This is a genomic window from Paenibacillus sp. TSA_86.1 (assembly GCF_052691815.1).
This window is the reverse complement of sequence record NZ_JBQZGE010000009.1, coordinates 1-57,671: the sequence shown is the minus strand read 5'-3', so window position 1 is coordinate 57,671 and position 57,671 is coordinate 1. Positions and strand designations below refer to the sequence as shown.

Sequence of the window (57,671 nt, the reverse complement as noted above, 5' to 3'; positions counted from 1 at the left end):
GCATTGTGGTATGGGTAGATAATCCGGCTGTAGCCAACCCGAAAGTACTCTCCATCGCCTATTCTGGTCATGGTCAGTTTACTAAAGTATCTCCAAACAACAGCAACATGCAGGGCGATCATCCGAAAATCTCCTATAATAGCACCTGGCCGCTCAACCACGAGCTCGGTGTTACCAACGTTGTTGGCGGAACGCAGCCTCTCATCGGTTGGGACGACCTGACTCCAGCAGCACGTAATGCCCTGAATACAACGGACTTTGGCAGTGCCAATGTACCTTTTAACGACAACAACTTTGCGAACAATCTGAATAAAGCCTGGTTTAGATAATTAGTAGATCATTCATTTACACAAAAAAACCACGTCGTTGGACGTGGTTTTACGTTGTACAAAAATAGAAAATTCCATTGATACCTTACATCTTTCAATCTCCAGCTAACTTAATCTTCAACCTTATTACACCGTTCCAGCAAAACGTGAATCTGGCGCTCCAACCACTGACCCAGCAATGGATGGGGCAATAAGGTCTCACCGCTATATGCATATTCCAGATCCTTAAGCCGCCTCGGAATAACATGCTGCGTAAAATAACCTGCACTCAAAAACAGCGGTGCCACAATAACGCGACTTCCACGCTCTTCGCTCCAGTATTTCACCTTGTCATACACACTTTCCGGATTCAGCAACGCATAGTCCGTATGAGCAACTGCGCTAACTTCATGTACATGCTGCGCAAGGGAGGAAATGCCTGCTTCCCAGCGCTGGAGGAATCCATCATGGATGCTGCCATGTCCGACAAGTAAAATCGTCTCCTGCTCAGGTTGCTGTGACAGTGACCGAACTTTATCCCACACCATCACCGCAATATCAGGATCATGATCCATCGGATAACCAAAATGAACCCGGGCTTTTACTTCAAATGGTTCGAGATCCGTTTCACGTTCAGGTGCATCTTTCGCCCCAATCGCATATTCTATCTCATCCACATGGGTACTGCCAGACGATACAAACAGAGGCACAACCAGTATATCGGTCACACCTTGAGCCTCCAGCCGGTTAATACCGTCCTGGATCAAACGCCCATCCACCAATTCCAGAAATCCGGCTTCAACAGGTAACGGATCAGGCAGATTCAACCGGGAAATCGCGTCATCGACGGATTCTACCCAGATCTTCTCCTGTGAACCGTGACTAATGATGAGTACACCCGGCTTCTTCATAACTTAGCGTCCCAGGCGTTCCAGTGTCATTTTATAACCATCGTTACCGTAATTCAGACAACGTTTAACACGCGAAATCGTAGCCGTGCTTGCGCCCGTCTCCGCTTCAATCTGGTTGTAGGTGTTACCTTTGCCAAGCATACGTGCCACTTCCAGCCGCTGAGACATGGATTGAATCTCGTTTACGGTGCAGAGGTCATCAAAAAAGACATAGCACTCTTCAATATCCTTTAGTGTCAAAATGGCCTCAAATAGTTGTTCAATGCTTTTATCATTTAGCTTTTTCAGCTGCATTTTATCATCATCCCCTAGCGGTTACTGTGTACATACATTGTACCTACCCTGAGTTGGTATTTCAAGCGTTAACGATTTCACGCACTACAGAACGAAAACACATGTTACCGCTTACAAACAGTACTATTGTCCTCTCAGGGTGGACATCAAGCATAAATATCCCGTTTTTTGCCCACTTGAGGTTAACATTTCCGATTATTTATCTAGGATTTCAACCTTTCAAATTGTTACAAATTTGTGTCCAAACTTCATTTTTATTCCTAAATACATCTTCTAAACACACTGGCACAATCTGCGCCCAAATCCGCAAATATCCCGTTTTCCGTGACATCTGCCTACGCCGCCTCTCCGCGAATGACATACAGTATATCAAAAGGGAGTTCCACCCTGCTTGTTATTGTCTTATCCCACACGATTGATTTCTCGATGCAACGGAATTCCGAAATCTATGGTGGAACACAATTCCGAAAAATCTAATATAGAAGGAACGTGATCGTTCATGCCACAGCATTATTACCATCGCCAGCCCGGAACAAGGCAGCGTCCGGCTCCTCATGTTCAGCGGCAAGCTCGCACTTCGGCATATGTACCTTATGAAACTGTGCCACGCTCTTTGAATGAAGCTCAGCTTCAGCCGATGTACCCTGGAGTTCATCCGACTTACCCGGGCTTCGCTGAAGTCGAAGCATCCGGTCTTGTACCTTACGGGCAAGGCGGATCTGCCGGAAACCTCTACGCAGGTGCAACTCCGGTTGTTCCAGTCGTTCCTGACCCAGCTCCTGCCTCTTCAGGTAGTTCCGGATTTTCCCTCGCCAATCTGGGTGAATTAAAAGGAATGATTGACCGCTTTGGCGGCATCGACGGTATCATGAACGGCGTTGCCAAAATGCAAAAAGTGGTTGGCGGCATTCAGCAGATGGCACCGATGATGAAGCTCGTGATGGGCATTCTGCCGTTTGGAAAAAATAAAAATAGCAGCAGCGAGGCGGATGCCGACTTCGAAGAATACTCGAAGCCACGCCCGCGCAAGCGCCGCAAAAAAACGACGGGTACGCAGCGGAAACGCAGCTCGTCTCCGGCTCGCCGTAAAACGGCAGCGGCTAAACCGCGTCCCAAAAGACGCAAAAGCTAGTTCCATCCAGGCACTCCCTCTCAGAAGGCGGGTGCCTTAACCTTTTTTTGCGCAACACATAACACATGGCTTCGTCCATGCTCCGCTCCCCTTGGCCCTGCTCTCTGTTTAGAAATGTTACATTCAATAAAATATTTAAGAACTTATGTTCTCACTACTGGAAAATGAGGTATACTAAAGAAATCTAAAGGAGGCAGACCATGGAACTGTTCAAAGACAAGTATTCACCGGCTCTCATTGATCGTACCGGCAATCAGCTGCATCAATTTTATCCTCAGCTACAGACACAGCAATTTCGGGAACTGGTTTTCGCTGAAGGCTGGGAAGCGCTGGAGTTCAAGGCAAGGATTCGCCGAATCACGGAATCTTTGACCCAGGTACTGCCGGCCGATTACGAAGAAGCATTACATATTTTAGAGCAGGCAGCTCCGCAGATGCGGGGTGTTGAATATCTTTTTGTGCCTGACTTTATTGAAGTGAATGGGACTGCACCGGACAAGTACGAGCTGTCCATGAAGTATCTTACGGTATTTACACCGTATTCAAGCTCCGAGTTTGCAGTAAGGCCGTTCATTCAACGTTATCCACTCAAGACGATGAAACATATGATGGAATGGACGGAGAGCAGCGATGAGCATATTCGCAGGCTGGCCAGCGAAGGCAGCCGTCCTCGTTTGCCATGGGGAGCCAAGCTCGGGGAATTCATTGTTGATCCTACACCCGTGCTTCCAATCCTGCATGCGCTACGACAGGACGAATCCCTATATGTACGAAAAAGTGTAGCGAACCATCTGAACGATATTTCCAAAGATCATCCGAATCTTGTTCTTGATCTGGCTAAAACTTGGTACGGTCAACACCCGCATACCGACTGGATTATCCGTCACGCGAGTCGTTCATTGCTCAAAAAAGGTCACCCTGCTGCACTGAGCCTCTTCGGCTACCATAAGCAGGAGGCCGTTCATATTGAAAACCTGAAGCTGGATCGGGATCAGATTGCCACGGGTGAGGATCTTCATTTTTCATTTGATGTGGTCAATACAAGTGGTGAACCACAAATGCTGAGGCTCGAATATGAGATCGGATATATGAAGGCTAATGGCAAACAGGCACCCAAACGTTTTAAGTGCTCTGACAAAATGTATGCAGAAGGCCGCAGCAAGGTCGCTACAAAACAATCGTTCAAACTGATTACCACACGTAAGTATCACCCAGGTCTGCACACGCTCACGATCATTGTAAATGGGCAGGAAACGGAGACCGCTTCTTTTGTGCTTGAGGCAGACTAAAACCTCGGAACGTGGAACTCCATTTAGTTATGCACAAGTTTGTATTAACGAATCACTTATGCACATGTGGATAGAAAATAATGACCGCCAGGCTACCACTCTTGGAGTAACGATCTCTCGTTTGCTCGCGCGGCTCGCCTGACGGCTCTTTTTTTGCTCTTTTCACATTTATGTTTTTTATGTTTTATCTTTATCCGTGTAACCATCCAGCCTACTTAAACCAGCCACGCTTCACAAACCAGGCCACCATACAGCCCCCTAAAACAAACATCAGTAAAAGCACAGCACCGTAGCCATACCTCCATTGAAGTTCCGGCATATGGGCGAAGTTCATTCCATAAATGCCTGCAATTAAGGTTAGCGGCATAAATACCGTCGTGATGACCGTCAGTGTTTTCATAATCTGATTCATCCGGTTCGAATTCAACGAGATATAACTGTCGCGCAGGTCTGCCGTCATCTCCCGATCCGCTTCGATCATATCCGTCAGTTTGAGCAGATGGTCATAAATATCAGTAAAATACGCGGTGTGTTCTCCCGTTCGCTGTACATGCTGCGAATTAATGACCCGGTAGAGAAGATCCCGCATCGGGACAACGGTACGTCTAAGCTTCAAGAGTCGACTACGCAGGTCAAACACCTGATTCATCAATTCTTCCACCGACTCCTGACCACCTCGGTTTTCCAGTTCAGCCAGCTCATCCTCTATGGCAAACAACGACGGAAAGTAATGATCAACCAGTTTGTCCATTACTGTATATGCTGCTGCCACCGGTCCTCTTGCCCAGATTGTACGTTCATGTGCATGTTTCAGCAGCCGATCCCAGGCCTCATCCACTTCTTCCAGTTTCCCATGATGGAAGGACACCAGAAAGTTCTGTCCCAGAAACAGGTCCACCTCTTCTGCCTCGAGCGTGGCTGGATTCAGCGCATGTAATACAAGAAACTGCAAATTCTCATAGTAATCCAGTTTTGGACGCTGTAATACATGCAAACAGTCTTCAATAGCGAGCGGGTGAAAATGAAAATATGTATCCAGCAGCCGGCTTTCTTCCTCCGTAGGCTGGTTGAAATCTGCCCATATCCAGGCATAATCGTTCAAATCCAGCTGCTCCAGCGGCATGTTCACCGTGATTTGATGATCCTGTGTAATGGCAAGTGTGCGAATCATGGTTTAGACCACGTCCTTGTCTCTGATCAAAGTTCTTCATTTCATTGTACAACCTGGACAACAAAAAAAGCCAACCCGGTTGGCTTCTCTCATTTCCCCTATCCACAGGAAGGTTTCTTTTGGTTTATCATTCCACGGATGGCTATCCACATATCCAGCCTGTCCACACCTGCGTGCACAGGCATTTCTTCAACTCGTTGTATAATTATCCACATATCCCGATATTCACATGGTTATAAACAGGTTAGCGCCCTGCTTGCTGTATACGATCCACGAATACTTGGCTCTTCTGTTGACAACAATTTAGAAAATGATCCAGTACAACAGACCTGCAAGGGCTCCGGTAATTGGAATCGTAATGAACCACGTAATAATAATACGTCCAGCCAGTCCCCATTTTACAGCGGAGAAACGTTTCGCCGAACCTACGCCCAGAATCGCGGACGTGATCGCGTGTGTCGTACTTACCGGGAGATGCAGCAATGTTGCTGAGAAAATAACGGATGCAGCAGATAGATCGGCAGCAAAGCCGTTAATCGGTTCGATTTTAAAAATCTTGGTCCCCATCGTTTTGATGATTTTCCATCCACCAATTGATGTTCCCAGGGCCATAGCTGTTGCTGCGGAAATTTTAACCCACAGCGGTACATCGAGATTATCTTGTACTTTGGCTGCGACGAGTGCAAATGTGATAATCCCCATCGCTTTCTGTGCATCGTTCGTACCATGCGTAAATGCCTGCAGGGCAGCTGTGAAAATCTGTACCGTACGGAAGCCTTTATTCACATTGTGCGGACTGCGTTTCGCAAACACATATTTGAGAATCGTCATGACGATATAACCAATGGCAAAGGCAATCAGAGGTGATATCAGCAAACCTACGACGATATCTGAGAATCCGCTCCATTTGACTTTGTCCGAACCGGCTCCGACGAGTACAGCACCTGCGAGCGCTCCGATCAATGCATGTGAAGAGGAGGAAGGAATTCCAAACCACCAGGTCACCAAATTCCAGATGATTGCGGCAATCAAGGTAACAATGACGACCTCAATCCCGTTCTCAAGCTTGGTGGGGTCGGTCACGCTACCCCCAATCGTCTTCGCCACGCCTGTAAACATCATCGCACCGACAAAGTTCATTACCGCTGCCAAAATAATGGCACGGCGCGGCGTCAGTGCACGTGTTGATACCGAGGTCGCAATGGCATTGGCTGTGTCATGAAATCCGTTAATGAAGTCAAACGCCAGTGCAAGGAAGACGACTATACCTAATACCCAAATCGTTGTTTCCATTATTCTCTGGCTCCTTAAGAATTACGCATGATGATGGATTCAAGAACGTTCGCAACATGTTCGCAAGCATCCGTTGTTGTCTCAAGACGTTCGTAAATCTCTTTGCGCTTGATCAATTCAATCGGATCGGATACAGTAGCGAATAGATTCTTGATGCAGTTACGCAATACTTCGTCGCCTTGGTTTTCCAAATCATTCAGACGAATCGTATATTCCCGAATCGCCAGCAATTTTTTCTGGGATAACAAATGAATCGCCTTCTGGATTTCGTAAGCCGATTCGCGCAAAATCTCTGCAAATTGAATGATATATTCGTCTGGTTCCACCAAATTGTACATATAGAAACGGGAAGCTGTTGCTTCAATGCCGTCCAATACGTCATCAAGAGTTGTTGTCAGTTCCATAATATCATCGCGTTCGATCGGCGTGATAAATGTTTTGTTGAGTTCTGTAATGATCGTGTGCACGTAGTCATCACATTTAGACTCGTACTTTTTCATTTCATTAGCAAAAAGAGTTACATCCTGAAGGTTGGAAATATGCTGGGAGAAGTAATCTGCCGCTTGAACAACCGTATCTGCCATGTTCTCCAGTGTTTCAAAAAATATGTCCTTCTTCTTCTTAATCTTCATAGCTCTATCCCCTCTTCGAGAAATTGCGCCGATAACCGATGAAACATGAAATGACAACCTTTGATATCTTATCATATTTGTTTCATGGTTTGTACAAAAGCTGTGATCCTTTTTTATATTCTTCTCATATTAACCTGAAATGAATCGTAATTATTTGGAATTATGGCAAAATCAGACTCGGATTTTACACTGCGTTTACAAAATTGCACAAAAGTCGACACATAACCCAAAGCAATTTTTTATAAAAAGCGCCACTTTACGACAACACATCGTCAACATTCCATCATTATTTTCAGCGATTTCTTTCATTTCATCCTGCACAGATGATTCATCCGACTGTTCTGATATTTGTCTATTGTCTGTTATTGCTCTGCCAGCTTCACATGATCCGTAAATTGTGGATGGTTGGGTACGATGTTAATAAAGGTTTTTCCCGGTACAAGATTCATTTCACGTCCATCCTTCACAAAACGAATAATATCCCCTTTTTTTCTAACCCATTGCCCGCGAATCATCTTGCCCTTCTGAAACAACATTGCCTCACCGCCATAATCCAGATTGACAGATATTCTGCCTACTTCGTCGAGCACCTTATGGTCTGCCCCTGCAACAATAATATTCGCTGCACCAAGCTGATTACCGTTATCTTTATCCTTGTCTGGCTTCCCATTCACCAATCTCATATATCGTCCGCTAACTTCATCATAATCATACGTTACTTTATAACTATTTAATAAATAATGGATTTCAAACCGCTTGGCGTTCTCCCCCGTAGACGTGGCTCCTGCCTCGTCATACTTGTACACAGGAGATTGGAATTCATGACTGTACCCCTTCTTGCCTGCTCCTTCTCTGAGCTTGTCCACAGAGGTATATAGATTGTGAGGAGCTTTACGGTCTTTGGAACGCCAGAAGTAAGGCCCGCCATTCGAAATTTCATCCATATGCTGTTTACGCTGTTTTTGTAAAATCGAATAGGCTTCCGGACTACCTCCGGCATGAATAAGCAGCCCATCATAACTTTCACCCAGTTCGATAAGGTACGGGCGAATGCTGCGTATAGGGCCAACCGTCTCTGCTCCCCCTTCACTCTGGAAAATGGCAATGAAACGAGTAATGCCGCCTTCGGCAAGCACCTCAATAATAATGTCCGCTGCACTCAACCCCGATTGGGGACGTGCTGCTGGAGCATTATTGATCATCACTGCCAGCGGCCGCTGCGTAGACGCTTTCTCCACGGCTAGTCCCGTGAAAGGGGCCGTAAAGCCAGAATTAACAGGTTCCTCCACAGGCTTCTCTTCTTGAACGGGCGCAGGTGTGGGCTCCGGCTGGGGAATTTGGGCGACCTCTTTGTTCTGGCAAGCAGCAAGACTCATGGCAAGAAAGCAGATTGATGCTGCCGATACGGCTTTGCTCCAAAAAAAAGACTTCAATATAGGACCTCCTGAATGATTTGGCTGACTCTCATCTGTTTGTCATGTGATATTTCTCTCATACAGACAACCATCTCTCGTATTTCTTTCCATTTAATCACAACACTTCCGTTTTGTCTGCGCCTAGTAAGCCTTGTCTCTGCTCAAAAATCACTTTTGAATCATGAAATGAGCAAATAAATATGTCCTAAATGTGAACTTCTTAAACCTTACTTAAAATTTGAACTAGATTGTGATTTTAATCACAAACAAAAGCATCATCGGACTATACAATAAAGACATCAAAGGTGATCACTTAGAAAAACAAAAACAACACACACTAGATTCCATAAAAGGAGTGGTTTATATGTTTAGCTTCAATCAATGGCTTAGAGAAAACAAAGTGGCAATGTGGATTTTGACAGTACTTCGGGTGTATATCGGTTATGACTGGATGACTCACGGATGGAGCAAATTGACTGGCGGATTCCAAGCAGGAGGTTTCCTTGCAGGAGCACTTGAAAAAGCAACAGGCGATCATCCAGCCGTTCAAGCTTGGTGGGCAACGTTTCTTGAGAAATTCGCCATTCCGAATGCCGGATTATTCGACTTCGTGATCCCGCTCGGTGAATTCCTGGTAGGTTTGGGACTCCTCCTTGGATGCTTCACAACAGTTGCAGCACTGATGGCGATGGTCATGAACTTCGCGTTCCTCTTCTCGGGTACAGTAAGCACGAATGCTCAACTGGTTCTGCTCCAAATCTTCATCGTTGTCGCTGGTGCAAATGCTGGTAAAATCGGTCTGGATCATTGGGTGCTGCCTTACCTTCGCGGATTGTTCAATAAGGACAGAAGCATTCAGCCAACAGACACGCCAACCATCACACCCACTAAAAAAACAGCTTAATCATTAAAAGTATATAAGATATTCGGCCCCGCTTCCTCCCCTTGAAGCAGGGCTTTTTATTGCATTATTTTCATTCGTTTGTTCAGAACCTGACAACCACAACCTACAATCATCTGCTCTTATTCCCAGCCACTGCCGTCTTCAACCCATTGTGCATCCAAGGCTCTACACTTGCTCACTAGTAGAATCCCATATTATGATGGTTATAAAGTCAACAGAACAGAAGGAGTATCCCTATGCCTACGCAGCGCCGTCTCGAAACTGATGCCGATTTCCAGGAAGCCATGACCTTAAAACATAAAATCAGGGTATTCAAAGATAATCACCAGATCGACTCTGGCGGCATTATCATTCGTTTTGACGAGAAAACCGTTGTTGTTCAGTCCAGTGTCAGTGAACTGGCCTACCATTCACGTACCGAATGTGAGTTATTCGAACTTCGCAAATAGTCCTGTCATGAACACTAAAAAAAGGTTCCACGCAGTCAGCCAGCTGACCGCAGGAACCTTTTTGCTTATTTAAAATCATATTACTGTATTCTTCATTTCATTTGACCATGAATGACTTGCGCCATCTGAATCAGACGTATCTGTTCTTATCTGCTCCAAGTTATATGTCGCCACCAAACTGCCAGCAATTCAAACTTAATGTGCCGCAAGCATACGATTGAAACAAGCGCTTCGCTGTGCGAGACATATCCGCTGTGCCCATCGCGTAGAACAATGGTGCCAGATGTTCCATACCATAGGACGGAACTGCCGTCCGAGCATGAGGAGCTTTTTTTTCATACAGAAACAATTCTCTGGTATGCCACTGTTGCAGACGCTCAGCGAGCCAGTCATCGAACTCTACGGCCCAATCCTGGGGCTCGTCATCCTGTGCCAGCATTCTCAGATTATGCACCGTTCCCCCACTACCGATCATGAGCACATTATCATGTCTGAGCTGCTCCAGCATACGTCCAATATCATATTGTTCTTGCGGAGAACGCAGTGAATCCACCGATACGGCAATAACCGGGATGTTCGCTTCAGGGTACATATGCAGCAGCGGCACCCATACGCCATGATCCAGCCCCCGCCCATGGACAGGTCGATGTGGCAAGTTGCTACGCGAGAATAACGCACAGATCTCATCTGCAATATCGGCCTGACCTGCTGCGGGGTATTGTATGTTATACAACGCTGAAGGGTATCCGTAAAAATCATGCAGGGTCTGATGGGATTCATCCATCGTCACCGAAGGCTCGGGACAATCCCAGTGTGCGGTGAATACAACGATGGCCTTTGGAGCCGGCAGCCTGTCTCCAAGCTCGTTCAAAAATTGAGTGTAGTCACTGCTCTCCAACGCCAGACTGGGAGAACCATGCGCAATGAATAGTGCGGGTAATGTCATTGCTGCCAACCTCCAGACACGGATAGGATGCTTACATCTCTATTTTACCCCGAAGAAGGCGCTTTTCCAAGTTAATACCCGTTACTTTTGACTGATGACTTTTGACTTATCGCTTAGATCATCCAATGTTGCCAGTTCTCTTCGATCTTCTGACGCTCCCCGAGCCATTCTCTCGTACGTGTGATCAGTTGTTCACGCTCTTTACCGGATGAGAAGGTGTGATTGCCCTGGAAAATAATCTCCTTGTCGCAACGTCCTTCCTGACGCATCCAGAAGACCTTCTGATACAGAAACGCATAATCTACAGGGATGACCTCGTCCGAAGTACCGTGCACAACCAGCACATCGCCGCTGAACTTCACCGCTTCCTGGAATGGCTGATGCTCTGCCAGAGAGTTGAAGAATTTGGGAGTGAATCTGTAACCGAGATAATCGGCAGCTCCTGCTTTTACACCGTCATCATACACGTCACGGCCCGTAATCTTCACAATATCGTTAAACGGATAACCCACAGCCGACCACATCACGAGGTTTTTAACCCGTTTGTCCCGTACAGCAGTCAGCAGTGCAACTGCTCCGCCCAAGCTATGTCCTATCAAAGTCACATGGGTAGGGTCTACATCGCTGCAGTTCACAGCATAATCCAGCACAGAACGAGTCTGCAGTACCATAGACTCCAGCCCTTCTGCTCCGTATTCACCGCTACTCTCTCCGCAGCCGATGTAATCGAAACGCAGCACCAGATATCCGTCTTCCGCGAGTTCACGGGCTGTCTTCACAAACAAGCGATCCACTCCAATTCGGCTTCCTACGAAGCCGTGGCAGATTACAGCCAAAGGAACACGTTGCTGACGTGTCTCCTCTTTGATATCTTTTACAACCGGATAGTGAATCGTCGCGGTTAACTCCTCTTCTCCGTGACGGATGCTGATCTGACGTTCCATACCGATTTCCCCTTTCCATGGTGACCTTGATATATAAGTTGAACTAAAGTTTTTACACGGCCCACTCCGATGACAGAATAACCTTACAATCGCTGTTATCCCCAGATTTTTTGTTTCCTTTGTCCAAAGGGGAAAATCCGGTGATAAAGGCGAACGCTTCGCTTTTTCAGGTTTTTTCTGTCCTCTCCGTTAGAGTGTAAAAGAAGAGTTCAAATTATATTGCAGTTCCTCGTTATATATTCAACTTTCACGTTAATTTTGTTTAATCCGATAAGTTTAGTGAGTATTAAGAAGATATTAGTATATTATCATCCCCACACCCGCAAGTCAACGCGAGAAACGATACAATTATTTCGTCCAGAGCTGTTCTGTTTTGACCCCATTTTCCTGTAAAAAAAGAGCCTGACTGTATTCAGCCAAGCCCCACAAGTTCTGTCACATTTCAGTTCAGTTCCTATATTCATTCCATGTGCATGTCTGCTATGTTGCTCCTTACGATCCTACTCATAGCTCCTGCGGAACATCGCATGCGTCTCGATTCGTCCGTTCCACTCATGCTGCTGACCTGCTTCCTCGTTGTCCCAAAAACTTTTGCCCTGCCAATTGTCATCGTTCAGTTCTTCGCCAAATTCCGTATCCTCCCCAGCCTCTTCCAACGGAACCACCTCATCCACGACACCACGGGAATTACTATTGAGCAGCATCTTACGTGTCAGATCTGATTGTTTATCCATGCTAACCACTCTCCTATCCATCATTCATTTCGGTTTGGAAATGCTACTATTGTGATGGATTAGGCAGCCCTTTATTCATGGTTCACAGAATTGTTGCTTCTTCGGATCAAGCCAGGTATATTCAGCCATGCGCAGGGGAAAATAAACCCAAAATCACAGGCATGCCTGTCCCGTAAGCCTGTTACCGAAAGGAATGTACTCATGGCACATCTACTTGGATGGATTCAGCATCATGGAAAGCTGGTGCTCCTATGCACCTGTGTTGTGCTGGCCTGCATCGGACTATGGGTGAACCACAAGCAGTTATTTTATAAGGAATGACTTTGCGAAACGAGAGCCCTTCCCGTATACTAAAATACCGTCAGGGTCTTCGGAGAATGGAAGATCAGAACGTGTGAAGACAGGGGGGAGCAAGCATTGGGGATTTCCTATAAAAAGCTGAAAGAAATACAAAATCGGCAAATCACAGAGATGAGTCGTATGACACCAGATAACGTGCAATTCTATAACCAGATTAGCACCATCGCACGGCAGGCTCCGGCAGACGAAAGAGCACAGGAAGAATGGATTCTTGCTGCAGGAAAAGCCATTGTACAAGCACAAAAGGATAACAAATCAGTTCGCGAACTGTACAGCTCTGATCTTGAACAGGATATTTACGTTCAACTTGGAATAAGTGATACAGATAAAGATAAGCAATCAGAAGCAGACATAGCAATGAAAACCGATACTATTGCGGCAAACACCAGCAAAAGAAACCGTCCCGAAGAAAAGCAAAACACTCCGAAATCACATACCAATTCTTCGGGGAATTTTAACAAAAGTATTAAAGCTAACACAGCTCAAGCTGCTGATCCTTCAGAACCCACCGAACCCGTGAAACGAACACCCAAATGGTACGTTATGATTGCCTGGGCAGCGATATCCGTTGTGTTATTTATTCAGGGGTGTGCAGGTTTGTTCTTCGGCTTAACCGACGGGGATACGGAAGCTTTCGAACATATCAGCCTGTTCTCTCTCATCATTGCCGCTGTAGGTGGAATTGCACTCGTGGAGATGCTGCGCCGATTAGCAGAGCGTCCAGACGATCAGGGAGAGGACAAAAACCTCCTGCCTAAAGTTAATGTTCGGGGCGTTGCCATTTACATCGTTATTGTTGTGCTTGTTCTCTTCGTCGGTTACCCACTCCGGGATAAACTTCCTGTGTTTTACCTAGCACCATGGGTGAGTGCCGTCATTGGTATTGCAGGACTTGCTCTAATCCGGCCTCTCTTTGGGCAGAAAAGGCAGGTATAATCAAAGGATACACACTAAGAGACCGTTGGTCTCTTTTTTTATTGTATGAAGATGGGTTCTCTAATCGTTATACAAGTGCAGACTCTGCTCCAGTTGGAGCTGATTGCCCAGTTTACTGCTTTTGCCTGGCGTTTCCGGATACATTAAAAAACTCCCTTTCCGGGGTGGAAAGGGAGTTGAGGTTAAAGCTATTACTATTTAGAACAATAAACTTGGCACACCTGTATTCTCCTTACACTTACGGAGTTTGTGTACCAGAAGATGATGACTCACTACCGCCAGAAGTCTGACTTTTACTTCCACCAGAAGCACTTGCTCCGGAATCCGTACCAGATGCCGAAGTTCCTGATCCACCTGTTCCTTGGTCAGAATTTGAAACGGCTGCTGGAATAGAGAAGATAAAATCCTCTGATTTATTCGTTGTGTTTTTTGTTGATTCGACAGGAACAGATACCACCCAAATTTTATACGGCCCAGCTGCAAAAGCTACATTGTTAGAATCTGTACCACCACTTCCAAATTCTACTTTTATTGGCTGTGTGCTGCCTACATTCACCGTTTGTATAGCTTTCAAGGGTGGATTGGTAGAATCATTCTTAACAATGTAAATTTCATATTTAGCGATCCCTGTTTCGGTTAAATTGGAAAAGTTCACGGTAACTGAATCAGTTGTAGGCGTTGCACTTGTTATCGTCGCCTTATCAACAGGTGTTGGTGCTTGGTTTTTTGCATTAATCGTAAAATTAGTAGATGTCGCTATATTTGATTCTCTTTTGCTATCAGACTCGGACAAGATGACTATTTTATATGACACTCCATCTTTAATTTCAATGCCATTGCTGTCTTTCAAAGTGGAAGGCAGTACTGCAGGGCTTGAAGTTACCTCAACTGCATTATTTTCTCTAATCGTCGCTTTAGCCGTATTAAGATCAAATGGAGTTGCAGCCGGTACAACCATTAACATGTAACGCTTGATACCTTGCGCCGAATCAGGTTTACTAAAATTCACAGTTACATCAGTCGCATTACCTGCAGCTTGATCTGCTTTTTTAACAACAATATCGCCAAACTTAACTGCTGACACGGTAGAAGTTACTGATAAGCTGATATCTGCATATGCTGATGATAGTACATTCGGAGTGCTGCTACTGTTACTGATAGCAAGAACAAATATACGATAACTCTGATCATTCGTAATATCTGCGCCATCTGTAGTTTTAACATTTTCTAGGTTGAAGTTATAATCTCCACTACCACCAGCTTTATTCACACTCTTGTAATAAGGATTGCGATTTGCTTCTTCCAGGTTGAACCTTCCTGTATTGGCGGACTTAACCACGAATACACGATAATAATTTATATTAGCCTCATTCGAGGGTCTATTAAAGGTCACTTGTAGATCTTTGCCATTCCCGTTATCCGCCACATCAGTTGCACTTACTTTCGTAGGTGCAGTAACCGTTGTATTCGGTGTCAGCGTAATTTGGGCCGAATATGAAGACAATGCGTTTTGGCTCCAGTTCCCGTTGCTATTCACGGACAGGACAAATACACGATAAGCGTTGTAGTTCGCAATTCTATACCCATTTGTATCGACTGCATTGCTCGAGAGTGTTACAGACAAATTACCACCCGTTTTATTTACCTGCGTGTAATTGTTCGATGCATTCGCAGCATTCAGATTGAAGCTTCCTACGTTATTGGCAGGTACAACGAACACGCGATAGTGGGAAACAGTGGATTCGTTAGTTGCTCTGTTAAACGACACGCGAAGATCTGACCCATTCCCGTTGTCCGCAACATCTGTAACAGACAAATTCGATGCCACACCTGCAATATTATTCGAAGTCAGTCTCAGCACACTGGAAGAAGCCGACAACGCATGGGTGTAGTTATTCTGCTGATTGCCTGCTGCCATGACATAGATTCGATAATCCTGCAGGTTCGTAATGTTGTAACCACTGGTATCCCGCATGTTTGAAGGCAGTGTCACCGTAAGGTTATTGCCTGTTTTATTGACGGTGTAGTACAAGCTTGAAGACAGATTGCTGGCAGTGTTCAAGTTAAAGCTGCTGGCTACCGAGTTACGCACAACAAACACACGATAGTTCGCTACCTTCGACTCATCCGATGAGCGATTAAAACTTACCTGAATGTCACGTCCATCTCCATAATCCGAGATATCTCTCACTTGAGTAATAACCGGAGCTGCTGCTGTGTTCACAGCCAAGGTCAGTGAAGATGAAGCCGCGGACAGCTTGCTATCTGTTGTTGTATTCGCACTAACGGACATAATGTACACAACATATGCCGTTCCACTCTTGATCAACTCACCCGACGTATCCCGTGATGAAGAGGTCAGCTGGCTTTTGATTGTAGCAGAGTTTCCTTTGTAAATGATCGTGGAATTTGTGGTAGATACCTTATTTGCAACATTTTGATTAAATGTGGATGCGTCCTTCGCTTTTACAACCAATGCACGGTAATACGTAATATTTGAATTCGTGCTCGGCTGTGTGAAATTAATCTCCAGATCTCTTCCATCGCCATAATCGCTCACATCGGCAATACGCAGACCCGTTACAGCCTGAACGGAAGGTTTCACCTGGTTCAGCTTCAGAGCCTGTGAAGACCAGCCTAATGTGTTTTGGTAGTTATTATTGCTGTTACCCACGGTCAGTACATAAAGACGGTATGTTTCATTACTATTCAGCAAATCACCGTTGACGTCACGTGTCTGAGCGTTTAGGGTCAACTTTGGATTCGTGCCGTTTGGTGTAATGGAAGTGTAGTTTGCCGGAGACACTGCCGAAGCAACCGATTCTTTAAAACTGTTTGTATCCCGACTTTTCACCAGCATTACTCGGTAAGCGGATACTGTTCTTTCTGACGTTGCACGTGTGAAGCTTACCGTCAGGTCACGTCCATCTCCGTTGCTGCCAGATACTGATCCGTAGATATTCCACGCGGAAAACTGCGTATCGTCAATCGGCGTTTCCGGTGTATATGTGGTTTGAACATCGACACGCTGACTACGTGAGTTCCAGTATATTTTTTCCCCGAAGGCTTCGCTCACAAAACGAATCGGCACCATGGTGTTACCCTTGATCGTCGTCGCAGGAACATCCAATACATTCAGTTGACCATTGATATATGCAGCCTTGGAACCAAGTGTTAGTGAAACCTCTTGATCCCCACGGGTTGCTGTAATGGTTTTCGTTCTATTGTTGTACTTCACTTCTGCATCAAGTCCTTCAAAAATCGACCGAAGCGGAACTAGCACACGTCCAGCCTTCATCACAGGGGCTTGAACAGACGGTATCTCTGTACCATTAATATAAATGCTGATTCTTGCAGCCGCATCCATCACAGACGTTGGCAGTGCAGACATAAGCATGGCCGATACGGCCAATGCTGACATCACCTTTTTAACTTGTTTGCCTCCCGCTTTCCTCATAACTCTATCCCCATTCTTCCATAATTAGTTCCACTCTTATAGATTAGCTATGCGATTCAGTAATTCCTGTATTTTCCTATGCACAACTAAGACGTTCCGGTTTGTGAAAAAGTTTCCGGTTTCCCAAAATTATTTTCGCAGAAAAATTAGCCATTCATCTACCCTGTAAAGGTTAAAAATAACAGAAGAATTTGTCACCATTCCGCAACCACTTCCTGCGGCAATTGCTATAATCTTTAAGTAATCGTTAACCGAACATGATATACATGCTATTTATCCATTCTATTTTTAATAGGCAACCTTTATTTCGTCTACTTCGTCTTCATCTAATAACATAGAACTACAGGAGGTTTATATCTATGACATCATCTATGTATTCTTTCAAAAATAAAGGCATTCGCACGCTGCTTACCGCCACGGCGATTGCTATGCTGATGCAAACAGCAGTTGCCCCAGTCGCTGGCATTGCTTCTGCTGCCCCTGCTGCGGACAGCAAAGTAACTTCGGCCAGTTCGGCCGCGATCTACAAATCATTCCAGAACATGTTATACAAAAAAGATGGCCTTCCTGCGGCAGACCGCTATCTGGAGTCCAAGATTAGCCAAGTTACCCCTTATCATGCAACATTGATGGTTCTTCAGCTGGAAAATGCCCGCTTCAAGGCGCTAACCGCCATAACGGATCGCATGCTTGTGCCAAATGTTCAGGATCAGATGCAAAAATTATACAAGTGGAATGACAGCTTCACCCAGCTGATGTCCCGCACCAAGGACACAAGTCTTCGCTCACTGCTGCAGCAGGCCAGAGACAGTGGTTATCGTCTGGTTACGATCGAGGGTTCACTCTATCCGATCATGAATTATGCCGCCTTTGAAAAATATACTTCTTATGTAAATAAGGATATTAAACAGTACATCCGAATCATGGCTGTCGAAACGAGTAACATTTCAACTGAGGATGGAGGCCTGATGATCGGATATCAGGACATGCTGAATCGTGCTCTGAATCAGGAACAATTCCTGAATGATTATCCTAAATCCAATCGTAAACAGCGGGTACAGATGCTGATGAACGAATATACTCTATACACCTTTTACGGTTTGGATAATACACCTCTGTTCGATTACGATACCAACATTATGGCTGCAAATGCGCAAAAAGGTTACAAAGCTGTCTTACAGCGGAACTCTTCCGGGGACAGTGCCTTTTTGAAAAAACTGAATGAATTCATGGATGTTGTCACTGAATCCAAGTTTGAAAAAACAGAAGCGGTGGAAAATTGGCTGGATCAGAACGTATCCAGAAATGAATATTCAAATCAGTAGAGGCAATTATGTGTGAACACTCCATTTCGGGACATGAGATCGGAAGATAGGAACAAGAGATCGGAAGACGGCATCTGTACAGGAATGAATTTATAGAAATCGATGCGATGAGTCGGCTAAATGACAATAAGTAGGCCTCCACAGCAAGCTAATCGCCCAGTTGAGTTTAAAATTGTTCAGGGTGTGTAGATGTGTAGGTGTGTAATGGAGATTACGCGATGCGTGTACGAGTGCACGATATATTTCTAACGATCACCAGAAACCTTATTTGGCCAATTTAGATCACCAGAGACGCTATTTCATCTAAAATGAGCAAAAATCAATGATTTTTCGCTCGAAATGGTGAAATAACGCTTCTCCTGATTGTTAGAATTAGAAAAGGGCTGAAATCGACCAAATAGCGTCATCTGTGATCGTTAGCCGATTCACGGCTAAGGTTACTTGGGGTTCGGGCGACACTTTCTCGTGTATGACGTGGTTACTTGGGGTTTGGGCGGCACTTTCTGGTATATGACGTGGTTACTCGGGGCTCAGGCAACACTTTCTGGTATATGACTTGGTTACTCGGGGCTCTGGCGACACTTTCTGGTGTATGACGTGGTTACTCGGGGTTCCGGGCGGCACTTTCTGGTGTATGACGTGGTTACTCGGGGTTCCGGGCGGCACTTTCTGGTGTATGATCATGGTTACTTGAGGCTCGGGCAACACCTCTGGTGTATGATCGTGGTTACTTGGGGTTCGTTGTGACCTTGATGGGGCGACTCGTTGCTCCTTATGGTTTCTTACCAGGCGAGGTTACCAAAAAAAAAATAGGGCAACCTGCACGAAATACACTGCTTCTTGGCAGGGTAATCAGCTAGTGTCTATCACAGTTACGCACGCGTAAGTGAAGGCTACACGCTAGCTTCCATTGCGTAAGTCATTCAATCTGCTATCAGCCTTTGACCGTATTTCTACTAATCGTGGTTCGTTCGATTATAATCGCTTTATCTGTCACTACATGACACCAAAAAGACGAAGTCAACTTCCCTCCTGGGCGTTGCTTCGTCTTTTTCATACTGCTAAGACAGTATCCGTGTAACTAACCACGTCCCATCCCCCTCGAATCATCACTAAGATTCAATTCGTTTAACCATATGATAATACTCATGTCCACCGATGAGGATCACTTCATCCTGAACGTAGCCTTGCCGTTCATAGAGCTGCATGGCACGGTTATTATCCTGCTCCACGATCAGGGCAACCTGCGTGTGCCCGAGTTCTCTTCCCTGCTGCTCAAATGCAGCCATCAGTGCACGGCCGATCCCCTGCCCCTGATAAACTTCACTTACCGAAAGAGTATCGAGATAATACTCTCCCGGACGGGTTTCTTTTACCAGAGCATATTTCTCATCCTCATCACGTCCGGAACGATTGAGAAGCGGCTGATCCAGTCGCTCTACATCATCACCAGCATACGCCACCAGCATTCCGGCAATCTGCCCATCCAGCTCCATCACGGTGATATTCTGATAACTGATCCGGTTATTCTCCTGTGTAATGAACTCTCGTAAAATGTGCATCGCCTGCTCATGATCACTCTCACCTGCAAGCGCATAGGCAATATCCCCAATCGCCTGCACCAACAGCGGGATGATCTGATCCACATCTTCCTTCCGAGCTGGTCGGAGCTGAGGCACTGATTTCTGTTGATCCGATCCTATAACTGATTTCACTTGTAAAAAGACGCCCCTCTCAACATCCCTATCTTTATCTAAAATGCCTGTCTCAATGACTGTCTCTAGCTCTGTTCGTGTCTCTGTTTCTAACTCTGCTTCTGCCTGTCTCTAGCCCTGTTCCCAGGTTCCCCTTATATCTGTACCTGTGGATCTTTATCACTTATCCAATTCGAATTGAATCATTCATACAATTAACTTTTAATCAGATTAACATGTTGAACAGATTCAGGTTTTTGTTCAGCTCCGTGTAGGCAATGCCTTTGCGGTTCATGCGTTCGATGAGCGGCTGGTAGTCTTCTTTGTACATGAGCTCGATGCCAACCAGGGCAGGGCCATTTTCCTTGTCATGTTTTTTCGTATACTCAAATCTGGCGATATCGTCATTCGGACCGAGCACTTCCTCCAGGAACTCACGTAGAGCCCCTGCACGCTGCGGGAAATTCACCATGAAATAATATTTCAGACCTTCGTAGATCAGGGAACGCTCTTTGATCTCCTGCATCCGGTCAATATCATTGTTACCACCGCTGATGACACAGACCACCGTCTTGCCTGCGATCTGTTCCCGGTATTGCTCCAGTGCAGCTACTGCCAGCGAGCCCGCAGGCTCAACAACGATGGCATTTTCGTTATATAACTCCAAAATCGTTGTGCAGGCTTTGCCTTCCGGCACCTTCACAATGTCATTCAGGATGTTGCTACAGATGTCATAAGTCAAATCGCCGACCCGTTTCACCGCTGCCCCATCCACAAATTTATCGATATCATCCAGCGTAACCACTTGTTTGCGGAACATTGCTTCACTCATGGAAGCTGCCCCAAGCGGCTCAACGCCGATGATTTGTGTTTCAGGACTCACCGTTTTCATGTAGGTTCCTACTCCAGCCGCCAAACCACCGCCGCCAATTGTGACAAATACATAGTCCGCATTCTCATCAAGGCTTTCCATGATCTCCATCGCAACCGTGCCGTTACCCGCAATAATCTTGGGTTGATCAAACGGATGGATAAAGGTCATCCCCTGTTCGTCACATGCACGCATCGCCTCAGCATACGCATCATCATACGTATCACCGATCAGAACAACCTCTACGTTGTCGCCGCCAAAGCGCCGCACTTGCTTCACTTTCTGATTCGGCGTTGTGCTTGGCATAAAGATTTTCCCGTGAATGCCCAGTGCGTTACAGCTAAAAGCTACACCCTGTGCGTGATTGCCTGCGCTGGCGCAGACGATGCCTTTCTCCATTTCTGCAGGAGTCAGACTGCGTATCATGTTGTAGGCCCCGCGAATTTTGAACGAACGCACCACTTGAAGGTCTTCCCGTTTCAGATACACGTTACAGTTATATTTGGCCGACAATACAGCATCACGCTGTAACGGCGTTCTCACAATCACTTCACGCAGCACATGATGTGCGCGTACGATATCTTCCATGCCCACACTGGCATGTCTGGAACCTTCGTTTCCGGCTCCCGTTCCTGTTGTTTCTTGATTCTCTGGTTTCATCTGTCTCCACACTCCGCTTATATGTTCTAGCAATGTCATACATTGCTTTTTCTTTTTATTGTATCACTTTTACTCTGTCCCTGCGCCTGATGCGAAGAGAAACCGTCTGCTGCTGCCCACGAAGACTTAAATCTTACAACTTGTCCCTTATCCCTCATCGCTTAATTCTTAATTCTTAATCTCTTATCCCTTTTTCCTAAATCCTAGCCTTACTCCATATTACTTAGCATTCGCAAAATCTCACCTGTAATGACCTTAGGATCTGTAAACATCACCATATGCCCCGAATGTGCTGCCTCCACCCACCTTGCATTGGACAATTGGCTCACCGTCTGACGATGAGCTTCAACCACTACAGGCCTGATTTTACGTTCTCCCTTGCCTGCTAAGGTGCCCGAAATAATGCTCACTTCCAGATCCCCCAGCTTCGGGGGCTGCTCTTGTAACAGCTTCAAATCTCGTAAAAAGTTCTTTCCCTCCGCAGCCATTGTCTGAGCGGTTTGTACCGTAAAATCCTCCCGGCGGTGATCCGCTACAACGTCAGCAGGCTGACTAAGAAAATCCTTTATGCCAAGGAAACGATATAGCCCCACGCGAGCCAGAGCCGGAATAAGTGCACCATTAACCGCAAAACCAACCTTCGCCATGCGAGAAAAATATAACCCACAATGCTCATCCGACGGATCAATAAGAATGATCCCCCGCAGACGTGACAGATTAGTAGCAGCCACTGTCCGTACAATTGGCCCTCCCCAGCTATGCCCCACCAGAATAAACGGCCCCTTCCCGAGCGCCACCAGCAGCTCATTCAGGTCTTCCGCAATTCGGGTCAGGGTACGCGGAGAAGAATCGACATCACTTCGCCCTGCTCCTGCCCTGTCGTACACAACAGTGCGCGCATGTTCCGCAATTGCCGGTACAACCAGTCCCCATGTAGATCTGGAGACACCCATGCCCGACTCAAAAACCACAGTCACTTCCCCCGTGCCCTTCGACATGTAATGCAGCTTGCGGCCATCCCGGGTCTGAATATATGCACTTGAACCTAACGTATGTAATCCACCGTCATGACTCATGCTTCACCTTTCCTCTCCACTGGTCGCCACGTTCCGTCTGTCATCATTGACCCTAAATGAAAATGATTATCAATTACTAATTATACCTTTTTACTTGTAAAAAAAGAACACCCGATCCATTATCGGATCGGGTCTCCTTCTCAGCCATGCAACGGCTGAACGTACAATATAAAACTACGACCTCGCGTCCTTTTCCTAGCGCATATCCAATTCCATTCCCATTAATGATCTATCAGCATATACCTGCATTTTCTTATCCGCGAATGCCGTGATTCTTATTGTTCATCTGATCGAGTAACTGATTCATCGTATCCTCGGTCATGGCGCCACCACTAAAGGCCACAAGGGCACGCAGCGGCATATATTTCATCATCGCATTCATCATATCCGCATGGTCATTATCACCAGAATCGTCACCGCCGCCGAAACCGCTCACTTCTTGGAATTGCTTCAAAGCCTGCTCAATCAGCTTTTTATTCTCCGGATCGCGCTGAATATCGCCAAGTGTACTGTTACGTGTGTACGTAGGAATAAATGTAGCCGTGGATTCGACACTCACCCGAGTCTGCACACGAATATCACGCGAAGAGCTGCCCACCTGAATCTCGAACTCGCCAGTCTCAACATGCCAGTCTTTCATATCCACGTTGTAATACGCGAACGAACGTTTATTCAGGGTGAAATGAACCATTTGGGACTCCCCGGCTGCCAGTGCTACCTTCGCAAAACCTTTCAGTTCCCGATCCGGACGAATCACCGTACTCTCCACATCACTAACGTACAGCTGTACGATCTCTTTCCCCGCACGCTCCCCGGTATTGGTGACGCGTACTTGTACCTGCACCTCGTCCAGGTCGGTTAGCGTTGTCCGGTCCACCTGCAAATCGCTGTACTCAAACGTGGTATAACTGAGGCCGTATCCAAACGGGAACAGCGGCTCCAGTTCTTTTTTATCATAATAGCGGTAACCAACAAAGATACCCTCGCGGTAATCCACTCGATCCGCCTCGCCAGGGAAGTTCAGATAGGACGGATTATGACTGAGCTTGGCCGGGAATGTCTCCGCCAGTTTACCAGACGGGTTCACCTCACCGAAGAGCAGATCGGCGATTGCGCCCCCTACAGCCTGTCCGCCAAGATAAGCTTCAAGCACTGCTTGAACCTGCGGCAACCAAGCCATCTCCACTGGAGAACCGTTGCTTAACACAACCACCACACGGGACTGCACCTTCGCCACCTCTTCGATCAGTCGGATGTGATTGTCCGGCAGACGCAGATGGGCACGGTCATACCCTTCGGATTCATAACGATCCGGCAACCCCACAAATACCACAGCGGCATCTGCTGCTTGCGCGGCCTGAATGGCCTCCTGCATCAGCGTATCATCCACATCGTCCGCTTCAATCCGGTACCCTGGCGCATACGAGATGGTCACTCCATCGCCTGCCACCTGAGTCATCTCGTCCACAATATCATCGACCTTGGTCGGATTAATGTGGGAACTCCCCCCTCCCTGGAAGCGAGGTTTACGTGCAAAGGCACCTACGATGGCAACGCTGCCTTCACGCTTTAGTGGAAGAAGCCCGGCTTCATTTTTCAACAAAACCATACTCTCGGATGCCACTTTACGTGCAAGCTGGTGGTGCTCGGTTTTATCGTATGAAGCTCCTTCTTTCTTATGATCGACCGCTTTGAAAATCAGCGTAAGCAAACGCTCCACCGCAAGATCCAGCTTGTCCATTGACAGCTTACCACTCTCTACAGCATCCATCACCTTACGTTCCCCAATACCACCGCTTGCCGGCATCTCCAGCTCCAGTCCAGCGGCAAGTGCATCGGCCCGCTCATTCACAGCGCCCCAGTCCGAGACAACCAGTCCTTCATGGCCCCATTCATCCTTCAAAATGTCAGTCAGCAACCACTCATTTTCACCCGCATACGTGCCGTTCACTTTATTATAGGAACACATCACCGTCCATGGCTGTGCGTCCTTCACCGCGCCTTCGAAGCTGGCCAGATAAATCTCGCGCAATGTCCGTTCGTCCACCACTGCATCAATCGACATCCGCCGCTCTTCCTGGTTATTCACTGCAAAGTGTTTGAGCGACGTTCCCACGCCCTGGCTCTGCACACCCTGAATATGGGCGGTAGCCATCTGAGTCGATAACAGCGGATCTTCGGAAAAGTATTCAAAATTCCTTCCGCCCAAAGGAGAACGTTTAATATTAACACCCGGTCCAAGCAATACCGCCACATCTTCGGCCTGACATTCTTCACCCAATGCCACACCAACCTGGCGCGCCAGCTCGGTATCCCACGAACTCGCCAGCCCTGCGGCTGACGGGAAACAGGTTGCAGGTACACTTGCGGTCAGCCCCAAATGATCTGCGCTGCTATCCTGTTTACGCAATCCGTGAGGGCCATCCGTCACCATGATGGATGGAATGCCGAGACGCTCCACCCCTTTTAGATGCCAAAAGTCGAGCCCTGAGCACATTCCTGCTTTTTCTTCCAGTGTCATCTGCTGTACCAAATCTTTGATGTTACGTTCCACATTAACCCCTCCAGTTCATGATATCCGTATAGTGTCGAAGCAATATAACAAGCATACCGCGTGAACTCTCACCATTTCAAATCCTTACCCTGTTCGTGACGTTTACATAACAGATCCCTTCATTTTTTCCTGCGAGTATCCTATATAGATTATAAAAATGAAAAAACAGCCCGATCTCACCGATCAGGCTGCCTGCGAACTTCTTATAGATGTCGATTCGATATGTGCTCGATCTCGTAATGCAATACATCCAAGTACCGTACCTGTATTACGCCTGTGATGTATACCATGCTGCTGCAGCTTCCGCTTCGGTACGTGTCAGTTGATGGCCCTGACGTTCCCAATGCATATGCACATCGGCACCTGCTCCGCTCAGCAGCGTAGCCAGTTCCTCCGTTTCACGTCTTGGCACAATTGGATCATTCTCCCCTGCACCGATAAAGACCGGCAGTCCTTTCATATCAGGTAGTGTCAGTCCGCGCAGCGGCACCATCGGATGGTGCAGGATTGCTCCCTTGAATACACCTGCCTGATGGAACATCAAACTCGCCGCAATATTGGCACCATTGGAGTATCCCAGTGCATAAACGTTTGAACGATCAAATCCATATTCCACCGCAGCCGCATCGATAAAAGCACCCAGCTCCGCCGTCCGTGCAATCAGATCCTCTTCGTCAAATACACCTTCCGCAAGGCGGCGGAAGAAACGTGGCATGCCATTCTCGGATACGTTCCCCCGTACTCCTAGAATCGCTGCACCCGGAGCAATCATCTCTGCAAGTCCAATCAGATCATTCTCTGTGCCTCCAGTTCCATGGAGCAATAGTAATGTTGGCGCATCTGGCTGCGCACCTGCTTTATAGATATGTTTCATGGTGGCTGTACTCATGATTTAGACTCCCCTTTCCATTCACGTACTTGAATCGGTGGCAGCAATTGTTCAATCTGCTCACGCTGTGGTTCGTACCACTCTGGCAACATCAATTTCTCACCCATCGTCTCTTGCGGCTCATCCCGCGCAAAACCTGGAGGGTCTGTCGCAATCTCAAACAGGATGCCGCCCGGTTCACGGAAATATACCGCGTTGAAGTATTGACGGTCAATCACAGGCGTTGGATGATATCCGGTTTGATCCAGTTCCTGCTGAATCTGTTCATGCTCGGTGTAATCTTTGGCGCGCCATGCAATATGATGGACTGTTCCTGCACCGCCAATACCACGCTGAATGCCAGTGGATTGAATATCAATGATCTGTCCCAGGTCACCGTTTGCACGCAGACGGATCAGACCATTCTCTTCGCCGACCTGTTCCAGACCAAGCTTGCTGACAAGCACGTCCATCGTTTTCTCAGGCACATGACTGTAGAGCACCGCACCGCCAAATCCTTTGATTGCATGCTCCGGTGTTACCCCGTTAAATGTCCACTGGCTTGGCTCGCCGCCTTCCCGCTCAACCAGTTCAAGGAGCAATCCCCCTTTATCGAAGAAACGAATATAGCGTTCACCGAATCTCGTTTTATTTTCATATGGAATATCGAAGGAAGCAAGACGTTCTTTCCAGAACGACAGGCTGCCCACGGGTACCGCATAGACGGTAACTCCGGTCTGACCTGAGCCGATCACACCTCTTCTTGAATTTTGCTGCGGGAAAAACGTAATGATCGTACCCGGCGCACCTTGCTCATTGCCGTAGTACAAGTGATACACATCCGGTGCGTCAAAGTTGATCGTTTTTTTCACCAGTCTAAGTCCGAGCACACCTGCGTAAAAATCTACATTTTTCTGAGCATCGTCAACAAAAGCCGTAATGTGGTGAATGCCTGAAGTTCTGAACATAATCTCCACTCCCTTGGTTTTGGTTTATGGTTCGTATCTTATCTTTTTTTGTTTTATCTTTAATTTAAGATTCTTTAAATTCATATTAATCCATCTATAAGCATTATGCAAGTATTTATTTTAAAATTAAGATATTACTGCGGTAAACTCTAACTAATTCGATGTTCAAGTCTAGAAGTAACACGCTGAACTGCTTTTCACATAAAAAACAGGTATCCGCACTGAAGTACGGATACCTGTTTTCATATAAATACAAATGAACGATTTCGAGCTAGGCCCGCTTCTGGTTCTGATTTTTACACCAATTTTAATTTCTTCGGTGGATTTACCAGATCCTTATGCTCGTATTCATCCTTGATATCCCCAACAATCTCTTCGAGAATATCCTCCATCGTCACCATTCCGATCGTTGCGCCAGCTTCGTCTTTGACGGAAGCGATATGCACACGGCTATGCTGCATCTGCACGAGAACATCTTTGATCGGTGAACGCTCCGAGAAGCTCGGCATTGGATACACAGAGGTGTTCATACTAAACGTTTTGCCCGCAGCCACACTCGTTAACGTTTGCTTGGTATTAATAAACCCGACAAAATCGTTCGCATCCCCATTGGCAATCACAGGATACCTCGTGTACTCATGCTGGTTCAACACGTCAATAATCTGATCCAATGGCATTTCTTTATTCAGCGTAACGATTTTATTTCGGGGAATCATAATCTCCTGAAGCAAACGCTCGTCAAAGGCAAAAATGTTTTTGAGATAATCCAGCTCCGTCTGGTTAATCTCGCCACTCTCATAACTTTGCGCCATAATCAGCTTTAATTCCTCTTCGGAGTGAACCGTATCATGCCCGGCCGGTTTGATACCGAAAATGCTAAGCAATAAACGTGCTGCACCGTTCAGCGCATAAATGAACGGATTCATAATTTTACCGAACCAGTAGAGCGGTGGTGCAAGCAACAACGTCATTCGCTCAGCAAACTGAATGGCAAGTGTTTTGGGTGCAAGCTCGCCGATTACGACATGAAGGAAGGTGATAAATGCCAATGCAATCGCGTAAGAGAGCACGGTGGACAGTGCAGCAGGCACTTCCAGACTCTGAAATAACGGATGCAACATCTTCTCTACCGTCGGTTCACCCAAAGCACCTAGTACGAGTGCTGTAATTGTAATACCCAGTTGACAGGCAGACAGATAATAATCCAGATTATGTGCCACTTTTTTGGCGATCACTGCTTTTTTGTTGCCTTCCGAGATCAATTGATCAATACGGGACATCCGCACTTTCAGAATAGCAAACTCGGCTCCTACGAAAAACGCGGTCAAACCGATAAATACAGCTACTAAAAATAAATTCAAGGCTATTATTCCGTCCAATGATTTCCCTCAGATGAGGGATTCACCTCCATTAAGTTTTGAAATATACATCAGAGCAACGTTCTTCTTCCAACAATTAAGCCAGATCGCTTGCAGCTTCTTGAACCTCAATACCGTTTACACGCTCAAGCAGCACCTGCTTGATGTGATAGTTCTCGGCATCCACAACCGTCCAGACATAGTCGCCGTGTTCAACCGTATCCCCTTTTTCCACGCCGACACCCTTCTGGTACTGAATCCATCCGGCAACGGTATCCATCTCTTCATTACCCTCGAATACAATCCCGAATTGGCGCTCCAGTTCATCCAGAAGCACACGTCCGTTGATCAGATATTGGTTTTCCCCGGTTTCCTGAATGTCCGCCACTTCATCAGCATCGAACTCATCCCGGATTTCGCCAACCAGCTCTTCGAGGATATCCTCCATCGTAATGATTCCCGAGGTACCGCCGTACTCATCCACGACGACAGCCATATGAACACGTTCCTGCTGCATTTTGATCATCGCATCTTGAATGGAAGTGACTTCCGACACAAATGGAATCTCACGCACAAATTCACTCAATTGATGTGCCCGGGTCGCAACCATGTCCGGCAATATCTTCTTCACATTCACAACACCAATAATGCGGTCTTTGTCTCCATCCTCGATGACGGGATATCTGGAGTAGTTATGCTCATCCAATATAGGAATAATATCGTCATAGGTCATATCCTGATTCAGTGTAACCAGTTCTGTACGCGGAACCATGATGTCTTTGGCATCACGTTCATCGAACACAAAAACATTTTCCAGATACGAAAGCTTGGTCTTGTTGCTCTCATCGCCTTCATAGCTCTGGTTCATAATAATTTTAATCTCGTCCTCGGAATAGGCTTGATCATGTCCGGCAGGCTTCACACCGAATCCACGCAGGATTACACGCGATGCACCATTGAGCGCCCAGATAAACGGGTACATGACTTTACCAAACCAGTACAGCGGTGGCGAGAGTAACAACGTCAGTTTTTCCGAAAACTGAATCGCCAACGTTTTGGGTGCCATCTCACCAACAACGACATGCAAAAACGTAACGAGAATAAAAGCTATCGCATAGGAAGCAATCGCCGAGGCAGAGGCAGGTACATCAAAATAGCTGAACACCGGATATAACAATCTCTCCACCGTTGGTTTACCCAATGCCCCGAGTCCCAGAGCCGTGACCGTAATACCCAACTGACAGGCGGACAGATAATAATCCAGATCCGAGACGACCTTTTTGGCGAGCACTGCCTTTTTATTGCCTTCGGCAACCAGTTGATCCACCCTTGATGTACGAATCTTTACAACAGCAAACTCCGACGCAACGAAAAATGCGGTTAGTACAATCAAGATGATAAGTAATGCGATATTTAATATGGTAATTATGTCCAAAGACTTCCCCGATAGTCAGGGATTCACCTCCAAAGATAGTTACAGCGTGATACGTTAACGTTCATACTGTTAACCTTTCATGCGCTGATTAATGTAAGTTGCCAAAAGCAATTAAAATATAAAAACGTATATAAAAATCAGTTCCTGATCCATTCTGTATAATCACACAATGACCTTGTAAATCTAAAACAGGAATCCAAGATGAAGTCAATGACGTCCATGACGTGTAGAAACGACTTCAATCAAAACGGGTTACCCCTCATGCTGTCCATTGTTCCTTGATTAACTCCACCTAGATTCGCCATTTGGACAATTTACAATATCGCCTACCCAATAGATATCCACCTCCCAACGTATCGATTCCTGTTTCCGAAGATTATATCATGTTTTGATCCGAACCATCCAGCAGCACGTTATGGTTTGGACCAAGCTTACATTCTATTGTTCACAGAATAGTCTATATGTATGTTATCGTCTGGCATTTTAACCAGCGTGATCCTGTACCTAAGAAATGGAGTTCTTATGGTCTTGTTATAGAATAGTGCAGTTTACTAAAATACTACCCGTTCCACATAGGCAGTAAACAGCTATATACCTGCCGGCATAGTGGCTAAACGCTTTGTTCGCGCAGGTGTGTGAAGGGTATTAGCTATCTCATTTTTACACATGATATCGGTAATACGCAGCAAAAAGCCCGCAGGATGCAATTACCTTTCGGCACTCTATCCTACGGACTGGTTTAATTAGCGCAAAACTTGCTCTGTTCCTGATCCATTCAACAAAGTTGATTGGAATTCAACTTCACTATACTTTGCTTAAGCTAACCAACTTATTGCTTGAATGCCTCACCTTGCTTGTTTACACCAAAGCTTTGGCTGCAATGTCGGTACGTTGATGTTTGCCTTCAAATCGAATGAACTCTGCTTGTGCATAGGCTTTGGTTCTTGCTTCTGCAATGTCTGCGCCCAGGCCTACAACACCGAGAATACGTCCGCCGTTTGTCACCCAGTCTCCAGCTTCATTACGCGCTGTTCCCGCATGGAACACAACAGCCTCTCGGGCTTGATCCAGTCCCTCAATTACAACACCTTTGGCATAAGGGCCGGGATATCCGCCTGAAGCAAGCACGACACATACCGCAGCTTCCTCGCTCCATTCAATCTCCAGGTCAGCCAGCTTTCCGTGAACGGTTGCCCAGAAAATATCGAGCAGGTCCGTTTTTAGACGTGGCAGCACGACTTGGGTCTCTGGATCTCCAAAGCGTGCGTTGAACTCAATCGTTTTGGGTTTGCCATCCGGGGAGATCATCAAACCTGCAAACAATACTCCACGGAATGGACGGCCTTCGGCTACCATCGCCTTAGCTGTTGGTTTGATGATGGTTTCGACCGCTTCTTCAATAATGGAGGCCGGAATATGTGGAAGAGGAGAATATGTACCCATGCCGCCCGTATTAGGTCCCTGATCATTGTCGAACACAGGTTTGTGATCCTGCGCGGCAGCCATCGGACGAACCGTCTCACCGTCAACAAAGGCCAGAATCGACATTTCCTGTCCGGCGAGGAATTCTTCGATAATCACTTTGGCCCCAGCTTCACCAAACACCTTATCGACCATGATGCTTTGAAGTGCCTGATTGGCCTCTTCACGGGAGTATGCCACGGTGACCCCTTTACCTGCAGCGAGTCCGTCCGCTTTAATGACAACCGGGATCGCTTGCTCGTCCAGATATGCCTGAGCCTGCTCGTAGTTATCAAACTTCTCATACGCAGCCGTAGGAATATTGTATTTGTGCAGCAGGTCTTTCATGAACGTTTTACTGCCTTCGATTTCCGCTGCATTACGACGTGGGCCGAAGACCGGGATACCTGTCGAGTCAAATGCGTCCACAATGCCGTCTGCGAGCGGATCATCCGGTCCAATAACGACGAGGTCTACTTTTAGTTCAACTGCCAGTGCTTTGAGTTTGTCAAATTCATGTACCGCAATCGGGTGACACGCTGCCAGCTGCGCAATGCCCGCATTCCCTGGTGCGCAATGAATTTTACCTGCCTTTGGACTCTTCGCCAGCGCCCAGATGATTGCATGTTCGCGGCCGCCGCCGCCGACTACCAAAATATCCATTCGTCTGTTTCCCTCCACGCTTTACTGGATTGTGATGTTCATACTTTTAAAATATTTATTGATCTATTTCCTGAAAAAAGGAGTGCCCCATACGTCATCAGCATGACAGGTGACACCCCTTTATAACACTTGCCACTTTTTGACGAGAGAGTACTTTTAAATGCTTCCGTTCGTTCTATAACTCTCCAACATACTTATCACTTATCCTAATGTTTAAAATGACGTACGCCTGTGAATACCATGGCGATGCCGTATTCATTGGCTACTTTGATAGACTCTTCGTCTTTGATCGAGCCGCCTGGCTGAATGACTGCCGTGATGCCAGCTTTTGCTGCCAACTCAAGTGTATCCCCCATCGGGAAGAATGCATCCGAAGCGAGAATAGCACCTTTGGCCTGCTCGCCAGCTTGCTCAATTGCAATTTTGGCGGCGCCGACACGGTTCATTTGTCCTGCACCTACACCTACCGTCATGTCGTTCGCAGCAAGTACAATCGCGTTGGACTTCACATGCTTAACGACTTTCCAGCCAAACAATAACTGTTTCATTTCTTCTTCGGAAGGTGCACGATCGGTAACCACGTTAAGCTCACTCGCTTCAATGGAGTGTACATCTGATTGTTGCACGATCATACCGCCGTCAATCGATGTTACCACGAATTGGCTTTCACGGTTGCGAGCTGCATTCAGCTCACCCGTTTTGAGCAAACGAATGTTTTTCTTTTTCGTCAGGATATCCAGTGCTTCTTGGGTAAAATCAGGAGCGAGTACGATTTCCAGGAAAATCTCACTCAGCTTGTTCGCCGTATCGCTGTCGATAATACGGTTCGCTGCCACAATGCCACCGAAAATCGATGTTGGGTCAGCAGCATAAGCTTTACTGTAAGCTTCATAGATGCTCTCGCCAATACCCACACCGCAAGGGTTCATATGTTTCACGGCAACGACAGCTGGCTCTTCGAACTCTTTGACGATCTGCAATGCTGCGTTAGCATCGTTGATATTATTGTAGGACAGCTCTTTACCGTGCAATTGCTCGGCTGTAGTCAATGTATCCTGTGCAGCCAGCGGTTTGCGGTAGAATGCCGCCTGTTGGTGTGGATTTTCGCCGTAGCGTAGATCCTGGAGCTTTTCGTAAGTAACGGTCAGACGCTCTGGTAATGGATCGCCATTAACGTTAGACAGGTAGTCGGAGATAAGTGCATCGTAAGCCGCCGTATGACGGAACACTTTTGCCGCAAGCCGTTTGCGTGTTTCCAGCGTTGTATCTCCGCTGCTACGAACTTCCTCCAGCACTTGGCTGTAGTCGGCCGCATCAACAACAACGCTAACAAACGCATGATTTTTAGCCGCAGAACGTAGCATCGTTGGTCCACCGATATCGATGTTCTCAATCGCATCTTCATAGGCTACATCCGGTTTAGCGATGGTTTCCTGGAAAGGATACAGGTTTACAACGACCAGATCGATATAACCCAGACCAAGCTCCTGCATTTGGCGTGTATGCTCTTCGTTATCACGAACAGCGAGCAAACCGCTGTGAACTGCCGGATGCAATGTTTTGACACGTCCGTCCATAATTTCCGGGAATCCGGTTACGTCCGAAATTCCGATGACAGGTACGCCTTCCTTCGACAGCAGGCTGCTTGTACCTCCTGTCGAAATAATCTCCACACCCATTTGCGACAGCTCGCGGCAAAAATCCACGATGCCTGTTTTATCCGATACGCTGACCAGCGCTCTTTTGATACTCACAATATGCTCCTCCTTTATTATCCCATAAGCTTCGCGTTTCCTGACGAAACACAGCCGATTTATTTCCCGAGAAATATCACAAAATGCGTACCAATTTTCGACTTCTGTTATATAAGTTGATAAACGATTCCCACACTGAGCCACTACGAGAACAGAATAATCTTTTGATCGCTGTTATTCCTGGATTTTTCAAACAATTTTGTAATGGTAAAAATCAAGTAATAAGCTTATGCTTCCGATGCAGCTTTCTTTCAGAAAGCTTTCAGGCGAACGCTCCGCTTCTCCAGCTTATTTCTGTTCTCTCCGTTCATGTGCGGAAAAAATTTCAACTTATATCAAACCGGTTTGTTAACGGTGACGTGGCGTCCGTTTAATTGAACCAAGCCTTGCGCGAACCAAGACACCACTTCAGGGTATAACTGTTTTTCGGCTGCATGAATGGCTTTACTAATCGTTTCCGCTGTATCTGCTGGCTGAACTGGCACAGGATGCTGGGCAATAATGGGCCCGGTATCCATTCCACCGTCAACAAAATGAACGGTTACCCCTGTCACTTTCACACCATAATCGAGTGCTTGTCCAATCGCATCCTTGCCAGCAAATGCCGGGAGTAGCGATGGATGAATGTTGATCAGTCGACCCGCGTAACGCTCCACCATCACGGAGGTCAGCAGTCTCATATAACCCGCCAGCACAACCAGATCAATCTGTTTGGCTTCCAGCACTTCGATAATCTCTGCCTCGTATGCTTCACGCGAATCATACGCTTTGGGCGTAAACAGATGGCAGTCTACCCCTGCATCCTGCGCTCGCTGCACAACACGTGCAGCAGGTTTATCACAGACGAGCAGTTCCACCGAGGCACCCAACGCGCCATTCCGTGCTGCATCTACCAAAGACTGAAAGTTACTTCCTGTCCCTGAGGCAAATACAGCAATACGGTAGTTCGTCATTAAACATCCGCTCCCGTGAAGGTTACTCGCGCATCTCCTTCAGTTACACGGCCAATGATGTAAGCTTCTTCACCGGAAGCTTTCAACTGTTCCAGCGCTTTGGCTGCATCTGCTTCGTTCACAACCAACACAAGCCCGATACCCATGTTAAACGTCGTGAACATATCGCGGTTCGATACATCACCTTTTTGCTGTAACAGATTGAAGATCGGAAGAATTGGCCATGAGCCATAATCGATATCTACATTCACGCTGCTTGGCAGCATACGTGGGATATTTTCAATAAATCCACCGCCTGTGATATGTGCCATTCCTTTTACGTTGACACTTTCTAGCAAGGACAACAGCGGTTTTACATAAATTTTCGTCGGCTCAAGCAAAGCATCGCCCAGTTTGCCACCTAGCTCCGTCACTTCGGAGTGCAGATCCAGGCCAGCTTCTTCAAGCAGCAATCTGCGAACCAGAGAGAATCCATTGCTGTGCACACCGCTGGAAGCGAGGCCGATTACCGTATCTCCAGGTGCGATGGTGGTGCCGTTGATGATCTTTGCTTTGTCCACAATACCTACGGTGAAACCTGCGATATCATACTCACCTTCACTGTACATACCCGGCATCTCAGCCGTTTCACCGCCGATAAGTGCACAGCCGGACTGGTGACAGCCTTCCGCGATACCCGCAACGATGGCTTCAATCTTCTCAGGGATGACCTTATCGCAAGCGAGGTAGTCCAAGAAGAAAAGCGGCTCTGCTCCTTGAACAACGATATCGTTGACACACATCGCCACTGCGTCGATACCAATCGTGTCATGACGATCCATGGCAAATGCGATTTTCAGCTTGGTTCCCACGCCATCTGTACCGGAAACCAGAACTGGCTCGTCATATTTGTCCTTGTTCAATCCGAACAGGGCACCGAATCCACCCAGTTCGGTCATCACTTCCGGACGGAAGGTACGCTTTACGTGTTTCTTCATCCGTTCAACCGCTTCATTCCCTGCCGCGATATCGACGCCGGCCTTTTTGTATGCTTCGGACACAACCCTCACACCCTTCGTATCTTGTATAAATCGAGTTTAAAATATTTACACCGTACACTCCGATGACAGAATAACCTGGAGAGTAGCGGTTATCCCCAGATTTTTTTGATTCCCTTTTTTTAAAGGGAAAATCCGGTGATAAAGGCGCAGCCTATGCTTCCGATGTAGCTTTCTTTCAGAAAGCTTTTAGCTTCGCTTCTACAGGTTTTTTCTGTCCTCTCCGTTTATGTGTAAATGAAAAGTCCAACTCATATATGGCTACTCATCTCTAGAAGATGAATCTGTACCAATTCAAATCCAGCTACACCCATTGTAACGTACTGACTGTACTCTTCTGGTGGAACCATTCGAATGTATTCATCACCGTTGTATACCGCACCGGCACACTGGAATACTTGCAATTCTTTTTTCGCCGGAGTCAGCGGGATGTTACCAACGATGCTCCATGTGCCATCTTTCAGCAACTTGGGTGACGTGAAGATCACGCTGCTCTTACGTTTACCATAAGAATAGACAAGGAATTCGCCGTCTTCCAAACTTACGGTTTCGTCACGCTGAATGCTCATCACGCCGAACGAAAATGCCTTTTTGAAGCGGTCTCTCAGTGCACATATCACCTGACATACGGCAAACCGTCCATCATGCATTGGAATCAGAAAAACATCGCCCTCATTATAGCTTTTTCTTGCCATAAGCCTTGCCTCCTAACAACTGCAGCCAAATTTCTCCTCGCCGTCAAAGTCGAGGCGGGTCGGATAGTCATTATCGAAGCACGCCAGACATAGTCCGCCCTTATAGTCACCCTGATTATCTCCCTGAATGGACGCAATCAGTCCATCCGGGCTGAGGAATGCCAGAGAGTCTGCATTAATCTCGCGGCAAATCTCTTCAACGGACAGAGCAGATGCGATAAGCTCACGGCTATCCGGTGTATCAATGCCGTAGAAACACGGGTTCTTGAATGGCGGCGAAGTAATTCGCACATGCACTTCCGTTGCCCCTGCATCACGCAGCATGTTCACAATCCGGCGAGATGTCGTGCCGCGCACGATGGAGTCATCGATCATGACTACACGTTTGCCTTCGACGACGCGGCGTACTGCGCTGAGCTTCATTTTCACGCCCTGCTCACGCAATTCCTGGCTTGGCTGGATAAAAGTACGTCCGGTATATTTGTTTTTGATCATGCCCATCTCATATGGAATACCGGTCTGTTCAGCGTATCCAATCGCCGCCGAGATGCTGGAATCTGGTACCCCCGTAACCAAGTCCGCATCCACAAACGCCTCAATGGCCATCCGGCTACCCATACGTTTCCGCGCAGCATGTTGATTTGCACCGTTCATATCACTATCAGGACGAGCAAAATAAATATATTCCATCGCACAGAGCGCCTTGCGGTGTTTATGATCATCGAATCGATCCTCATGCAATCCGTCTGCATCCAGCACAAGCAATTCACCCGGTTCAATATCACGGATCAGCTCAGCGCCGATGGTCTCAAGTGCACAAGTTTCAGAAGCAAACAGGTACGCGTCCCCAAGCTTACCCATCGTCAATGGACGAAGGCCATGCGGGTCAGAAGCAACCAACAGCTTATCGTTCGTCATGATCAGAAACGCATATCCGCCGACGATACGCTGGAATGCGTCTTTTGCCGCCTCTACAAGACCTTTCGAAGAACGTGCGATTAAGTGAGCAATAACTTCAGTGTCGCTCGTCGTCTGAAAAATAGAACCGCTCTGCTCCAGCTCACGCCGGATCGTTGGTGCATTTACGATGTTTCCGTTCGTTGCAACGGCTAGGTCGCCATCGCGATATTTAAAAACCAGCGGCTGTGCATTGGTCAGTTTGCTATCTCCACTCGTGGAATAACGCACATGCCCTATGCTGATATCACCTGTCAGTGTCTGCATCAGGTCTTTGGTGAACACTTCTTTCACGAGTCCCATACCACGATGATAGTTAAATTGTGTGCCGTCGCTTACACACATACCAGCACTTTCTTCCCCGCGATGCTGTAGTGCATGCAGACCGTAGTAGGAAAGGGAAGCCGCATCAGGGTGCCGATACACCCCGAATACGCCGCATTCTTCCTTTAATTTGTCGAGTCCTTCCTTGCCGGACCCTTCGTTATAATAATCGCCTGTCCACAACGGTTCCGTCATCAGTTCATGAGACATGGAATCGCATCCTCCCAGACCTTAGCCAAACCTCCTACAGGTTCGTTCACGGCTGATGTTCCGTTCAATTCAATCGTCAGATTACTTCCTTCAACACGCCCAATGACAGCTACAGGCACACCGCGTTCACGTACAAAAGCTTCCAGCTTGCCTGCTTGCTCCGGCGAAGCCGACAGCAAAATACGGGATTGGCTCTCACTGAACAGGGTGTGATCTGCACGGAGTGCAGTCTCTACATTCACTTGCGCGCCTAAGTTGCCGCTGATGCAGGACTCTGCCAGTGCAACGGCCAGACCCCCTTCAGACAAGTCATGCGCGGAGCGAACAAGTCCGGATTGGATGGCTTCCAGCACGGTGCTGAGCAATGCCTTCTCCGTGTTTAGATCAAGCTGCGGCGGACGGCCTTCGGTCACGCCATGCACGGCGTATTGCAGCTCGCTGCCGCCGAGTTCTGCTTTGGTTTCACCGAGGAGGATGATGACATCACCTTGGGATTTGAATGCTTGTGTCGTGATATGATCCGTGTCATGAACGAGACCTACCATACCGACCACTGGCGTTGGATAGATGGAGCCTTTGGCGTTTTCATTATATAAACTCACGTTACCACCGATGACCGGCGTATCCAGCACACGGCAAGCTTCCGCCATACCGTCTACCGCTTTTTCCATCTGCCAGAAAATATCCGGTTTCTCCGGGTTACCGAAGTTCAGGTTGTCCGTGATCGCCAGCGGCTCCGCACCGGAACATACGATATTCCGCGCTGCTTCACTCACGGCAATACGTCCACCCACCTCAGGATCAAGGTACACGTAACGACCGTTACAGTCCGTAGTCATCGCAAGACCTTTGCGCGTGCCACGAATCGTCACCACTGCTGCATCCGAACCTGGACGCACGGCTGTGCTTGTACGCACCATGTAGTCGTATTGATCATAAACCCATTTTTTGCTCGCCACCGTCGGGGAAGCCAGCACTTGTTTCAATGCACCGCCGAGATCCGACACCTCTTCATAACGAAGCGTGTCGATGGAAGCACTCGCTTCATAATAAGCGGGTACGGAAGATGGCTTGTCATATACAGGACACTCATCAACCAAAGCGGTTACCGGCATATCACCGACAACTTCACCGTGGTGGATCAGTTTCAGACGACCATCGTCTGTAACTTTACCAACTTTGGCACAAATAACGCCCCAACGCTCAAAGATCTCCATCGCCTGCGCCTCATCCTTCGGTTCAACGACAAACAGCATCCGCTCTTGAGACTCAGACAACATCATCTCGTACGGCGTCATGCCTTCTTCACGTTGTGGCACCTGATCCAGATACAACTCCAGACCATTACCTGCTTTACTTGCCATCTCCGCACTGGAGCATGTCAGACCTGCTGCACCCATATCTTGAATACCGAGCACGATACCCGTATCGATCAATTCCAGACAGGATTCCATAACCAGCTTCTCCATGAACGGGTCACCGACCTGAACGGCTGTACGCTGTGACTCGGATTCTTCGGTCAGCTCAACGGATGCAAACGTTGCGCCGTGGATACCATCACGACCTGTTGGTGGGCCAACGTAATAGACCGGGTTACCTACACCTTTGGCTACACCGCGCTGGATTTTGTCATGATCAATCAGACCCACGCACATTGCATTAACGAGCGGATTGCCTTCGTAACTCTCATCAAACATCACTTCACCTGCAACAGTCGGAATCCCGATACAGTTACCGTATCCCGCAATACCTGCTACCACATGCTCGAACAGATATTTTACGCGATCGCTCTCCAGCTTACCGAAACGAAGGGAGTTGAGCAGCGCTACGGGTCTTGCACCCATGGAGAAAATATCACGGATAATGCCGCCCACACCTGTTGCCGCCCCTTGATAAGGTTCTACCGCGGAAGGATGGTTATGGCTTTCAATTTTGAAAACAACGGCTTGGTTATCACCGATATCCACGATTCCGGCACCTTCACCTGGTCCCATTAGGACACGTGGGCCACTTGTCGGGAAACGACGCAATAGCGGCTTGGAGTTTTTGTAAGCGCAGTGCTCAGACCACATTACGCTGAATACACCGATTTCCGTGTAGTTTGGCTTACGGCCCATGAACTCACAGATCAGCTCATACTCGCTGTCAGATACGCCCATCTGTGCGTAAAGTTTATGTTCTGCGACCTGTTCTGCTGTTGGCTCCTTAGCGGATAGCTGCTGCGTCATGCCGATCCCTCCATGCTTTCAAAATTGATGTAAACATCCGTTTGCCGTCTTCCGAACCGAACAGCGAATCCACTGCACGTTCTGGATGCGGCATCATGCCGACGACGTTGCCTGCTTCGTTACACACCCCTGCGATATCACCCAGGGAACCGTTCGGGTTGTTGCCATATGTGAATACGATCTGATTGTTCGCTTGCAAGCTTGCCAGTGTTTCTTCGTCACAATAATAGTTTCCTTCACCGTGAGCAATCGGAATGACAATCTCTTCGCCCGGTGCATAGTCACGTGTGAAAGGTGTGTCTGCGTTAGCCACTTTCAATACCGTGTCATGGCAGCGGAATTTCAGGGACGTATTACGGATCAGTGCTCCCGGGAGCAGACCTGCTTCCGTCAGGATCTGGAATCCATTACAAATGCCCAGTACATATTTGCCTTGCTCTGCAGCTTTAGCCACTTCGTTCATTACCGGTGCGAAACGGGAAATTGCTCCGCAACGCAGGTAGTCTCCGTACGAGAAACCACCAGGAACCAGAATGCAATCATACGCGGACAAGTCCGTAGCCGTATGCCATACATAATCAACCTCTTGTCCAATCGCATCTTCTACCGCTTTGTAACAGTCGATGTCGCAGTTGGAGCCAGGGAACACAAGAACTGCAAATTTCATGAGATTAACCCTCCAATTCGTAGCGGTAATCTTCAACAACAGTGTTGGCGAGCAGCTTCTCACACATCACTTTCAAACGTTTCTCCGCTTCCGCACGATCTGATGTATCCAGATTCAGTTCCATGACTTTACCGATCCGTACACTTTCCACTTCGTTGAATCCCATGGAATGCAGGGCTCCTTGAACAGCTACGCCTTGCGGGTCGAGTACGCTTTGTTTGATAGTGACATATACGGTTGCTTTGATCATGATTCGATGTTCCTCCTCAGTAGTGAACGGGATAAATGCTTTATGCTGTTAAAAAAAGGGCTGTGGCCTTGGGGCGCTCGCTTCGGTGTGGATGGTTCCTCCGGCCGCTTGTTGTTCCCAGGTTTTCTGATTCGTTTTGGCCCGCGCCGCGGTCAAAACCCGGGAACAAAGGCGGACGCTTCGCTCCTTCGTGAACCATTCCACCCCTCCGCTTAATCCTGCGGCAATATTTTTTAAAGGCCTAAACCCTTTGCGGTGCACGACGGGTAGTAAATAAGTAAATGCATGGCCTTGGGACGCTCGCTTCGGTGGGAAATGGTAAAAACCAGTCATATTACGAAAACGTAGCAATTTTCCGATTTATATGAATAACATTGATTTTCAGTCTTTCAGTTGCATCTCTTCAGGCTTCATATGCTTGCAGAAGCCTGCGCCTTAATTGCCTCATCCACCAGTTTGAACACTGGCGGAGGGAAAGATTTGAGCTGGAGAAACGAAGTGCTCGCCTTTGCAACCGGAATGTGTCCTTTTGAAAAAAGGATACGAATCCAAACATTCCGGGGGCAACAGCGATCGAAAGCCAAACTTTCCCGGAGCGCACGCTCAAACGTCTCTTACTCAAACTTTCCCGCAGCCCACGCTCAAACGTTACACATATTATTTCGTTAAACGGTTATAAATATCGACGTACCTTGCTGTGGTCGCTCCCACAACCTCTTGTGGAAGCGGATCGGGCTTGCTGTTCTTGTCCCAATCGGTGCCTGCAAGATAGGTACGGACAGGCTCTTTATCCATGCTGTCGATCTCGATGTCGAGAGCATAGTTTTCTTTTGCCCAGAAGCGGGAAGCATCCGGGGTGAAGATTTCATCAATCAGGATCACCTTGCCGTCCACGATGCCAAACTCGAATTTGCAGTCTGCAAGAATGATACCGCGCTGATCACAATAATCACGAGCAAACTCATATAGGCGCAAGCTTTTCTCTTGAAGTTCGATGGCCAGGGCATCACCCACAAGTTCTTTCATACGCTCCATCGGGATGTCCTCGTCATGTCCCACATCGTTTTTGGCGGCCGGTGTGAAGATGGGCACTTCCAGTTTGGCGTTTTTGCGCAGGCCTTCCGGCAGTTTGATGCCATTCACTTCTCCGGTTGTCTCGTACTGTCTCCAGCCACCACCAGTGATATATCCACGCACCACACATTCGATATCAATGCGCTCTGCCTTGCGTGTTACCATGATGCGGTTTTTGAGCAAATCAGGATCTGTGATAAGGTCCCCCAGCTGATTCACATCGGTATGAACTACGTGGTTGTCCATCATGCTGCCTGTAAGTTCAAACCAGAAGCTACTGAGTTGATTCAGCACATTGCCTTTCTCCGGAACTGCCGGGTCGAGCACGTAATCGAACGCCGAGATTCGATCCGTTACTACAATAAGAAAATGCTCACCCAGATCATATAGCTCACGTACTTTTCCTTTGTATAACAGAGGTGCTTTAATAATATCTGCCGCCGTGGACAGTGCCATGGGTTCACCTTCTTTCAGGAGATGTAAGGCTAAGAACGAATCCTGATGGTGCAAACTCCACTTCGATGACAGAACAATCTTCCGATCGCTGTTATCCCCAGATTTTTCCGATCCACTTTTCCAAAGTGAAAATCCGGGGATAAAGGCGAACGCTCCGCTTCTTCAGCTTATTTCTGTCCTCTTCGTTCTCAGCAAGCACATCATTCGTTTATCTAGCCTTATAGAGATATATTAGTCGTTCAAGCCGAGTTTTTTGAAAATGGTGTCTACGTGTTTCAGGTGCCAGGACGGGTTAAATGCATCTGCAATTTCCTCTTCGCTCAGCACAGCTGTAATTTCCGGTGTGGACTTCACGATATCCTGGAACTGACGTTGTTCTTCCCAAGCCTGCATGGCACGCGGTTGAACCGTATCGTACGCTTGCTCACGACTGAAGCCTTTATCGATCAGCTTCGTCATAATACGACCCGAGAATGGTACACCGAAGGTGCGCTCCATGTTACGTTTCATGTTTTCCGGGAATACAGTCAGGTTCTTCACGATGTTGCCAAAACGATTCAGCATGTAATTCAGCAGCATCGTAGCATCCGGCAGGATGATACGTTCTACGGAAGAGTGAGAGATGTCGCGCTCATGCCACAACGTTACGTTCTCATATGCCGATACCATATGTCCGCGAATGACACGGGACAGACCCGAGATGTTTTCACTGCCGATCGGGTTGCGTTTATGCGGCATTGCGGAAGATCCTTTTTGACCTTTTGCAAAAGCTTCTTCTACTTCACGGAATTCACTCTTTTGCAGTGCCCGTACTTCTGTAGCAAACTTGTCCAAGGACGTCGCGACCAGAGCCAGCGTTGCCATATACTCGGCGTGGCGGTCACGTTGCAACGTTTGCGTCGAGATGGGTGCAGGCTTGGTACCCAACTTCTCGCAAACAAACTCTTCAACAAATGGATCAATGTTGGCATATGTTCCAACTGCACCGGAGATTTTGCCGTATTGTACGCCATCAGCCGCATGGCGGAAACGCTCCAGGTTACGCTTCATCTCTTCATGCCACAAGGCCATTTTCAATCCGAACGTCGTTGGCTCTGCGTGCACACCATGTGTACGTCCCATCATAGGTGTATGTTGGTAAGCGAGTGCTTTTTCACGCAAGATTTCAATGAAATTCAGGATGTCTTTTTCCAAAATTTCGTTCGCTTGACGCAGTACATACCCTAGTGCCGTATCAACTACGTCCGTGGAAGTCAGACCATAGTGTACCCATTTCCGCTCTGCACCCAGGCTCTCGGATACGGTACGTGTGAACGCAATTACATCATGACGTGTTTCCTGTTCAATCTCATAAATGCGATCGATATCAAAAGAAGCGTTCTGGCGAAGCAAAGCTGCTTCTTCTTTCGGGATGACTCCAAGTTCTGCCCACGCCTCACATGCGCAAATTTCAACCTCCAGCCACGATTGGAATTTGTTCTCTTCTGTCCAAATGGCTCTCATTTCGGGTCTGCTATAACGTTCAATCATGAATTTGTATGCCTCCATAGTTTCGTTTGTTCAATCCATTGCAATCCTTCTTCGGTGTCCTGACAGAGCAGATTCACATGCCCCATCTTCCGTCCTGTCTTCGCTTCACTCTTGCCATATATATGAAGCTTGGGGATAATACCGAGTTCCATCGCTTCTGCATCAGGTTTCCCTGTTCTCGCGATGATACCTTCCAGGTGTTCTCCAAGCACATTGACCATAACAACAGGGCTCAGTAGCGTAGTATCCCCCAGCGGTAATCCGCAGATGGCACGAATATGCTGCTCAAACTGTGAAGTGGCGCAGGCTTCCATTGTGTAATGCCCCGAATTATGCGGTCTTGGAGCCAGCTCATTCACGTACAGTCTACCGTCAGCGGCTGCAAACAGTTCCACGGCCAGCAATCCAACAGCTCCCATGGATTCCGCCACCGCAGCTGCCAGCTTCTGTGCTTCAAGCTGGATATCCGTGGCCACACGAGCCGGAACGATGGAGGCATGTAAAATATTATTCACATGAATGTTCTCCGCAGGCGGGAACGTTTTGATCTCTCCATGGGTACTGCGGGCAACAATGACGGATATCTCGCATTCAAACTTGATGAATTGCTCCAGCACCAGTTCCGCGCCTGTCGCCGCAAGTTCTTCATACGCGGCTTTAGCATCTGCTACCGCGCGAATCACTCGCTGCCCTTTTCCGTCATATCCACCAGTCACTGTTTTCAGCACACATGGAGCTCCTAATTCACTCACCGCAGCATTCATCGTATCCAAACTGGTAATTTCGCGGTATGGAGCAACTCTTACACCAGCCGCTTCAATCGCACGTTTCTCACGCAAGCGATGCTGGGTTGTATATAAAAGAGTGCTGCCTTGCGGTACAGAGGACTCACGCTCAAGTAATGCTGCCACCTCTGCATCCACATTTTCGAACTCATAGGTAATGACATCGCATTGCCGTGCAAGTTCTCTTGCCGCCTCTACATCATCGTATCCTGCCTGAATTTGCTTCGCAATTTGACCACAAGGTGAGTCAGGCGTTGGATCAAGGGTGACAAACCGATACCCCATGGCTGTTCCAGCCAGTGTCATCATGCGTCCAAGCTGTCCACCGCCGAGAATACCGATGGTTGTTAGACCTGGTAAAAGCACCGACTCTCCCTGGCTCGCTCCGTCCACATTCGTAGTTTCGCTACTCATAGCTCATCACTGCTTTCCAATACTTCTTGTTTGATCCGTTCTCTGCGAACTTCGGAGCGGCGCTGCACCTCCGGGTCAAATGCGCCGATGATCTGCGCCGCGAGCAGGCCTGCATTGGTCGCCCCCGCTTTGCCAATCGCAACCGTTGCTACCGGAACGCCGCCAGGCATCTGCACAATGGACAGCAAGGAATCGAGACCGTTCAATGCTTTGGATTGAACCGGAACACCGATGACTGGAAGCATCGTTTTGGCTGCTACCATACCTGGAAGATGTGCCGCTCCGCCTGCACCTGCGATGATGACCTTGAATCCCCGGTCAATCGCCTGTTCTGCATATTCAAACATCAAATCCGGTGTACGATGGGCAGAGACGACTTTTTTTTCATACCCAATCTCAAGCTCGTCCAGCACCTCGCACGCATGTTTCATCGTTTCCCAATCTGACTTACTGCCCATAATTACAGCAACTTGCACTGACATGAATACATCCCACTCCCATCTGAGCATTTTAGAACCCATTTGTCATATAAGCTGAACTAAAAGTAATTTACACCGTCACTCCGATGCCAGAATAAACTTCCAATCGCTGTTATCCCCAGATTTTTTGATTCCTTTACTTAAAGGGGAAATCCGGTGATAAGCATATGCTTCCGATGTAGCTTTCTTGCAGAAAGCTTTCAGGCGACCGCTTCGCTTTTTCAGTTTTTTCTGTCCACTCCATTTTCGTGTAAATGAGTAGTTTATCTTATACAAATACAAAATCTCTTAAAATCATTTTGCAAATGAAAACGAAAAAAGTCCGCTACCCGCGAAAACATCACATTTTCTTCGGACACCGGACTCCAAGAAATACGTATCCCTCATTTGGGCATGCCAAAGGGGGCTTGCTGTCCGCATTCATGCATGCGACTCTCAGCCGTATCTCCTCGTAGTCCGGAAATTTACGGTTCCCGGGTAGATACTTCCGGGCCCTATTCCCGGCGTTATACGAGCAAATATCTATTCACCATATCTTTCGTTCACATTGTTCCATAATCATACAGCTTTCGTTCCTACTCGACCTTATTTTAACCTGATCGACACATCTAACATTCTAACAATCCCCTACAGCGTATGTCAACTTAAAGACGAACATTTAACATATTGACAAATGTAATGTTCGGGAATTAGTACAGTGCAATACAATTAACTCCCAAATTTACTTGAAATGGCCTGTCCAGTTACAGCAAAATAAAAAAAGAAAGCCGGCCCCTCTTCAATTTCTCGAAGACAGCCGGCTTGTTTCACACAGGAATGAGGAACATTCCCATGATTTCAAAATCATTTTACAATCAATACAGGAACCTGCGCATGCTGCACTACATTGTGGCTGACACTGCCCAGCACGAATTCACGGATTCCGCCTAGTCCGCGGGAACCAATGATAATAATATCCGACCCGTTTTCTTTGGCGTAGTCCAGAAGCACTTCAGCCGCAGCCCCTTGTATCAAATCAACGTTTGCCGTAACACCGGCAGCTTGAATCCGTTCTTTAGCTTCATCCGTCGTTTGCACAGCCAGATTGTAGTAATCATTGTTGAGTGAAGGCGGTAGCGGTGCCAGACCTTCCCCGATAAATACACGTGGGAAATCAAATGCATGAATGACATCAAGCACAGCCTCTGGCGTTGCTTTGGCAAGTTCGATTGCACGATCCAGCGCTTTATTTGAAGCTTTTGACCCATCATAAGCTACCAAGATTTTAGAAAATAACATGTACATCCCGTCCCTTCCTTATATATGTAGAACCCCGAAGCAAGCCTCGGTCTGACTTCTAAATCTCTTACAGAGCATGGAACCATGTAACTTCTTAAACCTTCACAGGTTAAGATGAACCATTCATTAAGAAAAAAATTACATATGAATCCATGAATGCTTATTGCAAAAAGTAACCATACATTACTGCATTCAAAAAGACCAGCAACGGAACACCAATCGTAAAGCCGGGGTGTTTCGTTTTATGTCTTTTCCGATACATCGCAATCCAGATGCCTAGTGCACCACCGATAAAAGCCAGTAAAAATAACGTTCGCTCAGGCGTGCGATCCCGTCTCTGCTGTGCACGTCTCTTGTCATCCGACATGACCAGATATGCGACAACATTAATAAAGATAAACCATACGATAAGTCCGGTCTGCATATGCGTTTAGCGGTCCCCCTATCCCGGGACATCTCCCTGTCTCCATTATAATCCCAAGGCAGGCAGATGATCAACGCGGGCAGAGAACCGCACTATTTTACATAAACGAGAATTCTACGATTCCTGTTTCGGAATCCCGTTCAGGCTCGGTACCCTTTTGGCTGATTTCTCCGGGGTCACAGCGATATTCTCTTCTCGAATGCTGTCCTTATTCTGCTGGTTGTTACGTTTTTCCGGTTTGTTATGCGGCATCTCAGGCTCACCTCCTCCGCTTACGTTGCCTGAAAACGAATCATCTTATACGAAAGGAGGCGCCTATATTTAGGCTTGCAACGTGTGTCTAGTTGTTCCGGCGGCTGTTTAGAAAATGATATAGCGCTCCGTACAGGTTGGCATCATTCCCAAACGTACAGGCTGTGATCTGCGGGCTCGCCTTATGCAATGGGTTAATTCGCTTCAGTTCAGCAATTGCCCATTTGATTCGCTCCAGCACAACAGGCTGTGCACTGATGCCTCCTCCGATGGCAAACACTTCAGGGTCGAGAATGTACTGCAGATTCATAATCTGAACCGCAATCTGTGTGCAAAAGGTGTCAAATACAAAGCACGCCTCCGCATCTTGCTGATTAATATATGCAAACACGGCCTCACCATCGGCAGGATCATCCAGTCCTTTTAACTCACCAATCTGTCTGACCATCTCAACAGCCGAGCTTTCCAGTCCAAAATAAGCCGCTTCCTTCGTTACCGGATCAATCCGGCTCATCACATAACTAACCTCTCCGGCTGATAAGTTTTTTCCACGCTGCAGTTTACCATCCATGATGATTCCTCCCGCGATGCCGCTGCCCAGCACCATCACGACGGAATCCTTCGTATCTTTGACACTGCCAAGCCAAAGTTCAGCAAGTGCTGCGCATTTCCCATCATTTTCAATGGACACCTGGATAGCGTATCTGTCTTTAAGAAGCTTGGCTAAATTCACCTCATGCAAAAATGGAAAAGAGCCGCCGTGAAACACCATTCCTGTTTCCACATCGATTGTTCCTGGACAACTCAGAGCAAAGCCCTGAATCTGTGACAAGTCTTGTGCATCCACGATGGCATAAAGAGCATCCTGCAGTTCTTGCAATCCACTCCGACCAACGCCACGTTTTCCCTTCGACAAGAGCTCTCCGCTTTCGCTCATAATTCCGTATTTAATGAAAGTTCCACCAATATCAATGACTAGATACATTCTGTCAGCCCCCTGCTCTGCAGATCATTAATCAACATCTTAATTGAAATATAGAGCGTTTCCATTTATATTTATGGTATTCATTTGTTATTAATGGTATTAAATTATGATCTTTAGGGAGATGGAGTATTCCGTGCCAACGATAACCGAAACCAAACTTCAATGGATCTTACAAACGTTATATGATACTACCCGAGTTCCCGCGTTCTACCTTATCCGAGGTCTCGCTCGTCACCCTTCTTTTAGCCCGGAATTGGCGAAGCACCTTCTCTCCATTCCTATTCATCTAAAAATCCAGATTATGGACTACAATACACAAATGGATAAAATGATCCTGATGCCAGTCTCCACTCATGAAGGGCAAGGTCTGCTTGTTCTCTGGCCCAATGTACAGTCATATGTTGAGAATGCTCCATTTTCATGGGATCAACAACTGAATACAACTACGTTCATTGAACCCAATGATCTCCATCAACTGCTGAGTGTAGCAATTATGGCCCACTACCTTTTACATCATGAAGTTTTGGATCGAAATCAAGTACTTGAGGACAACAAACATGTCATAAATATAAATAATCATACGGAAGGTGTACTTGAGCTGTCTCTTTTGGATCAGCGAGAGCAGAGATTGTTTCACAAATCCTACCTTTCGGAGAAAAAGGTGTTTGATCAGGTTCGTTTGGGGAACAAACATAAGATGCTTTTGTACCTGAAACAGCATATGGATTTGAACGGGGTCTACGGCAATTTATCCAAACAGGATAGTTTACGGAGCAAAAAGAATCTGATCATCGCGGCAATTACACTCGGAACCCGTGCTGCAATCGATGGCGGATTGTATTCGGAGTCAGCGCTTACGCTTAGCGACACCTATATCCAACACATTGAAAAGCTGTCCCGGATTGATTCGATCCATCCGATTCTGCATAAAATCCTTGGTGACTTTACCGAACGTGTAGCCAAAGTCCATCGGGCTCATAAGTCCAAAGACATTCTGTTATGTCAGGAATATATATTCAATCACTTATACGATGACTTAAGTCTGTCTATACTGTCCACGCATCTGCAAATAAGCCCCTCCTATCTTTCCCGTAAATTCAAGGAAGAGACTGGAGAGGCACTTCGCATTTTTATACAAAGGCAACGGATTGAAGAAGCCAAAAATCTTATCGTTTTCTCAGACTATCGCCTGAGCGAGATTTATACGTTGCTAAACTTTCACGATCAGAGTTACTTCATCAAAGTGTTTCGAAAACATACGGGTTTTACACCAAAAGAGTATCGTAATCGGTTTGTGGTCAAGCCATCTTGAACATGAGACATGAATCTGGTCGCCTCATTTAAATAGTCCGAGATCGTTTAACACTTATTCTCTCAGCTTATGTTGTCTTGCCGCATGCCTATTTCCCTTGTTTCTCCATGGCTGCTTTCAGCAAATCTCCCAGGTTAGAGCCGATAGACTCCTGCTTGGCATATTGCTTCACCAGCTTTTGTTGCTCGCGTTTGTTCACATGCTGTTTGTCTTTGTCCAGTGTTTCGGTGATTCCACATGGCAGACACTGTACATACAGTCCAGCTTTGCCTTCCTTAATCTCCATCTTTTTATGACACTGCGCGCAGCGGCGGTTCGACAACCGCTTCTCATTGGAACGACGATAACCACAGTCCTCCGTAGGACATACGAGGAACTTGCCTTTCTTCCCCTTTTTCTCAAGCAACTTCGCGTTACAGTCCGGGCAATGGCTGTTGGTTACATTATGCGGTTTGTACTCTGCTTTGCTGCTTTTTACGGTAGACACCAGTTCCTTTGCCATCGAACGAATGCCATCCAAAAACGGGCCAGGTTTCCCCTGCCCACGGGCAATCCGCTCCAGTTCGGCTTCCCAACGAGCCGTCAGTTCCGGTGTACGCAGCTGCGGTGCGGCAAGTTCGATCAGCTGTTTACCTTTGCCAGTAGGATGCATGCTGTTGCCTTGACGATCAATCGTATCCGAACTGACCAGTTTCTCGATGATATCCGCACGTGTTGCTGGAGTACCAAGTCCATGCTTTTCCATCTGGGATAACAAAGCCGCTTCCGTATAGCGCTTCGGCGGCATCGTACGTCCACTCTTGATATGGCAGCGCTGAAGAGTTACCGATTGCCCTTGCTGCACATCGGGCAGAAGCACGCGATCCTGACCGCCCCCGTCATCCTCACGCTCATCGTCTTCATCGGTATAATCACCGCCGTAAACTTCACGCCAACCGCTATCTTTTACCGTTGTGCCCTTCACATGGAAGGAATCTTTCCCAACCTGTACCATGACAGCTACGGAATCGTATCTAGCCGCTGGGTAGAACAAGCTGATAAACCGGCGAACAATCAGATCATATAACTTACGTTCCTCCGGGCTCAGCTGATTTAAGAGCACCGTCTGCTCAGTTGGAATGATGGCATGGTGATCCGTGACTTTACTGTCATCCACAATCCGTTTTGTGATGTTCAGATTTTTGCGCAGCAAAGGACGTGCAAGTGATGCATATGGGCCAATAGCTACACTCTCCAATCGCTCTTTCAGCGTTCCAGTCATGTCGGAAGTCAGATAGCGGCTATCTGTACGTGGATAAGTAACCAGCTTGTGCTGTTCATACAGACGTTGCAATACGTTAGATGTCTGTTTGGCGGAGAACCCGTGTTTACGGTTCGCGTCCCGCTGCAACTCCGTAAGGTCATACGCCAGCGGATGCGGCTCGACTTTCTCACTTTTTTTCACCTGAGCAATCGTGCCTTTGCGTCCATCCACTCGATCTTTCAATTGCTGCATATCCTGTTTATCAAAAATTCTCGAATCTCCGCCAGTTGCCCGCCATACGGCCTGAAAATCTCCAAAATCCGCGGTTAACGTCTCATATTCCTGTGAGCGGAAGCCGTTAATTTCATTTTCCCGATCCATAATCATGCCCAAGGTTGGGGTCTGTACACGTCCAGCCGACAGTTGAGCATTGAACCTTACGGTTAATGCACGCGTCACATTAAGTCCAATCATCCAGTCTGCTTCTGCACGGCAACGTGCGGATTCATAGAGTCGGTCGAACTGACTGCCCGGCTTCAACGAGGCAAATCCGTCTTTGATCGCTTTATCCGTCTGAGATGAGATCCACAGGCGTTTGAAAGGTTTCTTCCACTGGGCCATCTGCATAATCCACCTTGCAAGCAGCTCTCCTTCACGAGCCGCATCGGTCGCAATGATAAGCTCGCTTACATCCTGACGTTTCATGAGTTGCTGTACCGCTTTGTACTGGTGATTCGTCTCTTTGAGCACTTTCAGCTTCGTCCGCTCTGGCAAGATCGGTAGATCCTCCAGATTCCAGGTGGCATATTTCTTGTCGTAATCCTCCGGTTCAGCCAGGCCTACCAGATGTCCCAGCGCCCAGGTTACAATGTATTTCGGGCCTTCCATATAACTTTTATGTTTATCACGCGCACCCATTACCCGAGCAATTTCCCTTGCTACAGATGGCTTCTCTGCGAGTACCAATGTCTTCACTTCGTATCTCTTCCTTTCTGTCCAAACGCTATTGATCCGCGACAACGATCTGTCTGCCGATCTTTCCATCTTTCTATTATATCATTTCAACCGGGATCCTGTTTTTCACAAGTATATATTCAGACAGCGTTTCATCTGTACCCCTTATTAGCAAGAAAGTTATCTCATCATTCACTAACAATGTCACATCAACGTAATATATATGTAAATTAACGCTATTTTTTTCCCTTTCCGGAAAGTTAACCGTCCTCTACTTCAAAGGTATGAAGAGAAAATAGTAGATACAGGGACAAAAAACCGATATGTATACGTTTTTTTGAATAAATACTAATATTGTAATATTACCTAACATGAATATAAGATGTGCAAAAGCATATACAACAGAATGCTACCAAACACATCATCTTAGACACAGGAAGGGAGCGTGGATGCATGACTTATCATGGATCTGTATTGAAAAAAGGCGGAGCCTTATTACTCGCGGGAACAGTGGTTGCCGCAACGTGGGGAGGAACTGCTGTACCTTCGGCTTTCGCCGCCGCAGCAACTCCTTCAAGCCAAAACTCCACCGCCGCCACCCTTGCAGGGAAAGCGCCGGTTAGTGCCGCAACCTTCGTTCAGGCCATGGAAGAAGCCGCTACACTTGCAGGTGTACCTTTTACCATGGACAGGCCGTCCGGCACAACACTATCACGCAAAGATGCTGCACTTGCCTTGCAGCAATGGCTCAAGCTGGACGTTGCTCCGGAATCCTTTAAGGATGTGCCGGATCAGTCCGATTATGCCAGTGCCGTCGGTGCCCTGAATGCCGCCGGACTGATGAAAGGCTATACGGACTCTCTTTTCTTGCCTAACGCTGTGCTCACGGCAAACGACGTCTCTGTTCTGAAAGATCGCATCTATAACTACATAAAACCGTTTGTGCTCGAAGAAGCCACGATTATGGATATGCAGACTGCTATGGCACAAGGCAAGCTAACATCCAAAGAGCTGGTGCAGCAATATCTGGACCGTATCGCCAAATACGATGACCAAGGCGTTAGCATCAATGCTGTCCTGAATCTGAACCCCGATGCGCTTAAAATCGCGGAACAACTGGATGAAGAGCGTGTGGCTCAGGGGACTCGCGGCCCGCTTCACGGGATTCCGATTCTGGTGAAGGATAACTTTGATACCAAGGACATGCCAACAACGGCTGGCTGTATCTGCCTGAAGGATTCCATCCCGGCTCATGATGCAGAACAAGTGAAGAAGCTGAAGGCAGCAGGAGCGATTATTTTGGGCAAAACCAACCTGCATGAGTTCGCTTTTGGCATCACTACGTCCAGCTCACTTGGAGGACAAACGCTGAACCCCTACGCTCTTGACCATTATCCAGGTGGCTCTAGTGGCGGAACAGGTGCGGCCATCGCTGCAAATTTTGCAGCTGCAGGTATGGGCACTGATACGGGCGGCTCCATCCGCATACCATCCAGCTTTAACAGCCTTGTAGGCATTCGCCCAACCATCGGACTGTCCAGTCGTGAAGGCATCATTCCGCTCGCACTTACGCAAGACGTTGGCGGACCAATGGCTCGTACCGTAAGTGATGCGGCGATCATGCTCGATGCTACCGTTGGTTATGACAAAAAGGATGTTGCTACTGCTTACGCGATAGGCAAAATCCCATCCAGTTACACGGACTTCCTGGATGTTAATGGACTTAAAGGTGCCCGGATCGGAGTAGCTCCCGAGCTCATCCCAAGCAGCAAAGCGGAAGAAAAAGCCGTTGCCGATGTCATCAACGCAGCTGTTGAAGAACTTACCGCCCTTGGGGCAACCGCTGTACCGATCTCCATTCCAGACTTTGCAGAGATCAATAAATATCCTAGCCTCAGTGGCTATGAATTCAAATTTCAATTGAATAACTATCTGGATTCTCTGGGTGACAAAGCACCCTATCATAGCTTATCCGAGATCATTGCATCCGGTCAGTTTGATAAAACCCAAGAGCAAGCCATGAAAGCCCGTGACGCGCGTGACACGCTGGAAACATCGGAATATAAGGATATTGTCCTGAAACGCACGCAAATCACGCGGGATTCCTTACTGAAAGTAATGGCTGACAACCACCTGGATGCGATTATCTACCCGACATCAACACAAGCTGCTGGGGTGATCGGTAAAGGTCAAACCTCTGGTGCCAACAATCGTCTAAGTCCATTCTCCGGCTTCCCATCTATTACCGTTCCAGCTGGTTTTACAACGGACGGATTACCCGTAGGCATGGAATTTCTGGGCCGCGCCTTTGAGGAAGGCACACTGATCAAGCTGGCTTACAGCTACGAACAAGGTACACACCATCGCCAAGCACCAAAGTTAAAGCCCTAATGTATGGATGACTCATGATACATGAGCAAGAGCACTCTTACTTCTTTTGTTGATGACCGATTCCAGGGAAATCCTCTTCAATTAAGACGAGATCTCTTATAGACTAGACTAAACTCAACACACACCCTTCGTTAAACGGTCTTCATTACACGTGCACCCCATTCACAGTTCTGTGAATCGGGGTGTTTTTTTAAATTGCTCTGATCCTGATTTGTCGTCTACAATATGTAAGAGAAAGTCTGTCATAGAAACATAGCTTGAACCAAACCATACAGGAGGTCTTTGATGAATCATTCAAAATGGCACGTACTGCTTATCGCCGTGCTCAGTTTCTCCCTTTTTGCCACATCAACGGTCAGTGCTGCCACGACTACGAATACTAAGAAATATACGTGGGCCAAGCCTGCTGTTGAATTCATGGCCTCTCACGATGTCATGCAAAACTACGAGCAAGAAGCAGACCGTTTAAACCAGGTGGTGTCCAAAGCCGAATTAACCCAGATGATACATACCTTATTCAAGGAGTTTCGTGTTGAACAAGACAAAAAAATCGAGATTCCAGGCGTACCTGAAGGAAGTACATATTATCCTATTTTTCGAGATGTATACGGAAGCATTCCGAGCAATCCCTCAGGCATGATCGCAGCGGCAGATCAGATAAACTACAATGATGAAACATTTACGTATCAACCTTCTAAGCGTTTATCTCGCTGGGATTTATTAATTGCCCTGAATGCACTCTTTCCTGATATCCGTTATAGCCTGGACGAAATGGACACAAAAGAAATCATAACTAAAGTAAAACCGTTCAAGGATATCCCGAAAAGAACATTCTCTTCTCATGAAACATATGACAAATGGAAATATGCGTATCAACCACTCGCTCCCGAGTTAGGTATTGTTCAAGAAAAAAAACAGAATGCATATCTTGGCTCCGATCTTGATGGTGTCAAAACGAATGCCTTGCTCGGCTTCTTCAAAGCAGGCATCATGAAACCTGATGCCAAAGGGAAGTTTTATCCGAACCAAAAGGTAACTTTAGCGGAAACCGTGGTTATCCTGCAACGCATCTATAACTTTTATGGCGGGAAAGGTTATAAGCATCAGCCAACCATAGATGAACTGATTCCCAGAGAGTTATCCCGCGAGTACGTTTATAGAGATTCTTCTTTAGGTAATCTGATTTCAGATAACGTGGCACTTATTAGTATGGATAACGTATCTACTGCCTATCTGGCAATCAGCGCAACAGAACCGGTTGATCTGAAAGTCATTGTGAACGGTGAAAGTATAACCTACCCTTATGAACGTTTGAGTGTACTCGATGCACCTATAATGATCGCATTTGATGGTGCAGATTATGCAGAGGTGTACCCCATTTTACGCAGGACAGGCAAACCTATTGTAGATCAGGGAGAAATTGAAGGGCCTCAGTTTTTTAAAAAATTAGATTTGTTTTTTTATTTCTCAGGCCAATGGACTGATTTTAATGTATTTAATACGTTATGGGAAGATGAAGGCGATGGAGGCTTCGAACAGTAACGTGGAGGAATATTAGTCGGGGAATACTAAAAGGTAGAGCTCAGCTTACTGAGTTCTACCTTTTTCTTTCTCTTTTTCTTCCTTGCAGCTATGAAATCTGAGCAGAAGTCTAATTTATCAAATACATGGGTACTTACATTTACGCCCTATCTGGCACGCCCCATTCAACAACCAGACCTGAGTACGTCAGTCCACCACCAAAACCAAACAGCGCAACGTTCTGCCCGTATTTTAGTTTCCCTTCATCAACAGCAATCTGCAATGCCAGCGGGATAGAGGCGGCAGAGGTATTCCCCCGATATTCCACACTTGTTAATGTACGTTCCATCGGAATAGGCCCGCGCTCACACATCGCCTCAATCATACGCAAGTTGGCACTATGCGGAACAAACCAATCAATTTCCTCAGGTAACATTTCAGCTCTCGTAATAAGCTCAGACAGTTGCTCTGGAACCAGGCGGACTGCCCACTTGTAAACCTCTCTTCCGTTTTGCACCAAAGTGCCTTCGGCAGTCAAGGGCTGCCCATTCATCTCTGTAGATAGTCCGCTTTTGTATAAGTGCCTCCCACCTTCTCCTTGTGTCCCAGAAACGAAAGATTTGAAGTCACCCTGAGCGGAAGTACGTTCCACTAAAAAGGCACCTGCTCCATCTCCAAACAACACACAAGTTGTACGATCAGTATAATCTGTTATTTTAGATAATGTCTCTGCCCCGATCACAAGTACCTTCTTATACATACCACTGGTCACCAGACTATCTGCAAGCTGCATACCGTATGCGAAGCCCGCACAAGCCGCGTTCAGATCAAGCACTCCTGTATGGGGAATGCCCAGATTGGCCTGCACTCGTGAAGCCGAACTGGGGAAAGCATACTCAGGTGTACTTGTGGCAAAAAGAATCATATCTACATCGGTGATATTTACCTCGTAACGACGGACCATATCTTCCACGGCTTTCGTGGCTAAATCCGACACAAATTCATGCTCTGCTGCAATCCGGCGTTCTCTCATCCCCGTTCGCTGCACAATCCATTCGTCACTTGTTTCGACCATTTTCTCCAAATCTGCATTGCTTAATATTCGATCCGGTACATACGTACCCATGGCTGTTATTGTTGATTTAGATTGATGATTCATAGCTGAGATCACCTCATTTGATTTTTTATTATTATAGCACCAAGTCTTAGTACTTGGTACTATTTTTTTCTTTTATATCTCTATCCTTTCTATTAACCAAACTCCATGTAACTTTGCCCTTATTGAGGTTGATGCTAATCTAAATATAAATATTATTCAAAAAGAACAACTACATCTTATAGCCTTTGACAATAATCTATGTTGTTCTTAGGTACATATATTTATTCAAAC

The 57,671-nt window shown here is 47.0% G+C and carries 48 protein-coding genes and 1 riboswitch (1 of these 49 running past the window's edge); of the genes, 11 read left to right on the top strand and 37 right to left on the bottom strand.

Annotated features, from left to right (window positions below; all coding sequences use genetic code 11):
• Positions 1 to 329 carry the 3' end of an NPP1 family protein gene (locus tag ACUTVW_RS17660; RefSeq protein ID WP_445647086.1) on the top strand. Its footprint begins 370 nt before the window's first position, so 329 of the gene's 699 nt are visible here — the last part of the coding sequence; the start codon falls outside the window, past its left edge; the stop codon is at positions 327 to 329.
• A 110-nt stretch (positions 330 to 439) separates the two neighbouring features.
• On the opposite strand, the gene ACUTVW_RS17655 is transcribed toward ACUTVW_RS17660, so the two are convergent.
• Entirely contained in the window at positions 440 to 1,219 is a 780-nt protein-coding gene (locus ACUTVW_RS17655; protein WP_445646995.1) for a sirohydrochlorin chelatase, read from the bottom strand.
• A gap of 3 nt (positions 1,220 to 1,222) precedes the next feature.
• Positions 1,223 to 1,513: a YerC/YecD family TrpR-related protein gene (locus ACUTVW_RS17650; protein WP_017690665.1), complete on the bottom strand. Its 291-nt coding sequence runs from the start codon at positions 1,511 to 1,513 to the stop codon at positions 1,223 to 1,225.
• 499 nt (positions 1,514 to 2,012) lie between these two features.
• Between ACUTVW_RS17650 and ACUTVW_RS17645 the strand changes: the two genes are divergently transcribed.
• Together ACUTVW_RS17645 and ACUTVW_RS17640 are read left to right on the top strand one after the other, a co-directional pair.
• Entirely contained in the window at positions 2,013 to 2,645 is a 633-nt protein-coding gene (locus ACUTVW_RS17645; RefSeq protein WP_445646994.1) for a tyrosine protein kinase, read from the top strand.
• Positions 2,646 to 2,845: 200 nt separating this feature from the next.
• Positions 2,846 to 3,934, top strand: a complete 1,089-nt coding sequence (locus tag ACUTVW_RS17640) for a DNA alkylation repair protein (protein WP_445646993.1) — start codon at positions 2,846 to 2,848, stop codon at positions 3,932 to 3,934.
• A gap of 211 nt (positions 3,935 to 4,145) precedes the next feature.
• Here ACUTVW_RS17640 and corA read toward each other — a convergent pair whose 3' ends face one another.
• The 4 genes from corA to ACUTVW_RS17620 all read right to left on the bottom strand — a co-directional run bounded on the left by corA (position 4,146) and on the right by ACUTVW_RS17620 (position 8,463).
• Positions 4,146 to 5,105 carry a magnesium/cobalt transporter CorA gene (gene corA / locus ACUTVW_RS17635; RefSeq protein WP_445646992.1) on the bottom strand — a complete coding sequence of 320 codons (960 nt, stop codon included), beginning with the start codon at positions 5,103 to 5,105 and terminating at the stop codon, positions 4,146 to 4,148.
• Between the two features lie 303 nt (positions 5,106 to 5,408).
• Entirely contained in the window at positions 5,409 to 6,398 is a 990-nt protein-coding gene (locus tag ACUTVW_RS17630) for an inorganic phosphate transporter (RefSeq protein WP_434748045.1), read from the bottom strand.
• A gap of 14 nt (positions 6,399 to 6,412) precedes the next feature.
• Positions 6,413 to 7,030 (bottom strand): DUF47 domain-containing protein, encoded by a 618-nt coding sequence (locus ACUTVW_RS17625; protein ID WP_434748046.1) that lies wholly within the window; start codon positions 7,028 to 7,030, stop codon positions 6,413 to 6,415.
• Between the two features lie 362 nt (positions 7,031 to 7,392).
• Positions 7,393 to 8,463, bottom strand: coding sequence for a DUF3048 domain-containing protein (locus ACUTVW_RS17620; RefSeq protein ID WP_445646991.1), 1,071 nt, complete (start codon positions 8,461 to 8,463; stop codon positions 7,393 to 7,395).
• A 346-nt stretch (positions 8,464 to 8,809) separates the two neighbouring features.
• Here ACUTVW_RS17620 and ACUTVW_RS17615 point away from each other — a divergent pair, with 346 nt between their 5' ends.
• Complete coding sequence (locus tag ACUTVW_RS17615) at positions 8,810 to 9,349, top strand: DoxX family membrane protein (RefSeq protein WP_445646990.1); 540 nt, start codon at positions 8,810 to 8,812, stop codon at positions 9,347 to 9,349.
• A 236-nt stretch (positions 9,350 to 9,585) separates the two neighbouring features.
• Entirely contained in the window at positions 9,586 to 9,798 is a 213-nt protein-coding gene (locus ACUTVW_RS17610) for a hypothetical protein (RefSeq protein ID WP_123064805.1), read from the top strand.
• A 160-nt stretch (positions 9,799 to 9,958) separates the two neighbouring features.
• Here the strand turns inward: ACUTVW_RS17610 and ACUTVW_RS17605 are convergent, their stop codons facing one another.
• The 3 genes from ACUTVW_RS17605 to ACUTVW_RS17595 form a co-directional block, all read right to left on the bottom strand.
• Positions 9,959 to 10,744, bottom strand: coding sequence for a DODA-type extradiol aromatic ring-opening family dioxygenase (locus ACUTVW_RS17605; protein ID WP_445646989.1), 786 nt, complete (start codon positions 10,742 to 10,744; stop codon positions 9,959 to 9,961).
• Between the two features lie 113 nt (positions 10,745 to 10,857).
• Entirely contained in the window at positions 10,858 to 11,688 is an 831-nt protein-coding gene (locus ACUTVW_RS17600) for an alpha/beta hydrolase (RefSeq protein ID WP_445646988.1), read from the bottom strand.
• Positions 11,689 to 12,188: 500 nt separating this feature from the next.
• Positions 12,189 to 12,422: a hypothetical protein gene (locus ACUTVW_RS17595; protein ID WP_445646987.1), complete on the bottom strand. Its 234-nt coding sequence runs from the start codon at positions 12,420 to 12,422 to the stop codon at positions 12,189 to 12,191.
• Positions 12,423 to 12,839: 417 nt separating this feature from the next.
• Between ACUTVW_RS17595 and ACUTVW_RS17590 the strand changes: the two genes are divergently transcribed.
• Complete coding sequence (locus tag ACUTVW_RS17590) at positions 12,840 to 13,718, top strand: hypothetical protein (protein WP_445646986.1); 879 nt, start codon at positions 12,840 to 12,842, stop codon at positions 13,716 to 13,718.
• Between the two features lie 238 nt (positions 13,719 to 13,956).
• On the opposite strand, the gene ACUTVW_RS17585 is transcribed toward ACUTVW_RS17590, so the two are convergent.
• A complete protein-coding gene (locus ACUTVW_RS17585; protein ID WP_445646985.1) occupies positions 13,957 to 17,175 on the bottom strand; it encodes a stalk domain-containing protein in 3,219 nt (1,072 codons plus the stop codon).
• A 359-nt stretch (positions 17,176 to 17,534) separates the two neighbouring features.
• Between ACUTVW_RS17585 and ACUTVW_RS17580 the strand changes: the two genes are divergently transcribed.
• A complete protein-coding gene (locus ACUTVW_RS17580) occupies positions 17,535 to 18,500 on the top strand; it encodes a hypothetical protein (protein WP_445646984.1) in 966 nt (321 codons plus the stop codon).
• A 1,112-nt stretch (positions 18,501 to 19,612) separates the two neighbouring features.
• Here ACUTVW_RS17580 and ACUTVW_RS17575 read toward each other — a convergent pair.
• The 17 genes from ACUTVW_RS17575 to purS all read right to left on the bottom strand — a co-directional run bounded on the left by ACUTVW_RS17575 (position 19,613) and on the right by purS (position 41,183).
• A complete protein-coding gene (locus ACUTVW_RS17575; protein ID WP_445646983.1) occupies positions 19,613 to 20,215 on the bottom strand; it encodes a GNAT family N-acetyltransferase in 603 nt (200 codons plus the stop codon).
• A 205-nt stretch (positions 20,216 to 20,420) separates the two neighbouring features.
• On the bottom strand, positions 20,421 to 21,653 hold the full coding sequence (gene ilvA, locus ACUTVW_RS17570) for a threonine ammonia-lyase IlvA (RefSeq protein WP_445647085.1): 1,233 nt from the start codon (positions 21,651 to 21,653) through the stop codon (positions 20,421 to 20,423).
• A gap of 281 nt (positions 21,654 to 21,934) precedes the next feature.
• Positions 21,935 to 22,801: an alpha/beta fold hydrolase gene (locus ACUTVW_RS17565; protein WP_445646982.1), complete on the bottom strand. Its 867-nt coding sequence runs from the start codon at positions 22,799 to 22,801 to the stop codon at positions 21,935 to 21,937.
• Positions 22,802 to 23,054: 253 nt separating this feature from the next.
• Complete coding sequence (locus ACUTVW_RS17560; protein ID WP_445646981.1) at positions 23,055 to 25,355, bottom strand: beta-glucosidase; 2,301 nt, start codon at positions 25,353 to 25,355, stop codon at positions 23,055 to 23,057.
• Between the two features lie 268 nt (positions 25,356 to 25,623).
• A complete protein-coding gene (locus ACUTVW_RS17555) occupies positions 25,624 to 26,229 on the bottom strand; it encodes an alpha/beta hydrolase (protein WP_445647084.1) in 606 nt (201 codons plus the stop codon).
• Between the two features lie 11 nt (positions 26,230 to 26,240).
• Complete coding sequence (locus ACUTVW_RS17550) at positions 26,241 to 27,191, bottom strand: ring-cleaving dioxygenase (RefSeq protein ID WP_445646980.1); 951 nt, start codon at positions 27,189 to 27,191, stop codon at positions 26,241 to 26,243.
• A gap of 296 nt (positions 27,192 to 27,487) precedes the next feature.
• On the bottom strand, positions 27,488 to 28,570 hold the full coding sequence (locus tag ACUTVW_RS17545; RefSeq protein ID WP_445646979.1) for a hemolysin family protein: 1,083 nt from the start codon (positions 28,568 to 28,570) through the stop codon (positions 27,488 to 27,490).
• A 76-nt stretch (positions 28,571 to 28,646) separates the two neighbouring features.
• The gene (locus ACUTVW_RS17540) at positions 28,647 to 29,984 is read right to left on the bottom strand and encodes a hemolysin family protein (protein ID WP_445646978.1); all 1,338 of its coding nucleotides are present in this window, start codon (positions 29,982 to 29,984) and stop codon (positions 28,647 to 28,649) included.
• 858 nt (positions 29,985 to 30,842) lie between these two features.
• Entirely contained in the window at positions 30,843 to 32,108 is a 1,266-nt protein-coding gene (gene purD / locus ACUTVW_RS17535; RefSeq protein ID WP_445646977.1) for a phosphoribosylamine--glycine ligase, read from the bottom strand.
• Between the two features lie 206 nt (positions 32,109 to 32,314).
• On the bottom strand, positions 32,315 to 33,862 hold the full coding sequence (gene purH / locus ACUTVW_RS17530) for a bifunctional phosphoribosylaminoimidazolecarboxamide formyltransferase/IMP cyclohydrolase (RefSeq protein WP_445646976.1): 1,548 nt from the start codon (positions 33,860 to 33,862) through the stop codon (positions 32,315 to 32,317).
• A gap of 335 nt (positions 33,863 to 34,197) precedes the next feature.
• On the bottom strand, positions 34,198 to 34,815 hold the full coding sequence (gene purN / locus ACUTVW_RS17525) for a phosphoribosylglycinamide formyltransferase (protein WP_445646975.1): 618 nt from the start codon (positions 34,813 to 34,815) through the stop codon (positions 34,198 to 34,200).
• Positions 34,815 to 35,855, bottom strand: coding sequence for a phosphoribosylformylglycinamidine cyclo-ligase (purM, locus tag ACUTVW_RS17520; RefSeq protein ID WP_445646974.1), 1,041 nt, complete (start codon positions 35,853 to 35,855; stop codon positions 34,815 to 34,817). Before purM ends, purN begins: the two co-directional genes overlap by 1 nt.
• A 248-nt stretch (positions 35,856 to 36,103) precedes the next feature.
• A complete protein-coding gene (locus tag ACUTVW_RS17515) occupies positions 36,104 to 36,547 on the bottom strand; it encodes an immunity 26/phosphotriesterase HocA family protein (RefSeq protein ID WP_445646973.1) in 444 nt (147 codons plus the stop codon).
• A 12-nt stretch (positions 36,548 to 36,559) separates the two neighbouring features.
• Positions 36,560 to 38,038, bottom strand: a complete 1,479-nt coding sequence (gene purF, locus ACUTVW_RS17510) for an amidophosphoribosyltransferase (RefSeq protein WP_445646972.1) — start codon at positions 38,036 to 38,038, stop codon at positions 36,560 to 36,562.
• A complete protein-coding gene (purL, locus tag ACUTVW_RS17505) occupies positions 38,023 to 40,266 on the bottom strand; it encodes a phosphoribosylformylglycinamidine synthase subunit PurL (RefSeq protein ID WP_445646971.1) in 2,244 nt (747 codons plus the stop codon). The genes purF and purL overlap by 16 nt, the downstream gene beginning before the upstream one ends.
• Complete coding sequence (purQ, locus tag ACUTVW_RS17500) at positions 40,244 to 40,933, bottom strand: phosphoribosylformylglycinamidine synthase subunit PurQ (RefSeq protein ID WP_090923362.1); 690 nt, start codon at positions 40,931 to 40,933, stop codon at positions 40,244 to 40,246. Before purQ ends, purL begins: the two co-directional genes overlap by 23 nt.
• A 4-nt stretch (positions 40,934 to 40,937) precedes the next feature.
• Entirely contained in the window at positions 40,938 to 41,183 is a 246-nt protein-coding gene (gene purS, locus ACUTVW_RS17495) for a phosphoribosylformylglycinamidine synthase subunit PurS (protein WP_445646970.1), read from the bottom strand.
• A 42-nt stretch (positions 41,184 to 41,225) separates the two neighbouring features.
• Between purS and ACUTVW_RS17490 the strand changes: the two genes are divergently transcribed.
• Positions 41,226 to 41,399, top strand: coding sequence for a hypothetical protein (locus tag ACUTVW_RS17490; protein ID WP_445646969.1), 174 nt, complete (start codon positions 41,226 to 41,228; stop codon positions 41,397 to 41,399).
• A 441-nt stretch (positions 41,400 to 41,840) separates the two neighbouring features.
• Here ACUTVW_RS17490 and ACUTVW_RS17485 read toward each other — a convergent pair whose 3' ends face one another.
• The 8 genes from ACUTVW_RS17485 to ACUTVW_RS17450 all read right to left on the bottom strand — a co-directional run bounded on the left by ACUTVW_RS17485 (position 41,841) and on the right by ACUTVW_RS17450 (position 48,860).
• Positions 41,841 to 42,713, bottom strand: a complete 873-nt coding sequence (locus tag ACUTVW_RS17485) for a phosphoribosylaminoimidazolesuccinocarboxamide synthase (protein WP_445646968.1) — start codon at positions 42,711 to 42,713, stop codon at positions 41,841 to 41,843.
• 231 nt (positions 42,714 to 42,944) lie between these two features.
• Positions 42,945 to 44,243: an adenylosuccinate lyase gene (purB, locus tag ACUTVW_RS17480; protein WP_445646967.1), complete on the bottom strand. Its 1,299-nt coding sequence runs from the start codon at positions 44,241 to 44,243 to the stop codon at positions 42,945 to 42,947.
• A complete protein-coding gene (gene purK / locus ACUTVW_RS17475; RefSeq protein WP_445646966.1) occupies positions 44,240 to 45,442 on the bottom strand; it encodes a 5-(carboxyamino)imidazole ribonucleotide synthase in 1,203 nt (400 codons plus the stop codon). Before purK ends, purB begins: the two co-directional genes overlap by 4 nt.
• Entirely contained in the window at positions 45,439 to 45,924 is a 486-nt protein-coding gene (purE, locus tag ACUTVW_RS17470) for a 5-(carboxyamino)imidazole ribonucleotide mutase (RefSeq protein ID WP_445646965.1), read from the bottom strand. Before purE ends, purK begins: the two co-directional genes overlap by 4 nt.
• 429 nt (positions 45,925 to 46,353) lie before the next feature.
• Positions 46,354 to 46,455, bottom strand: a riboswitch (purine riboswitch).
• A gap of 309 nt (positions 46,456 to 46,764) precedes the next feature.
• The gene (locus tag ACUTVW_RS17465) at positions 46,765 to 47,199 is read right to left on the bottom strand and encodes a universal stress protein (protein ID WP_445646964.1); all 435 of its coding nucleotides are present in this window, start codon (positions 47,197 to 47,199) and stop codon (positions 46,765 to 46,767) included.
• Between the two features lie 160 nt (positions 47,200 to 47,359).
• Positions 47,360 to 47,623: a DUF1294 domain-containing protein gene (locus tag ACUTVW_RS17460; protein ID WP_445646963.1), complete on the bottom strand. Its 264-nt coding sequence runs from the start codon at positions 47,621 to 47,623 to the stop codon at positions 47,360 to 47,362.
• Positions 47,624 to 47,737: 114 nt separating this feature from the next.
• The gene (locus tag ACUTVW_RS17455) at positions 47,738 to 47,875 is read right to left on the bottom strand and encodes a hypothetical protein (protein ID WP_167375798.1); all 138 of its coding nucleotides are present in this window, start codon (positions 47,873 to 47,875) and stop codon (positions 47,738 to 47,740) included.
• An 88-nt stretch (positions 47,876 to 47,963) separates the two neighbouring features.
• A complete protein-coding gene (locus ACUTVW_RS17450; RefSeq protein ID WP_445646962.1) occupies positions 47,964 to 48,860 on the bottom strand; it encodes an ROK family protein in 897 nt (298 codons plus the stop codon).
• A gap of 133 nt (positions 48,861 to 48,993) precedes the next feature.
• Here ACUTVW_RS17450 and ACUTVW_RS17445 point away from each other — a divergent pair, with 133 nt between their 5' ends.
• Entirely contained in the window at positions 48,994 to 50,172 is a 1,179-nt protein-coding gene (locus ACUTVW_RS17445) for a helix-turn-helix domain-containing protein (RefSeq protein ID WP_445646961.1), read from the top strand.
• Between the two features lie 88 nt (positions 50,173 to 50,260).
• Here the strand turns inward: ACUTVW_RS17445 and ACUTVW_RS17440 are convergent, their stop codons facing one another.
• Entirely contained in the window at positions 50,261 to 52,390 is a 2,130-nt protein-coding gene (locus ACUTVW_RS17440; RefSeq protein WP_445646960.1) for a DNA topoisomerase III, read from the bottom strand.
• 432 nt (positions 52,391 to 52,822) lie between these two features.
• Here ACUTVW_RS17440 and ACUTVW_RS17435 point away from each other — a divergent pair, with 432 nt between their 5' ends.
• Entirely contained in the window at positions 52,823 to 54,760 is a 1,938-nt protein-coding gene (locus tag ACUTVW_RS17435; protein WP_445646959.1) for an amidase family protein, read from the top strand.
• A 285-nt stretch (positions 54,761 to 55,045) separates the two neighbouring features.
• Positions 55,046 to 56,302: an S-layer homology domain-containing protein gene (locus tag ACUTVW_RS17430; protein ID WP_445646958.1), complete on the top strand. Its 1,257-nt coding sequence runs from the start codon at positions 55,046 to 55,048 to the stop codon at positions 56,300 to 56,302.
• A gap of 139 nt (positions 56,303 to 56,441) precedes the next feature.
• Here the strand turns inward: ACUTVW_RS17430 and ACUTVW_RS17425 are convergent, their stop codons facing one another.
• On the bottom strand, positions 56,442 to 57,440 hold the full coding sequence (locus ACUTVW_RS17425; protein WP_445646957.1) for a ketoacyl-ACP synthase III: 999 nt from the start codon (positions 57,438 to 57,440) through the stop codon (positions 56,442 to 56,444).
• Positions 57,441 to 57,671: the final 231 nt, after the last annotated feature.

Excerpts from the sequence above, each read along its gene's own strand:
- ACUTVW_RS17655 (WP_445646995.1), bottom strand. The coding sequence starts at position 1,219 with ATGAAGAAGCCGGGTGTACTCATCATTAGTCACGGTTCACAGGAGAAG.
- ACUTVW_RS17650 (WP_017690665.1), bottom strand. The coding sequence starts at position 1,513 with ATGCAGCTGAAAAAGCTAAATGATAAAAGCATTGAACAACTATTTGAG.
- ACUTVW_RS17645 (WP_445646994.1), top strand. The coding sequence starts at position 2,013 with ATGCCACAGCATTATTACCATCGCCAGCCCGGAACAAGGCAGCGTCCG.
- ACUTVW_RS17640 (WP_445646993.1), top strand. The coding sequence starts at position 2,846 with ATGGAACTGTTCAAAGACAAGTATTCACCGGCTCTCATTGATCGTACC.
- corA (WP_445646992.1), bottom strand. The coding sequence starts at position 5,105 with ATGATTCGCACACTTGCCATTACACAGGATCATCAAATCACGGTGAAC.
- ACUTVW_RS17630 (WP_434748045.1), bottom strand. The coding sequence starts at position 6,398 with ATGGAAACAACGATTTGGGTATTAGGTATAGTCGTCTTCCTTGCACTG.
- ACUTVW_RS17625 (WP_434748046.1), bottom strand. The coding sequence starts at position 7,030 with ATGAAGATTAAGAAGAAGAAGGACATATTTTTTGAAACACTGGAGAAC.
- ACUTVW_RS17615 (WP_445646990.1), top strand. The coding sequence starts at position 8,810 with ATGTTTAGCTTCAATCAATGGCTTAGAGAAAACAAAGTGGCAATGTGG.
- ACUTVW_RS17610 (WP_123064805.1), top strand. The coding sequence starts at position 9,586 with ATGCCTACGCAGCGCCGTCTCGAAACTGATGCCGATTTCCAGGAAGCC.
- ACUTVW_RS17605 (WP_445646989.1), bottom strand. The coding sequence starts at position 10,744 with ATGACATTACCCGCACTATTCATTGCGCATGGTTCTCCCAGTCTGGCG.
- ACUTVW_RS17600 (WP_445646988.1), bottom strand. The coding sequence starts at position 11,688 with ATGGAACGTCAGATCAGCATCCGTCACGGAGAAGAGGAGTTAACCGCG.
- ACUTVW_RS17595 (WP_445646987.1), bottom strand. The coding sequence starts at position 12,422 with ATGGATAAACAATCAGATCTGACACGTAAGATGCTGCTCAATAGTAAT.
- ACUTVW_RS17585 (WP_445646985.1), bottom strand. The coding sequence starts at position 17,175 with ATGAGGAAAGCGGGAGGCAAACAAGTTAAAAAGGTGATGTCAGCATTG.
- ACUTVW_RS17580 (WP_445646984.1), top strand. The coding sequence starts at position 17,535 with ATGACATCATCTATGTATTCTTTCAAAAATAAAGGCATTCGCACGCTG.
- ilvA (WP_445647085.1), bottom strand. The coding sequence starts at position 21,653 with ATGGAAGATATCGTACGCGCACATCATGTGCTGCGTGAAGTGATTGTG.
- ACUTVW_RS17565 (WP_445646982.1), bottom strand. The coding sequence starts at position 22,801 with ATGAGTCATGACGGTGGATTACATACGTTAGGTTCAAGTGCATATATT.
- ACUTVW_RS17555 (WP_445647084.1), bottom strand. The coding sequence starts at position 26,229 with ATGAAACATATCTATAAAGCAGGTGCGCAGCCAGATGCGCCAACATTA.
- ACUTVW_RS17550 (WP_445646980.1), bottom strand. The coding sequence starts at position 27,191 with ATGTTCAGAACTTCAGGCATTCACCACATTACGGCTTTTGTTGACGAT.
- purD (WP_445646977.1), bottom strand. The coding sequence starts at position 32,108 with ATGGATATTTTGGTAGTCGGCGGCGGCGGCCGCGAACATGCAATCATC.
- purN (WP_445646975.1), bottom strand. The coding sequence starts at position 34,815 with ATGACGAACTACCGTATTGCTGTATTTGCCTCAGGGACAGGAAGTAAC.
- ACUTVW_RS17515 (WP_445646973.1), bottom strand. The coding sequence starts at position 36,547 with ATGGCAAGAAAAAGCTATAATGAGGGCGATGTTTTTCTGATTCCAATG.
- purF (WP_445646972.1), bottom strand. The coding sequence starts at position 38,038 with ATGTCTCATGAACTGATGACGGAACCGTTGTGGACAGGCGATTATTAT.
- purL (WP_445646971.1), bottom strand. The coding sequence starts at position 40,266 with ATGACGCAGCAGCTATCCGCTAAGGAGCCAACAGCAGAACAGGTCGCA.
- purQ (WP_090923362.1), bottom strand. The coding sequence starts at position 40,933 with ATGAAATTTGCAGTTCTTGTGTTCCCTGGCTCCAACTGCGACATCGAC.
- purS (WP_445646970.1), bottom strand. The coding sequence starts at position 41,183 with ATGATCAAAGCAACCGTATATGTCACTATCAAACAAAGCGTACTCGAC.
- ACUTVW_RS17490 (WP_445646969.1), top strand. The coding sequence starts at position 41,226 with ATGCTGTTAAAAAAAGGGCTGTGGCCTTGGGGCGCTCGCTTCGGTGTG.
- ACUTVW_RS17485 (WP_445646968.1), bottom strand. The coding sequence starts at position 42,713 with ATGGCACTGTCCACGGCGGCAGATATTATTAAAGCACCTCTGTTATAC.
- purB (WP_445646967.1), bottom strand. The coding sequence starts at position 44,243 with ATGATTGAACGTTATAGCAGACCCGAAATGAGAGCCATTTGGACAGAA.
- purK (WP_445646966.1), bottom strand. The coding sequence starts at position 45,442 with ATGAGTAGCGAAACTACGAATGTGGACGGAGCGAGCCAGGGAGAGTCG.
- purE (WP_445646965.1), bottom strand. The coding sequence starts at position 45,924 with ATGTCAGTGCAAGTTGCTGTAATTATGGGCAGTAAGTCAGATTGGGAA.
- ACUTVW_RS17465 (WP_445646964.1), bottom strand. The coding sequence starts at position 47,199 with ATGTTATTTTCTAAAATCTTGGTAGCTTATGATGGGTCAAAAGCTTCA.
- ACUTVW_RS17460 (WP_445646963.1), bottom strand. The coding sequence starts at position 47,623 with ATGCAGACCGGACTTATCGTATGGTTTATCTTTATTAATGTTGTCGCA.
- ACUTVW_RS17455 (WP_167375798.1), bottom strand. The coding sequence starts at position 47,875 with ATGCCGCATAACAAACCGGAAAAACGTAACAACCAGCAGAATAAGGAC.
- ACUTVW_RS17450 (WP_445646962.1), bottom strand. The coding sequence starts at position 48,860 with ATGTATCTAGTCATTGATATTGGTGGAACTTTCATTAAATACGGAATT.
- ACUTVW_RS17435 (WP_445646959.1), top strand. The coding sequence starts at position 52,823 with ATGACTTATCATGGATCTGTATTGAAAAAAGGCGGAGCCTTATTACTC.
- ACUTVW_RS17430 (WP_445646958.1), top strand. The coding sequence starts at position 55,046 with ATGAATCATTCAAAATGGCACGTACTGCTTATCGCCGTGCTCAGTTTC.
- ACUTVW_RS17425 (WP_445646957.1), bottom strand. The coding sequence starts at position 57,440 with ATGAATCATCAATCTAAATCAACAATAACAGCCATGGGTACGTATGTA.